Annotated in this window: 43 protein-coding genes and 6 pseudogenes; 36 read left to right on the forward strand and 13 right to left on the reverse strand. The window is 55.1% G+C overall.

All coding sequences use genetic code 11. The annotated features are described in order from the left end of the window. The 4 genes from BG60_RS39360 to BG60_RS29910 all read left to right on the forward strand — a co-directional run. On the forward strand, window positions 1–399 hold a 399-nt coding region (locus BG60_RS39360), incomplete at its 5' end, for a hypothetical protein (protein WP_206540329.1). Window positions 400–858: 459 nt separating this feature from the next. Next, a complete protein-coding gene (locus BG60_RS40005; RefSeq protein ID WP_033536627.1) occupies window positions 859–2,583 on the forward strand; it encodes a methyl-accepting chemotaxis protein in 1,725 nt (574 codons plus the stop codon). A gap of 13 nt (window positions 2,584–2,596) precedes the next feature. Further along, window positions 2,597–2,893 carry a hypothetical protein gene (locus BG60_RS29905; RefSeq protein WP_033536626.1) on the forward strand — a complete coding sequence of 99 codons (297 nt, stop codon included), beginning with the start codon at window positions 2,597–2,599 and terminating at the stop codon, window positions 2,891–2,893. Between the two features lie 159 nt (window positions 2,894–3,052). Then, window positions 3,053–5,905, forward strand: a complete 2,853-nt coding sequence (locus tag BG60_RS29910; RefSeq protein WP_051996703.1) for a putative bifunctional diguanylate cyclase/phosphodiesterase — start codon at window positions 3,053–3,055, stop codon at window positions 5,903–5,905. 216 nt (window positions 5,906–6,121) lie between these two features. Here BG60_RS29910 and BG60_RS39740 read toward each other — a convergent pair. After that, window positions 6,122–6,235 (reverse strand): annotated as a pseudogene (locus BG60_RS39740) (LysR family transcriptional regulator); the annotation flags it as partial. A 233-nt stretch (window positions 6,236–6,468) separates the two neighbouring features. On the opposite strand from BG60_RS39740, the pseudogene BG60_RS39745 reads away from it, so the two are divergent. Next, window positions 6,469–6,609: pseudogene (locus BG60_RS39745) on the forward strand (branched-chain amino acid ABC transporter substrate-binding protein); the annotation flags it as partial. Here BG60_RS39745 and BG60_RS37330 read toward each other — a convergent pair. Next, window positions 6,569–6,742, reverse strand: a pseudogene (locus BG60_RS37330) (HvfC/BufC N-terminal domain-containing protein); the annotation flags it as partial. The pseudogenes BG60_RS39745 and BG60_RS37330 sit on opposite strands and share 41 nt — an antisense overlap. 52 nt (window positions 6,743–6,794) lie before the next feature. After that, a protein-coding gene (locus BG60_RS29915; RefSeq protein ID WP_412135260.1) for an IS3 family transposase occupies window positions 6,795–7,930 on the reverse strand; the annotation gives its coding sequence in 2 pieces (ribosomal slippage) (window positions 6,795–7,666 and window positions 7,666–7,930; 1,137 coding nt in all). A 183-nt stretch (window positions 7,931–8,113) separates the two neighbouring features. On the opposite strand from BG60_RS29915, the gene istA reads away from it, so the two are divergent. Continuing rightward, window positions 8,114–9,691: an IS21 family transposase gene (gene istA, locus BG60_RS29925; RefSeq protein ID WP_033536623.1), complete on the forward strand. Its 1,578-nt coding sequence runs from the start codon at window positions 8,114–8,116 to the stop codon at window positions 9,689–9,691. A gap of 2 nt (window positions 9,692–9,693) precedes the next feature. Continuing rightward, window positions 9,694–10,461, forward strand: a complete 768-nt coding sequence (istB, locus tag BG60_RS29930) for an IS21-like element helper ATPase IstB (protein WP_033536622.1) — start codon at window positions 9,694–9,696, stop codon at window positions 10,459–10,461. A gap of 188 nt (window positions 10,462–10,649) precedes the next feature. Here the strand turns inward: istB and BG60_RS37335 are convergent, their stop codons facing one another. Next, entirely contained in the window at window positions 10,650–10,961 is a 312-nt protein-coding gene (locus BG60_RS37335; RefSeq protein ID WP_075583581.1) for a BufA1 family periplasmic bufferin-type metallophore, read from the reverse strand. Between the two features lie 195 nt (window positions 10,962–11,156). On the opposite strand from BG60_RS37335, the pseudogene BG60_RS40010 reads away from it, so the two are divergent. From BG60_RS40010 to BG60_RS29990, 13 genes and pseudogenes are all read left to right on the forward strand, one after another. Further along, a pseudogene (locus BG60_RS40010) lies at window positions 11,157–11,243 on the forward strand (helix-turn-helix domain-containing protein); the annotation flags it as partial. A 183-nt stretch (window positions 11,244–11,426) separates the two neighbouring features. Continuing rightward, window positions 11,427–11,771, forward strand: a pseudogene (locus BG60_RS39270) (ATP-binding protein); the annotation flags it as partial. Window positions 11,772–12,344: 573 nt separating this feature from the next. Beyond that, window positions 12,345–12,821 (forward strand): heme-binding protein, encoded by a 477-nt coding sequence (locus BG60_RS29940; RefSeq protein WP_033536621.1) that lies wholly within the window; start codon window positions 12,345–12,347, stop codon window positions 12,819–12,821. Window positions 12,822–13,438: 617 nt separating this feature from the next. Further along, window positions 13,439–14,653 carry an FAD-dependent monooxygenase gene (locus tag BG60_RS29945; RefSeq protein WP_033536620.1) on the forward strand — a complete coding sequence of 405 codons (1,215 nt, stop codon included), beginning with the start codon at window positions 13,439–13,441 and terminating at the stop codon, window positions 14,651–14,653. Between the two features lie 459 nt (window positions 14,654–15,112). Next, a complete protein-coding gene (gene wrbA, locus BG60_RS29950) occupies window positions 15,113–15,739 on the forward strand; it encodes an NAD(P)H:quinone oxidoreductase (RefSeq protein ID WP_008348785.1) in 627 nt (208 codons plus the stop codon). A gap of 427 nt (window positions 15,740–16,166) precedes the next feature. Then, entirely contained in the window at window positions 16,167–17,510 is a 1,344-nt protein-coding gene (locus BG60_RS29955) for an FAD-dependent oxidoreductase (protein ID WP_235366279.1), read from the forward strand. A 319-nt stretch (window positions 17,511–17,829) separates the two neighbouring features. Beyond that, window positions 17,830–18,321: a cupin domain-containing protein gene (locus BG60_RS29960; RefSeq protein ID WP_033536619.1), complete on the forward strand. Its 492-nt coding sequence runs from the start codon at window positions 17,830–17,832 to the stop codon at window positions 18,319–18,321. A 31-nt stretch (window positions 18,322–18,352) separates the two neighbouring features. After that, window positions 18,353–19,351 (forward strand): hypothetical protein, encoded by a 999-nt coding sequence (locus tag BG60_RS29965; protein ID WP_034473703.1) that lies wholly within the window; start codon window positions 18,353–18,355, stop codon window positions 19,349–19,351. 107 nt (window positions 19,352–19,458) lie between these two features. Next, window positions 19,459–20,922, forward strand: coding sequence for an aldehyde dehydrogenase family protein (locus tag BG60_RS29970; protein WP_033536617.1), 1,464 nt, complete (start codon window positions 19,459–19,461; stop codon window positions 20,920–20,922). Window positions 20,923–20,944: 22 nt separating this feature from the next. Further along, window positions 20,945–22,003 (forward strand): maleylacetate reductase, encoded by a 1,059-nt coding sequence (locus BG60_RS29975; protein ID WP_033536616.1) that lies wholly within the window; start codon window positions 20,945–20,947, stop codon window positions 22,001–22,003. A 265-nt stretch (window positions 22,004–22,268) separates the two neighbouring features. Beyond that, window positions 22,269–23,165: an intradiol ring-cleavage dioxygenase gene (locus BG60_RS29980; protein ID WP_051627192.1), complete on the forward strand. Its 897-nt coding sequence runs from the start codon at window positions 22,269–22,271 to the stop codon at window positions 23,163–23,165. 12 nt (window positions 23,166–23,177) lie between these two features. Next, window positions 23,178–23,564 carry a Rieske (2Fe-2S) protein gene (locus tag BG60_RS29985; RefSeq protein ID WP_033536615.1) on the forward strand — a complete coding sequence of 129 codons (387 nt, stop codon included), beginning with the start codon at window positions 23,178–23,180 and terminating at the stop codon, window positions 23,562–23,564. Window positions 23,565–23,753: 189 nt separating this feature from the next. Next, the gene (locus BG60_RS29990; protein WP_008348770.1) at window positions 23,754–23,963 is read left to right on the forward strand and encodes a dodecin; all 210 of its coding nucleotides are present in this window, start codon (window positions 23,754–23,756) and stop codon (window positions 23,961–23,963) included. Between the two features lie 155 nt (window positions 23,964–24,118). Here BG60_RS29990 and BG60_RS29995 read toward each other — a convergent pair whose 3' ends face one another. The 3 genes from BG60_RS29995 to BG60_RS30005 all read right to left on the reverse strand — a co-directional run bounded on the left by BG60_RS29995 (window position 24,119) and on the right by BG60_RS30005 (window position 28,489). After that, the gene (locus BG60_RS29995; protein WP_034473704.1) at window positions 24,119–25,198 is read right to left on the reverse strand and encodes a porin; all 1,080 of its coding nucleotides are present in this window, start codon (window positions 25,196–25,198) and stop codon (window positions 24,119–24,121) included. A gap of 691 nt (window positions 25,199–25,889) precedes the next feature. Then, window positions 25,890–27,146 (reverse strand): MFS transporter, encoded by a 1,257-nt coding sequence (locus BG60_RS30000; RefSeq protein ID WP_033536613.1) that lies wholly within the window; start codon window positions 27,144–27,146, stop codon window positions 25,890–25,892. Window positions 27,147–27,715: 569 nt separating this feature from the next. Next, a complete protein-coding gene (locus BG60_RS30005; RefSeq protein WP_008348765.1) occupies window positions 27,716–28,489 on the reverse strand; it encodes an IclR family transcriptional regulator in 774 nt (257 codons plus the stop codon). A gap of 225 nt (window positions 28,490–28,714) precedes the next feature. Between BG60_RS30005 and BG60_RS30010 the strand changes: the two genes are divergently transcribed. The 8 genes from BG60_RS30010 (at window position 28,715) to BG60_RS37340 (ending at window position 39,927) form a co-directional block, all read left to right on the forward strand. Beyond that, window positions 28,715–30,346, forward strand: a complete 1,632-nt coding sequence (locus BG60_RS30010) for an MFS transporter (RefSeq protein ID WP_051627193.1) — start codon at window positions 28,715–28,717, stop codon at window positions 30,344–30,346. A gap of 8 nt (window positions 30,347–30,354) precedes the next feature. After that, window positions 30,355–31,398: an HlyD family secretion protein gene (locus BG60_RS30015; protein ID WP_034473705.1), complete on the forward strand. Its 1,044-nt coding sequence runs from the start codon at window positions 30,355–30,357 to the stop codon at window positions 31,396–31,398. Beyond that, the gene (locus BG60_RS30020) at window positions 31,395–32,969 is read left to right on the forward strand and encodes an efflux transporter outer membrane subunit (protein WP_033536611.1); all 1,575 of its coding nucleotides are present in this window, start codon (window positions 31,395–31,397) and stop codon (window positions 32,967–32,969) included. The genes BG60_RS30015 and BG60_RS30020 overlap by 4 nt, the downstream gene beginning before the upstream one ends. A gap of 465 nt (window positions 32,970–33,434) precedes the next feature. After that, window positions 33,435–35,357 carry a potassium transporter Kup gene (locus BG60_RS30025; RefSeq protein ID WP_080443013.1) on the forward strand — a complete coding sequence of 641 codons (1,923 nt, stop codon included), beginning with the start codon at window positions 33,435–33,437 and terminating at the stop codon, window positions 35,355–35,357. A 68-nt stretch (window positions 35,358–35,425) separates the two neighbouring features. After that, window positions 35,426–36,091: a TetR/AcrR family transcriptional regulator gene (locus BG60_RS30030; protein ID WP_033536641.1), complete on the forward strand. Its 666-nt coding sequence runs from the start codon at window positions 35,426–35,428 to the stop codon at window positions 36,089–36,091. Between the two features lie 169 nt (window positions 36,092–36,260). Then, window positions 36,261–37,424 (forward strand): HPP family protein, encoded by a 1,164-nt coding sequence (locus tag BG60_RS30035; protein ID WP_033536609.1) that lies wholly within the window; start codon window positions 36,261–36,263, stop codon window positions 37,422–37,424. 442 nt (window positions 37,425–37,866) lie between these two features. Then, window positions 37,867–38,796 carry a LysR family transcriptional regulator gene (locus BG60_RS30040; RefSeq protein ID WP_033536608.1) on the forward strand — a complete coding sequence of 310 codons (930 nt, stop codon included), beginning with the start codon at window positions 37,867–37,869 and terminating at the stop codon, window positions 38,794–38,796. 423 nt (window positions 38,797–39,219) lie between these two features. Then, window positions 39,220–39,927, forward strand: coding sequence for a glutathione S-transferase family protein (locus BG60_RS37340; RefSeq protein WP_075583582.1), 708 nt, complete (start codon window positions 39,220–39,222; stop codon window positions 39,925–39,927). 191 nt (window positions 39,928–40,118) lie between these two features. On the opposite strand, the gene BG60_RS30045 is transcribed toward BG60_RS37340, so the two are convergent. Then, window positions 40,119–40,892, reverse strand: coding sequence for a TrmB family transcriptional regulator (locus BG60_RS30045; protein WP_033536607.1), 774 nt, complete (start codon window positions 40,890–40,892; stop codon window positions 40,119–40,121). 351 nt (window positions 40,893–41,243) lie between these two features. Between BG60_RS30045 and tnpA the strand changes: the two genes are divergently transcribed. The 4 genes from tnpA to BG60_RS36450 all read left to right on the forward strand — a co-directional run bounded on the left by tnpA (window position 41,244) and on the right by BG60_RS36450 (window position 43,313). After that, window positions 41,244–41,630 (forward strand): IS66-like element accessory protein TnpA, encoded by a 387-nt coding sequence (gene tnpA, locus BG60_RS37345; protein ID WP_075583583.1) that lies wholly within the window; start codon window positions 41,244–41,246, stop codon window positions 41,628–41,630. Then, window positions 41,597–41,965 (forward strand): IS66 family insertion sequence element accessory protein TnpB, encoded by a 369-nt coding sequence (gene tnpB, locus BG60_RS30050; RefSeq protein ID WP_096031063.1) that lies wholly within the window; start codon window positions 41,597–41,599, stop codon window positions 41,963–41,965. The genes tnpA and tnpB overlap by 34 nt, the downstream gene beginning before the upstream one ends. Before the next feature lie 65 nt (window positions 41,966–42,030). Next, window positions 42,031–42,570: a hypothetical protein gene (locus BG60_RS40225; RefSeq protein WP_051627191.1), complete on the forward strand. Its 540-nt coding sequence runs from the start codon at window positions 42,031–42,033 to the stop codon at window positions 42,568–42,570. Between the two features lie 275 nt (window positions 42,571–42,845). Beyond that, the gene (locus BG60_RS36450; RefSeq protein ID WP_051996704.1) at window positions 42,846–43,313 is read left to right on the forward strand and encodes a MarR family winged helix-turn-helix transcriptional regulator; all 468 of its coding nucleotides are present in this window, start codon (window positions 42,846–42,848) and stop codon (window positions 43,311–43,313) included. 146 nt (window positions 43,314–43,459) lie between these two features. Here BG60_RS36450 and BG60_RS30065 read toward each other — a convergent pair whose 3' ends face one another. Both BG60_RS30065 and BG60_RS30075 read right to left on the reverse strand, forming a co-directional pair. After that, window positions 43,460–45,265, reverse strand: coding sequence for a methyl-accepting chemotaxis protein (locus BG60_RS30065; protein ID WP_033536606.1), 1,806 nt, complete (start codon window positions 45,263–45,265; stop codon window positions 43,460–43,462). Window positions 45,266–45,920: 655 nt separating this feature from the next. After that, a complete protein-coding gene (locus BG60_RS30075; RefSeq protein ID WP_033536605.1) occupies window positions 45,921–46,619 on the reverse strand; it encodes a pirin family protein in 699 nt (232 codons plus the stop codon). A 672-nt stretch (window positions 46,620–47,291) separates the two neighbouring features. Between BG60_RS30075 and BG60_RS30080 the strand changes: the two genes are divergently transcribed. The 4 genes and pseudogenes from BG60_RS30080 to BG60_RS30095 all read left to right on the forward strand — a co-directional run bounded on the left by BG60_RS30080 (window position 47,292) and on the right by BG60_RS30095 (window position 51,547). Beyond that, window positions 47,292–48,167, forward strand: a complete 876-nt coding sequence (locus BG60_RS30080; RefSeq protein ID WP_174447756.1) for a hypothetical protein — start codon at window positions 47,292–47,294, stop codon at window positions 48,165–48,167. Between the two features lie 15 nt (window positions 48,168–48,182). Then, window positions 48,183–49,145 carry a carbon-nitrogen hydrolase family protein gene (locus BG60_RS30085; protein WP_051627189.1) on the forward strand — a complete coding sequence of 321 codons (963 nt, stop codon included), beginning with the start codon at window positions 48,183–48,185 and terminating at the stop codon, window positions 49,143–49,145. A gap of 176 nt (window positions 49,146–49,321) precedes the next feature. Further along, window positions 49,322–50,199, forward strand: a pseudogene (locus BG60_RS30090) (phenylacetaldoxime dehydratase family protein). A gap of 445 nt (window positions 50,200–50,644) precedes the next feature. Beyond that, window positions 50,645–51,547, forward strand: a complete 903-nt coding sequence (locus tag BG60_RS30095; protein WP_033536604.1) for an aspartyl/asparaginyl beta-hydroxylase domain-containing protein — start codon at window positions 50,645–50,647, stop codon at window positions 51,545–51,547. A gap of 104 nt (window positions 51,548–51,651) precedes the next feature. Here BG60_RS30095 and BG60_RS30100 read toward each other — a convergent pair whose 3' ends face one another. From BG60_RS30100 to BG60_RS30115, 3 genes are all read right to left on the reverse strand, one after another. Beyond that, the gene (locus BG60_RS30100) at window positions 51,652–53,106 is read right to left on the reverse strand and encodes an esterase/lipase family protein (RefSeq protein WP_140401988.1); all 1,455 of its coding nucleotides are present in this window, start codon (window positions 53,104–53,106) and stop codon (window positions 51,652–51,654) included. 5 nt (window positions 53,107–53,111) lie between these two features. After that, window positions 53,112–55,526: a hypothetical protein gene (locus tag BG60_RS36455; RefSeq protein WP_051627188.1), complete on the reverse strand. Its 2,415-nt coding sequence runs from the start codon at window positions 55,524–55,526 to the stop codon at window positions 53,112–53,114. A 304-nt stretch (window positions 55,527–55,830) separates the two neighbouring features. Beyond that, window positions 55,831–56,661: a polysaccharide deacetylase family protein gene (locus tag BG60_RS30115; RefSeq protein WP_140401989.1), complete on the reverse strand. Its 831-nt coding sequence runs from the start codon at window positions 56,659–56,661 to the stop codon at window positions 55,831–55,833. Between the last annotated feature and the right edge of the window lie 1,010 nt (window positions 56,662–57,671).

Consider the following 57,671-nt stretch of genomic DNA (forward strand, 5'->3'; position numbering starts at 1 on the left):
CATGGGAACAACGTTTATTCTTTCTGTCTGCCTGTGCCGGCGCACAGGGTTGATCGGACACAGATATGCATCGAACATCTGTACCACGATGATTTCCTTTTTCAGAAAGACACTCAAGGAAGAAGGTTGTTTGCGCGAGAAGAGTTTGAACAGGACGGAAATCATGTGCGCCATGAAGACGTTTTCTGTCGATACTCGAAAGCGACGCTCATAGTCGACTCGAACGTGTCAGGAATCGGCTCATTGCGCGGGAAACCCGTCGTCTTGAGTAAAAAGCAGTTCGCGGACTACGTTGAACAGGCAGTAGCTCCATTTCAGTCGCCTTCACTGGATGGATTCCAAGGAGTGTTCGAAGTCCTGCAGCAGTTCGTGCATAATCAAATCCAAGGTGATGCATAGTACTGGACGTTATCACTCGAGCGACTTGCTTGATTGCATCCAAAAAACGTCGATTAGAGCCCAGCAAATCTCTGGTGATCGTTCGAGCCGCCCTTTATTTCTTACAGCGTTTTCTGCGCTGCTATCGCATCGCGCGATGCCCATAAAGGCGTTCAGCGATAGTACGGTCTAATACGACATTACTGCTTTTCAATAATCTCTATCTTTAACTCACATTAATGTGACGGCGACTTGTCAAATCAGAAATCGTCGCGCAAGAGTTATTGTCCACCTCGCAACAGTGCGTTGTCGCATTAAGAGTACAGTAGCGCCGTGCTAAGCCGTTAAGAAGTATTAGCCGCGTGAGGCTTAGCCCTTGTGCAAACAGTCATGCTTCTCGACGCACCGAGCGGATCGACTCGAAGCGTTGCGCGTGATGTTCTAAGCCAAGGCATCAAGAAAACAATAAGAGTGTTGACCATGAAATTTCTGCAAAAGATGAGAGTTTGGACCCAACTGATGTTTGGGTTCTCAATAGTTATCGCCATGCTCGTCAGTCTTGGGGTCTTTAGTCTCATAGAGGTCCATGCTGAGAATGATCACGTTGCTCAGATGCGGGATAGATGGCTGCCTGCAGTGCGCAGTACTCTGCAGATTCAAGCCGGAATGCGCGACATCCGTCTTGGTGAGTTTCGGATTGTCACGGCTCAAACACCAGATGAGGTCGCAGAGGGCGACCGACGGATTGACATCGGTATTGCAAACTATGACAAGGCACGCGTCGAATATGAGAAGTTGATGTCGACTGTTGACGAGAAGGCCCAGTACGCCGACTTGCAGGCGCTCATGTCGAAATATTTGGCGACCGACCGAGACGTGCGCGCGATGGCCAGAGGCGGTAAGTCCGCTGAAGCGATGACCTTGGTACGGAGTCAAGTGACGCTTCGCGATGAATTAGATAAAAACATTGCATCTATCGTCGCTCTTAACACCTCGGGAGCGACGGCAGTTGGGATCGCGGCGGAGGCGTCCTACTCTAGATCCATTGTCATGTCCATTTTGTTGATTTTGGCGGCAACCGTGGTCGCAATGATTGTAGCCTCAGTCATCGCACGCGGGCTGGGAGCGCAGCTTGGAGGTGAACCCACCGATGCTGCGAGGATTGCGCATGCTATAGCGATTGGTGAGCTGGGTACCGCGGTAAGCCTTAAAGGTGGGGATCAGAGCAGTCTGATGTATTCCCTCAGCGCTATGAAAGAGCAACTGACGATAATTGTTCGCGGTATTCAGACGTCCAGTGAATCCATCTCGGTCGCAGCAGGTCAACTGGCGCAAGGGAATACAGATTTGTCGCAGCGGACCGAAGAGCAGGCAGCCTCGCTCGAAGAGACTGCGTCGAGTATGGAAGAGTTAACGAGCACCGTTCGCCACAATGCGGACAACGCGAAGCAAGCATCGACCCTTGCAGGGACTGCTACGGCAATCGCTGAGCGTGGAGGCGAGGTTGTGGGACGCGTGGTTGACACGATGCAAGGAATCTCAAGCAGTTCGGCCAAAATGGCTGAAATTATCAGTGTGATCGAGGGCATCGCATTTCAGACCAACATACTTGCACTGAACGCTGCAGTTGAGGCCGCTCGTGCTGGCGAGCAGGGCCGCGGTTTCGCAGTCGTCGCGGGAGAGGTTCGAACGCTCGCTCAACGAAGCGCCTCCGCCGCGCGTGAGATCAAAGATCTCATCAGTGAATCGGTCAGTCGCGTGCAAACCGGGTCCGAACTTGTTCAGGAAGCCGGAAGCACGATGCACGAAATCGTAGATTCGGTGAAGCGCGTGATGGATATCGTAGGCGAGATCTCCTCGGCATCCGAAGAACAGAGCACTGGAATCGAGCATGTCAACACTGCTGTCAGTCAGATGGATGAAGTGACTCAACAGAATGCTGCCTTGGTAGAAGAGGCCGCAGCTGCCACGCAAGCGATGGCTCAACAAGCCCGCGATCTGCAAGACGCGGTGGCGATCTTCAATGTGGCCGATTCCGCGCGTCCGGCATCTGTGCCGATGCCTGCGCGAAGCGCGGTCCGTCCAGTACAGGTGAAAAAAGTTTCTGCAGCAGCTATAGGTCAAAGTCCGTCCGCAACAAATTTCAACCGTCGGAGCGAGCGAGTTGCGACGGCAGCAGATGCGGATGCATGGCAATCATTTTGAGTCAAACTATTAAATGAACGAAGCTGAAAAGGTTTTGAGCGAGATGGCGATGGTTGTTTTCTCCAACACTCAATCGCTTAGCAGACTTGGCGCACGGAGCGTGGTGCTGGAGAAATTCGTCGAAGCAGTTCTTCCTCAACTAACGTGGTTGCAGCGCTCTGAAGTCACCCACAAGTTTCGTGAAGGGGTCGAAGACGTTCTCTCGTTTATGGACGACGTAACCCTACCTGGCGAGTACCATTCAGCGCTCTTGCAACTGGTAAATGAACTGCTCGGAAAGCTCGAGCGGGGCTGCGACGTGCAGGGATAGTCGGTAAACGAGCAGGGGCCAATGCTGGTGTGCAATCGCGGTGCCTTCAACGTCAACGCTTAAGCACAAACTTGCCCGTGATAGGCGCTGCGTCCAAGGCTTTTTGATCAGACGAAGAGTGTTGGACCGCAAGCGCCTTTCGATTTTTTGGAAGCCCTTATGTCCACTCAGAACGCCGAGTTCGTCGCTCGGTCTAGTCCTATCTACGTCTCAGCGCTCCGGCGCTTGCTGAACGACCCCACCGGAAACTTTTGGGAAGGCGTTCGCTCTGCACTATCCGTGCTAGCAATCCTAGCCGCAATTGGGACAAGCACCTTCCTTGCTCTGAAGCAGACCGCTGAGCAAGATGTCGCCATGACTGCGCTCCAATCGTCGAGTCGGCTGAAACGCGATCTCGATCGGTTCCAACAGTTGATGCTGGAAGAGCACGGAGACCTTTATACGCTGATTGCCACAAAGCCGTTCTATCACAGGCAAGATTATAGGTTCCATCTGGACGAGTTACTTGCGTTGTTGAAGGATGCACGCGCCGCATGTAGTGGTCGAATCGGGTGTCAGCCACAACTGGCTGACTTGGAGGGAATGCTGCACCTTATCGCTCAGCGAAGCAACGAGTTGGGCGAGGTGGTCCGAGACCATCCTGATGGTGTCAGGCTGGGCGACTCCTCGCTGAGCGAGATAGACGCATGCTTCTACAGCATGATGCAGCATGTCGTTGCGGCCCGTATTCAGGCAGATATATCACTGGACTCTGTCATAGCTGGCTCCTCTAACAGTGTCAAATGGGTGTCGGCGGTTCTTCTCGCTTGCGGTTTCATTGCGGCTGTACTGCTCCTCATCGTCATGCGTCGCAGTGCTCGGTTCGCACAGGACCTCAGAGTAGCGTTGGCGTCGGCGGATTTAGCAAAGAATGAGCTTTACCAATCGAAGCAAACGCTCGAATTCGTGCTCGACCATGTTCCGCAAGGCATCGCTTGGAAGGACGTGGGTCATCGTTACGTCGGTGGGAATCAGATTTTTGCAGCAGACGCCGGCTTACCAAACAAGCACAAGCTTGTTGGGCTCACTGATTTCGATTTGCGATGGGGCGATGATCCGAGCGCGGCGCAGGAAGAGGATAGGCGCGTGATGGCAGGTGAACTCTCCTGCGCGCACGTAGAGCGTCGAGCTTTCGGCGCCGACGGTCAGGAAGTGTGGATTTCAGAGACAAAAGTACCTCTGGAGGATCAAAGCGGCGAGATTATCGGAGTTCTTAGAGCCTACGAACACATCACTCAGCGACGCAAGGTAGAGGTCGCGCTGCGATTGCAAGGTCGAGCCATAGAAGCGAGCATTAACGGAATTATTATCTCGGAGGTCCGTGGTGACCGGCATATTGTCATTTTCGCGAATCAAGCCTTTGAGCAAATGACGGGATATAGCGAAAACGATGTGCTCGATGCTGATTGTGAGCAGTTGTTCGCGCTCGATGGTCAACCAGATAACTGGGAAGTAGTTCGGAACGCACTTGCCACCAAAAGTGAAGCGAACACGACCCTGCGAAGCAAACGAAAAGACGGCCAACTTTACTGGAACCACGTATTCGTAGCGCCCGTTCGTGACGAGAACAATTGTGTCACACACCACGTTGGCGTCATGACGGACGTGACTGCGCTCGTCGACTACCGGGAGCGCTTAGAGCACCAGGCAAAGTACGACTCGCTGACGGGTCTACCCGTTCGCACAAGTTTGGATGAGTCGCTGGAAAGCGCCATCTTGCGGGCAAAAACCACTGGTAAGCAGGTGTGGCTATTTTTCCTTGATCTTGACAGATTCAAGGAAGTCAACGATTCGCTGGGGCATCGCGTGGGCGATGCGCTGCTAAAACTCGTTGCAAACAGACTGCGTGGCCTTGTTCGACCTTCCGATCTTGTCGCTCGATACGGCGGTGACGAGTTCATCATGGTTATTGAGCGCTCCGGCGCACATGAAGTGGTCTCATTGCTCGAGCTAATCGTTGCCGCGATGGAAGAGCCTTTTAATCTAGAGGAGCGAGAACTTTATGTCGAAGCAAGCATTGGCATCAGCTCTTATCCGAAAGACGGACTTGACTCCGACACGCTTCTCCGAAATGCAGATGCTGCGATGTATTCTGCCAAAGCAAGCGGCCGTAACGGGTACCAGTTCTATCGACCTGAGTTCAATATCGCTGCCGCGGAGCGTTTGCGGATGTCTACCAATCTCCGCCGCGCGGTGAAGGCTCAAGGATTACGCGTGGTTTATCAGCCGCAGGTCGACATGCTCACCGGACTGGTAATTGGCGCGGAAGCGCTGGTGCGCTGGGATGACGAAGAGCTGGGAAGTGTGTCGCCGGCAGTGTTCATTCCTGTGGCTGAAGAAACGGGCTTGATTGAAAGCATCGGAGAATGGGTTCTCCGCACAGCGTGTTACCAGGCCAAAAGCTGGTTAGACGAAGGGCTGCGAGCAATAAGGATCTCAGTGAACGTGTCTCCCCGGCAGCTCGAGCGTTCGAACATCGTCGATGTTGTGCGAAATGCGTTGCATGATGCCTGTTTGCCTGCCAGCAGTCTTGAGCTTGAAGTTACAGAGGGAGCGCTCATGCGCAACGTTGAAGATGTGGCAAAAACGCTCTGCGAGCTCCGGTCATTGGGTGTGAGGATCGCCATCGACGATTTTGGCACTGGCTATTCGAGCTTGAGCTATCTAAAAAAATTTAGTGTTGACCGCATCAAGATTGACCGGGCCTTTGTGCGAGAAGTTGGCATGGACGAGGGGTCTGAGGCCCTAGCCCTTGCGGTCATTGGAATCGCCAACGCGCTTAAGTTCGAGGTTCTCGCAGAAGGGGTCGAGCAGGATGTTCACAGAAGCTTCCTGGTCAGCCATGGTTGTACTGCGGCACAAGGGTTTTTGTACAGCGCGCCAACCTCTCCTATGAAAGTGGCCGAAATGTTGGGAGGGCGGAAGGGAGAAAAGGTCTGCGAGCAGAAACTGATAGACGCGGCAGCACGATAGAAAAAAGAGGCGGTGACCTGTCTCACCGCTTCCGCTGGCTTTTGCGCTGAGCCGAGAGTATCCGCTTCCAAATTTTTGCGGCCGGAGTCGGCCATCAAGCGTCATTCGACGCTAGCCCAAAGGCGACATCCGAATGACTCATCGATCTTCGAAAGCGGTCACCAAGGTTCAATTCGCCACGCGTGATCCCCGATAGGTGCCCACAACGATGACGTGTCACGCCATTCCTCCCGGCCTACGTAGACGCTCGCCGAGAAAGTCGACGAATGTCCTGAGCTTGACCGAAAGCTGATTACGCTCCAGGTAGATCGCGTGGATATCCGTCGTAGGCGTTTCACTTGCCGATGGAGCGGTATTGGGAATTTGGCGAAGCATCGAAGGGATGCTTCAATAGGACGGTGGAACCAATTAACGATTTCTTATCGGAGGCGACAGAAATTAGTCGTTGGACATGGATTTTCGGCTGCCGGCACTCGAATCGTGCTGAAAACCTGTCAACTCACATCTCTCAGAGGTAAAACGTGAAACATTCCCATGTTCGAGCTTCCGTCGTCTACGCACCGATCGCATTGATACTTACGGCGTTGCTCGCCCCGATTTCTGCTAATGCAGATGCCGACGCAGTCGTTCTAATAGGGCATGTTGCGCCATTGACCGGTCAACTCGCCAACATCGGAAAAGATAGCGAAAATGCGGCGCGAATGCGCGGAGGTGGAAGCGTGCCATTGCACGCAAAAACTCATTTCCAGTAATTCGCTGCACAGCAGGGAATACGGCGGCAAGCGCCTGAATTAAACTAACCGTGACGTTATTGCGATAGATGTTATAAGAAGTGGCTTCGCTCATTCGGACAAGAATCTGAGATTTTTAAGTGGAACGTCCAGGGCAATCATGCTGCCGATTTGATCGCAGGCAGCGTCGCGAAGTACGCCTCGTCTGGCGTGCGGTCCGCCAGGCTTGAATGAGGCCGTTTTGTGTTGTACAGATCGATATAGTCGCCGATGGAGCGTCGGGCATCACTGACCGATTCGTAAGCTCGCAGGTACACTTCTTCGTACTTGATGCTGCGCCACACGCGCTCGACAAACACGTTGTCGCGCCACGCACCCTTGCCGTCCATCGATAGACGCACGCCCCGGCCCAACACGGCCTCGGTGAACGCCGCCGCCGTGAACTGGCTGCCCTGATCGGTGTTCACGATGTCGGGCAGTCCGTAGCGGGCAAACGCTTCTTCCAGCGCATCGACGGCATGTACCGCTTCCAGCGTAATGGCCACCCGGTGCGCGAGTACCTTGCGACTGGCCCAATCCACCACCGCCGTCAGGTACACGAAGCCGCGGGCCATCGGAATGTAGGTCGTGTCGAGTGCCCAAGCCTGGTTGGCTCGCTCGATTTTCATGCCGCGCAGCAGATACGGCCAGACCTTGTGCTGCGCGTGGCGTCGACTCGTGTTTGGCTTGCAGTACAGCGCCTCCACACCCATGCGCTTCATGAGCGTGCGCACGCGGCGGCGGCCAACCTCGCGGTCTTCCCGGCGCAGTAGGCGCGCCAGCATCCGTGCACCGGCAAACGGGAACTCCAGATGCAGCGCGTCGATCCTGCGCATCAGCCGTTGATCGACTTCGCTCACAGGCTGCGCCCGGTAATACGCGCTCGATCTCGCGATACCGACCAGCCGGACTTGTTGTGAAACCGGCAACGCGTGACTACGGTCGATCATCGCTTTGCGCTCAGCAATCCCGCCTTGTTGAGCGCGCCGCTTAAAAAATCATTCTCCAGCGTGAGCTGGCCGATCTTGGCGTGCAACGTCGTCACGTCTACTGGTGGCTCGTTCGACACCGGGCCGGCCGAGCCGAACACGTCGGCCGCGCGCTCCTGCAACTGCCGTTTCCACTCCGTGATCTGGTTCGGATGTACATCGAACTGCTGCGCCAGTTCTGCAAGCGTGCACTCGCCCTTGACTGCCGCAAGGGCTACCTTCGCTTTGAACGCCGCTGAGTGCGTGCGTCGGGTTCTCTTCGTCATTTCCTCGGTTCCTTTGCCTGCATTATCGCTGGCTCAGGCCCAGGCCCTGATGGGCGGGCAAATTCCCCCACCTGTGGGCACCTCGAAATCCCCCACCTAGAGACACGCGGAGCATGATGCTGACGCGGTCTGGCAGGACGTTACCTTGCACCTCTCGAAGAATGAACAAGAGAGGTGGCTGGAGTGAACGTCTTGAAGCCGCATCTGCAAACAACCATCGCCACACTCGTCGCCGCGGGCAAATGTCAGCGGGAAATCGCCCGGGTTACCGGGGTGGATCGGAAGACGATTCGCAAGTACCAAGAGCAATTCGCAGCGGCGCAAGCAAATTCCCCCACGGTGCCCACCGGCTCCGCGCTGCAAATTCCTCCACCATGCCCACCGACAAAGGGCAGCCAGATATCAGCTTGCGAGCCTCACCGGGGGTTCATAGAGGCTCAGTTGCGGCTTCGGCGCAATGCCATGGCCATCTACCAGGATCTGGTGGACCGATTCGGCTTTGCCGCCGGATACGACAGCGTCAAGCGATTCGTCCGGACAATGCGTCGGCACGAGCCGGCCCAGTTCGACCGGTTGAACTTCATGCCTGGCGAAGAGGCGCAGGTTGACTATGGCGAAGGCGCCCTGACCAGGGTGCCGGGCACCAACCGATACCGCAAGCCCCGGCTGTTCGTGATGACGCTGCGTTACTCGCGGCGCAGCTTCCGCCGCGTCGTGTGGAAGTCCAGCAAACAGGTCTGGGCTGAACTGCACGAGCAGGCCTGGCGTCACTTTGGTGGCGTCACGCAGTACGTCGTTCTGGACAATCTGAAGGAAGGCGTAGTCAAACCGGATTTGTACGAGCCGGAGCTCAATCCAGTGTATGCCGCCATGCTCGCTCACTACGGCGTAGTGGCGGACCCAGCCCGCGTACGGGATCCGAATCGCAAGGGCACCGTCGAGAGCGCAATCCAGCACACCCAGGGCACGGCCCTGAAGGGGCGACGATTCGAATCGATCGAGGAGCAAAACGCCTTCCTTGATCAATGGGAATCGAACTGGGCGGCCAGAAGGATCCACGGCAGCACCCGCCGCCAGGTTCAGGCGATGTTCGAGGAAGAGCGCCCCCATCTGCGCGCCTTGCCCGCACGCGGTTTCGAATACTTCATCGACAAGGTCTACACGGTCTGCGACGACACATGCGTACGGGTGGATCACAGCAGTTACGCCGCCCGACCAGCTCCCATCGGCAGCCGGGTGCTCGTGCGCAAGTTTGCCCGTCGCCTGGAAGTCCGTAACCTCCAGACACAGGCATTGCTGCGCACGCACGTTCTGGCCGACAAGCCGGGATCGGTGGTGTTGCCCCAGGATGAGCGACCGTTCAATCCCTCTCGGGAAACGCGCCGCATCCTGTTTCAGGCAAAGGCGATCGGGCCGTCCGCCGAGCGTTTGTGTCAGCAACTGTTCGACACCGAAGGGCGAATCGGTCAGCGCAAGCTCTGGGGCATCGTCGGTCTCGTGCGTCGGTACCCCCGCCGCCTGATCGATTCGGCGTGCGAGATCGCCATGAAAGAAGGTGTGACCAGCTACAAGCAGGTCAAAGCGCTGACCGAGCGGCTGCTGGAGCAGGCGCTGGCTGACATGGACACGCCCCTTCAGGGCGAACTGCCCTTGACTCAGGAACATCACCTCATCCGGGACGGCGACGACTATGCCGACCTGTTCACCCTCGGCGCCAGTCATAGCGCCGCCATGTCATCACCCAACGGAGATCTCCCTTGAGCATGAGCCTCGCTGAAATTGACCGCGCCCTGCGCGAACTGCGTCTGTCTGGCATCAGCGCGACGCTGGAAACCAGGGTGCTGCAAGCCCAGGCCAGCCAGCAGCCGTTCCTCGAAACCTTCTCCATGATTCTGCAGGACGAGCTCGATCGGCGGCAATCCAGGCTTCTCGAACGACGTTACCAGCAGTCCGGTCTGGACGAGCGAAAAACCTTGAGTGACTTCGACTGGTCCTTCAACCCCAAAGTACCTCGTCAGGCTTGCTTCGAGTTACACACCCTGAAGTTCGTCGCCGACAGCGACAACGCATTGCTGATAGGAAAAACGGGCACCGGCAAAAGCCACGTCGCCAAGGCCATCGCCTACAACGCCACCCTGCAGGGAATGAAGGTACGCTACGTCGAGTCCGACACCGTGTTCGCCGGCTATGCTGTGGAAACACGGGCCGATCAGGACCGTCTGCTCAAGGCACTCGTTGAGCCCGAACTCCTCGTGCTTGACGATCTGTTCCTCGCCAAACGCATCCCTGATGCCGCGGCCGAACTGCTGCAGACCCTTGTTCACCAACGATACAAGCATCGCCGCAGCATTCTCGTCACATCCAACCGCATCGTCCAAGACTGGGGGCGCTACCTTCGCGACAGCACCATGGCCTCGACGATTCTTGACCGTCTCCTGCATCGCTCCAAGCTCCTCGAGTTTGAAGGAAAGAGTTATCGCCTCCGGGAAGCAGCGACCAGGCTTGCCGTCACTGAGGAATCCGACGCATAATCCACTGGTCCTGCCTGGGGGAATTTAGCCGCCCACAGGTGGAGGAGTTTGAACTGCCCATCCGGGCCCAGGTCGCTCCACTTATCCGACTGTCTGAATTTGCGCGGCCATCTCTATATCGCACACGGTAACGGCAGAAGGTCGTTAAAGTAGGTGCCCGCATCATCCTCTCCTGCTGACGTTTTAGGTTAGGACTTCACGGGGGAAAGCGAGCCGTGACCGCCGCTTGGGGTCTGGATACTCGCGCATTCACCACCCTGCACGAACTTCCACGAATTGCCTTGGAAATCAACCGTTGAAGTTCCTTGGCACGTAGTTCCCGGGCCCGCGGCGCAGTCGTTCATTCTCTTGAGGGCCACGCCATAGCATTTCTCTTTGTGAGCAGCAGTGGCAGCGCTTACCTCCGCCTCTGTCAGAGGCGCAGCATGAGCGACCGATGTCATTACGCTCGCAACGGCGCCTGCCAAGAGAGCGGTCGTGACAGAAGTCTTCGAAGACATTGGGATTCTCCAGTGGCTTATCTAGACGGTACCTGTGGGAGGTACGCTAGTTAGTTCGCACTGGACGGTGGCACGGTTACACCTCATTGTCATCGGCACCTGTAAATTGATACACCGTCGGCACTGAGGAATTGATACACCTCGACGAAGGGATAATGGCTGCTTTGAGCGGCGATGATCTCGTACGAGGGATACATGCAGATCAGGATATTGCACAAGCAGGGCAAGAGCCTGCGTGCCATTGCTTGCGAGGTTGGCTGCTCGGTCAACACGGTGAGGAAGTATCTGGCGACGCAGGACGCGCCTACGTTTCGGCCCACGGCTACTCCGCGCGAGTCGATACTGAAACCGTTCGAAGCCTATCTTCGGGAGCGGATCGCGTCAGCGGCACCGGACTGGATTCCAGCGACAGTGCTGTGGCGCGAGATTCAGTCAAAGGGCTTCGATGGCGGCGACGCTCTCAAACGGTTCGTTAACCCGTACAGGCTGTTGATCATCGATGAAATCGGCTATCTCCCGATGAGCCGTGAGCAAGCCAATCTGTTCTTCCAGGTCATCGCCAAACGATACGAGCGCGGCAGTCTGATCGTGACCAGCAATCTTCCCTTTGGACAATGGGACCAGACGTTCGCCGATGACGCGACACTCACCGCCGCGATGCTCGACCGGCTGTTGCATCACGCCCACGTCGTAGCCATCCAGGGCGAGAGCTATCGACTACGCGACAAGCGGCGAGCCGGACTGGTTGCGAAGAGATTGACCACGACGAAGGAGAACACCGCTAACGCAGTGCGGTCGGCACCGCAATAACACTACAAACCGGTGTATCAAAACTGAAATGCCGATGCCGGTAGAAGCCGTATCAATTCCAGAGTGCCGTTGACATCATCGAAAATATATTGGTCAAGCTGTCTCGCGGTCCTAAATCCGCGGCTGCGCCCAGCGTATGATCGCTGACGGGATGTTATGTGCTGCATCAGGCTCAACTTCGATATGCAACTCCTTCACCGTGCTAGCTCGTAAAATTGCGTTTCGAGCGTGTAGAGTCCTGACGGTTTGGGAAGATCGACGGGATGATATCCATTGAGCGATTACAAATCGAATGTCGTACGGTCACGTAGTACAGCGCTGCGCCTCTGTACGCGGGATGTCTGCAGAATTTTTCGCTTTTTTGAAGTGTCACATTTGACGCAAGAGCGTGCATGCGCGAGGATCGGCGCTGTCCTTTGCTTCTTGAGTACCTTCGCTAGGGTTATTTCGATTGTTCAAGGAGGACCGAGGATACTCTTAAAGCGGACCTCGGATTCCTCTAGAGATTCGAGCCATTAGGCTTCAACATTACAGCAGAATACTCGTGGACGAAATCGGGAAAGAAGGGTACGCATGAGCGCATTAGACCTCGAGGTTGTCTCGTGGATGATTCAAGACTCCTTAAAGACAGCCTCAAGTCGATTTAAGTTGGCGGTGAGCGTCGCGGTTTGTGATCGTCGAGGGTTTCTAATCGGCTTCGCACGAGATCGTGAAGCAAAAATTAGCACGATCGATTCGGCGCAGAGGAAGGCTTTCACCGCGGTTCAACTGGGGAGCAGTACGTTAGACAGTATAGAAGCCTGGAAGCGTAATGACGCTCGAAACCTTGGTTACTACGATTTCTTGTTAAGTTCTATCCCGGGCGGCGCGCCTGTGCGGGACAGCGGCGGGGCCATCATCGGCGGCATAGGGGTAAGCAGCGACCTTTCTGCGTCGGATGATCAAAAAATTGCGGATCTATCCGCAGAGGTTCTCTCAAATATCGTCTCCGGTACTCAACGGCTCGATGTCCAAGTGCGGTTTGACAGCAAAGGTCGGGCGCAAGTTTAATTGCTGGGATCTATCAGTGTACGCAAAGACTCTACTCTCAGGTTCGTCAGCTAGCATTGGCGACCTTTAACGCTGACTCCCCGGTCAGCGTTTTTTTTGTCCGATCCACTGTTCATTGGCAGTCGAGTAGCGAAGCCAGCGTCTAACAGCGAAAGATGGCGCATGTTCCGGAGCGGCATATTCCGCAGGAAGCGACGCATCGGAGTGCTTTCAGCAAGTTCTTGTTGTGGTTTGACGCGGCAATACAGGCAGTCAGTGCCACGACTTTGGCAGTGGGCAGGTGATGAGTTGTTAGCGCTCGCGCTTCGGTTCTAGATGTCCAGTTGCCAAGACACTTAGGAACGTGACTACCCGTCGGTCTCGTCTATTGATAGGAAACGCGTAGCACTCGTCTTTTTTGAAAAAAACAGGCCGGGCTGTGATGTCAACAAGGGTAAACCGCCGCGTCGGCGTATTCGAGGGCATAAATCGCCGATCGAACTGTTCGTGATATGCAAACCTCATTGCATTGCCTTCGGAAATTCAGTTGGTTACGCTTACTTCCATTATTCGGCCCCACAGTGAAGTCTGAGCGAAGGCCGGTTTTTTGAAAACGCGTTGTGACAGGAGACTGAAAAATGGAAACGCTTGAAGGAGTGGTCGTTGTTGGTGGAGGTCCCGTTGGCCTGCTCACCGCGCTCAAACTGGGTCGCGCTGGCGTTAAGGTCATTGTGCTCGAATCGGAGGCTTGCGTTTCGCCGTCGCCCCGCGCTGTCGCGTATATGCCCCCAACCATCGCTGCGATGCAGCGGTTTGGCGTGCTTGAGGATATTCGCAAGCGTGCAGTGTATTGCCCGAGCATCAACTATCGTCACGGCGACGGCACGCTTTTCAGTACGCTGGAATGGAGTGCTGTTGCTGAGGACACCGAGTTCCCGTACATGTTGCTTCTGGGCCAGAACCATGTATCCAACGTCATTAAGCAGCACCTTCAAACGTTGCCCAACGTAGATATTCGCTGGAATCACCGCGTTGAGAGTATCGATCAAGACGCCAACTACGTGACGATTGAAACGCGTTGTCCGGGTGGCATTTCGCGATTGCGTGCTCGCTGGGTGGCGGCGACCGATGGGGCACGCAGCACGGTGCGCGAGAAGATTGGCCTGAGCTTTGACGGTATCACTTGGGCAGAGCGACTCGTCGCAACGAATGTCTTCTATGACTTCACCGTCCATGGCTATTCGCGTGCCAATTTCGTGCATGACCCGCTTGACTGGGCAGTGGTGGTGCAGCTTGACCAAAGCGGCTTGTGGCGCGTCTGTTACGGCGAAGATCCGTCGATCTCGATGGAGGAGGTGCGTCGTCGTATGCCTGAGCGTTTCAAGCGTCTCTTGCCGGGAGCCCCGACACCTGACCGTTATCGCGTCGACCACCTGAATCCGTACCGCGTACATCAGCGCTGTGCTGCCGAGTTTCGCCGAGGCCGTGTGATTCTCGCGGGTGACGCCGCGCACGCAACAAATCCGATGGGTGGTCTGGGTTTGTCCGGTGGTGTGCTTGATGCAGAACATCTGGCTCGTGCGCTGATCTCGGTCGTCAACGACTCCGCATCGGTCAAGGTGCTCGACGACTACTCGGTTGATCGTCGAAAGGTCTTCCTTGAGTTCACGTCGCCGACGGCAACGCAGAACTTCAACTGGATGAAGGAAAGCGACCCTGCGCAACGCGCCCGTGATACCGAACTGCTTACACACGCAGGCACAGACCGCGCTGTGATGCGCGAGGTTCTTCTGAGCTTCGAGAAGCTCAACGGCAGCAGCCGCCCGGCCCCGCCCCTTAAGCTTGCAGCGTAAATTTTGACCGCGATTCAGGACGGCATGAATGTCTGCCGTTCCGTGCGACTTTCGGTCCGACGCACCTCGCACTACGAAGGGGCGAGAAAATTGGCCTCCTCTGCCTTCGACAGTGTGGTTGAGCTAGCGACCAGCGCGATTGAGTCGCTTAAAGATTGTGGCGGCACATATTAGGTTGATAGGCCACGACTGTCATGCTGGGTGTGGCGCCGCGTGTGATGCTGTTCGTGTTTGGCGATCGACTCGTTCGCGAAACCGGAACGAACCAGGAATGCAATTTCTCTATGATTTTTAGGTTTCGCGATTTGCGAACAGGAAGAGGTCTACCTGCATTTGTCTTTCGCGCAACCGTCAAACGCGTGTTGAGTCACCACAGCGTACAAAGTCAGTCGCCGCTACACATGAAGTTCGTCTGAACTTGAGTTTTGTCTCTTAAGAGAACCAACCCGGAGAAACGATATGGCAACTAAGATTCAGATTGTTTTTTACAGCGGCTACGGCCACATCTACAAGATGGCCGAAGCGATCGCGGCAGGCGTCAGAGAAGTTGAAGACGTTGAAGTGAAGTTGCTCCAGGTTCCGGAACTCGTGCCCGAAGAAGTCTTGGTTAAGAGCGGGATGAAGGGCTATCGCGCTGCATTCGAAAGTGTTCAGGTTGCTACGCCAGAGATTCTCGCGGAAGCCGATGGCATCATCTTCGGTACGCCGACGCGATTCGGCAACATGTGCGCTCAAATGCGCAACTTCCTGGACCAAACGGGTGGTCTGTGGATGAACGGTGGCCTGATTGGCAAGGTTGGTAGCGTCTTCACGAGCACCGCTTCGCAACACGGTGGTCAAGAAACGACCATCAGCAGCTTCCATACGACCCTGCTTCACCACGGTATGGTCATCGTTGGTGTGCCGTATTCGGAGCAGCGACTGGTCAACATGAGCGAGATTTCCGGTGGCACGCCCTACGGTGCGTCGACGCTTGCGGGTGCAGATGGTTCGCGTCAACCGAGCGAAAACGAACTGGCAATCGCTCGCTTCCAAGGTCAGCATGTTGCCACGATCACCAAGAAGCTGGTCGCGCAGTCCAAGTAAGTAGGCTGGCCGGTAGCCAATGATTTGCGTGCCGGCCGAAAAAAGGGTGCTTCGCGCATAGGCCGTCGATATGCCCGAATGCACTCTTGAACGAATCACCAAAGGTAGGCGGAATGAGTAAAACGGCCTCACCTCGATAAGCATGCTGCAGTTGTCCTCCTAACGCAAAACAATATTGGGGCACATGGGCAGTGAAGGACGGTAGCGTCAAGCCGTTCATTAATCGCATGAGTACCTATATCGATCTGCTAAAGCCGATTTCGCGGTTTGACATCCGGCATCTAGACGCAAAGATCGATAGCCGTGTCGCGCTCAAACGCTCGGCACTTTGCAGAAGGAAACACTGTAGGTTATTTGGTTTGAACACGCGCGACATAGCCCATTCAGAGGCTATTTTCCTTGAGAAACGCGTGTTTAAAGGAGACACATGATGGAGACGCTAGAAGGCGTGGTCGTAGTTGGCGGAGGTCCCGTCGGCTTGCTCACCGCCCTGAAACTTGGCCGTGCCGGGGTAAAAGTGGTGGTGTTGGAATCGGAGCCTAGCGTCTCGCCATCTCCGCGAGCAGTAGCCTACATGCCGCCCACCGTCGCCGCTTTAGAGCGCTTTGGGCTGCTAGACGATGTGCGAAAACGTGCTGTTTGGTCCCCGGAGATTAACTACCGCCACGGCGACGGTACGTTGTTTTCCACTTTGGATTGGGGTGTGCTCGACGAGGATACGGAGCACCCGTATATGCTCTTGTTGGGACAGAATCACGTCTCCAACGTGATTGTCGAACACCTTCAGGCGCTACCTAACGTTGATATCCGTTGGAATCATCGCGTCGAAAGCATCAAGCAAGATACTGCCTATGTAACGATTGAAACCCGCATGCCTGGCGGGCTATCCCGCATTCGAACACGGTGGGTCGCGGCAACCGATGGTGCGCGCAGCACGGTGCGTGAGCAGCTGGGGTTAACTTTTGATGGCACCACCTGGGATGAAAGGCTGGTGGCAACGAACATATTCTACGATTTCTCTTTCCATGGGTACTCTCGTGCGAATTTTGTGCATGACCCTGTGGATTGGGCCGTAGTGGTGCAGCTTGATCAGAGCGGATTGTGGAGAGTCTGCTACGGTGAGGATCCAGATATCTCGATGGACGAAGTGCGCCGCCGCATGCCCGAGCGATTTAGGAAGATCTTGCCGGGTGCGCCGAATCCTGACCAATATCGCGTTGACCACATTAATCCATACCGGGTACATCAACGTTGCGCATCTGAGTTCCGTCGCGGTCGCGTGCTCTTAGCGGGTGATGCAGCGCACATCACGAATCCGATTGGAGGACTCGGGCTTTCTGGCGGAGTGCTCGATGCGGAACACTTGGCAACTGCTCTAATCGCAGTCATCAAAGAGTCGGCATCGAAGAGAGTACTGGACAAGTACGCGGCAGAACGCAGAAGAGTCTTCTTAGACTTCACATCGCCCACGGCGACAGCGAATTTCAACTGGATGAAGGAAAGTGACCCCGCTAAGCGGGCGCAGGACACAGCGATGCTGCAATCCGCCACTGCAGATCGAGCTGTCATGCGGGAGATGCTCCTTAACTTTGAAAAGCTCAACGGCGTGCCACGACCGTCGCGGCTGTGCGCGCCGGAAGTCGGATCGAATATTCGTAAGTTCGTTGAATCGATGTCAGTCAGAGTAATGACGTCGCTTCGTCGTCTTAAACCGAATTTTTGGAAAACATTCAGAGCAGAGTCTTTGAATACGCAAGTCGTCCTGAAGTGAGCGTTTGCCTTCGGAACGAATGCCCTTTCGTATTCAGTCCACTCGCAGGCAACTCAGAGTGCTGTCGATGTCAGGCCAGAACTGGTGATTGCCATACCCGTGTGGGCAACGCTTAGAAATCGCGTCCGTCAGCGGCGAGCGCAGCGCTGCAAGGCAATCTCGATGCCCTTAGGCAGGCAGCAGGTGTAAGTAGGGAGCAGGACTGGAGGCTTTTTACGGACATTCGGTTCGCGATTCCAGAACAGCTTGAACATTGATATGGCGGCCTTCACGACTTACCCTGTATTTACGCATCTCATAACTTAACTGGAGGCACATCATGCAAGAAACGGTGTTCGGAAGTCTGAACGGTTACTCGAAAGGCTCGATCGAAATCATCACAGGCAAGGCAGAGCACTACGCGAAGTCGAACGTGTTTGCCGTGGCCGCTGGCGCACTGCCTTATGAGAAGGTGGTTGTCGCGAAGAACCTGAAGTACGTCATCGAAACGCTTCGTGCGGAAGGTACGTCGCCGTGGTTCAGCGCAGCGCATGATGAGTTCGCTGTGGTCATGGACGGCGAGGTCGACGTTCAGTTCATCGATCCGACGGATGGCCCGCTTGTCGACAGTGCTAAAGAGGGAACCCTACGTCTTGATGGTGAGCCGAAGGGAAAGCCGATGGGGCGTGTTCACCTGCAACGCGGCCATCAAGTGTTGCTTCCCGCTGGCGCGGCCTATCGATTCACTGCCGTCAAGATGGGCGTACTTCTCCTGCAAACCATCCTTGGCGAGAATTCGGTGGAACGCTGGGCCGATATCTGCGATCGCTAAGCTCACCACTCACTAGCACATTACGGAGTTCATAACGGTACAGAAAAGCATTCAAGCAGATGTCGTTGCGAGCGAACCGCATGAAGTCACTGGCTATCGCGCTTTCAAACTCGGCGAGTTTGAATTCAGCCGTGATTCGTACTTTGCCACCATCAAGTGGCCGTCGAATGGACAAATTCGGACGCACCAGATTTACGTTGATGAGTTCCTTCGTGCGATGATGCGCGACGTCGCTTGGGGCTTCTTTTACGGTTGGGTCAACTTCGACCCGGTGATTGGTACCCGCAACCACTACGGTAAAGTCGATTTATACGCTGGCTCGTACAACGCCAGCTTCAAGGCGGCCGGCATCGACTACACCGAGCAATTCGAAACGCCGCTGATCATGGCGACGTTCAAGGCAATTCTGGCTGATTGGGTCAATGAAGGCTTCGATCCGTTCGCAGCACCTGGCGAAACCGGCTCGGCTTACGGTAGCAAGCATGGCGACAACTTCGAAGCAATCGAGCGCTTCCGGATTGCGACCAAGCGCATGCCTGGCCTCGAAGGCGATTCGCCGCTGCGCGAAGACCTGCCGGTAAATCGTCACTTCGCCGACGTGTCGCAGTCGGAGCCGGAGATTCACGCTGAGCCGGGTTACGAGAAGTCGCTCCACGCATTCAGCCTCTTCAAGTATCTGTCGCGCTCGGACGTTACGTGGAATCCGTCGGTGACGTCTGTTTGCCAGCAGAGCCTGTTCTGCCCGACCACCGAAGAGTTCGTGCTCCCGGTCTTCCATGGCAATGACCGTGTTGAATGGTTCCTGCAACTCTCCGACCAAATCATCTGGGACATCGCTGACAAGGATACGGGCGAGCCGCGTGCGCGCATTACGATGAATCCGGGTGACGTCGCTGCAATGCCGGCAGATATCCGCCACAAGGGTTTCTCCCAAAAGCGCTCGATGTTGCTGGTTTGGGAAAACGCAACGCCTGACCTGCCGAAGCGTTACGAAAGCGGTGAACTGCCTGCCAATCCGATCCAGTTCTAAGGATCCGGTTCTACTTCCTCCGCTGCCCCAGTCTTTAACCAACGGCGCCACAAGTTTGTGGCGCCGTGGGGCAATTGCGTCTCGGCAATATAACAAGTAGGACTGTCATGCAAACCCAACTCTTCATTGACGGCAATTTCGTTCCGTCGCTCTCAGGCGAAACGCTTGCAACGCTGAATCCGCACGACAACACGGTAATCGCGGATATCGCGATGGCGAATCACGCCGACATCGACCGTGCCGTAACTGCGGCAAAAGCCGCTTACCCCGCATGGAAGAATATGGCGGCGGCGGATCGCGGCCGCTTGCTGCTCAAACTCGCAGACGCAATCGAGGCAAATGCGGACCGTCTCGCGCAACTCGAGTCGATCGATACTGGTCATCCGATTCGTGACACGCGCTTTCTTGACGTCCCACGTACTGCCGCAACTTTCCGCTATTTTGGCGGTATGGCTGATAAGTTCGAAGGGTCAGTCATCCCGGTTGACGCGGGTTTTCTGAACTACTTGACACGTGAACCGGTTGGCATCGTCGGTCAAGTCGTGCCTTGGAATTTCCCGTTGATGTTCACAAGCTGGAAGATGGCACCGGCACTCGCCGCAGGCAACTGCGTGGTCATGAAGCCAGCAGAGCTCACGCCGCTTTCAAGCTTGGCAATTGCTGAACTAATGGCAGAGGTCGGCTTCCCGAAAGGCGTGGTCAATATTTTGCCGGGGCTCGGCCATATTGCTGGCCAGTACATTGCAGAGCATCCGGAAATTAGCAAGGTCGCATTTACGGGTTCGACGGCTGTGGGTCGTAAAGTGGTCCAAGCTTCGAGCGGCAATCTGAAAAAAGTGCAGCTCGAGCTTGGCGGGAAGGGTGCGAATATCGTGTTCGCTGATGCGAACATCGCTGCGGTCGTCCAAGGTTCGGCCTTTGGTATCTTCCATAACCAAGGTCAGGCGTGCATTGCTGCGTCCCGAATGATTGTCCACGAGTCGGTGGCTGACGAAGTGCTCGAGAAGTTCGTGGCGCTCACCCGGTCCATCAAGCTGGGCAATCCGCTCGATCCCAAGACCGAAATGGGTCCTCTTACGTCTCTCCAACATCGCGACCGCGTGTTGTCCTATGTTGACATCGCTCGCGAACAGGGCGGTGACGTGTTGACTGGAGGCAAGACACCCGATGGTGAGGGATTCGCGAAAGGCTGCTACGTCGAACCGACGATCGTCCACGCCAAACCGACCGATCGCGTCTCGCAAGAAGAGGTGTTCGGGCCGTTCATGACCGTGACGACCTTCCGCACCGATGAAGAAGCGCTTGCTATTGCGAACGGTACGGAATATGGACTTGGGGCAGGACTGTGGACGCGAGATCTTCAACGAGCCCATCAAATGGCACGTGAAATCCGAAGCGGCATGGTGTGGATCAACTGCTACAAGCGAGTCAGCCCTGGTTCGCCTTTTGGCGGAGTGGGTGCAAGCGGATACGGCCGGGAGATGGGTTTCGAAGTAATGCGCGAATACACCCAGGCGAAGTCGGTTTGGGTGAACGTCGACGCAAAGATCCCCCCGTACTTCCCCCGCTGATAGATCACGGAGCGCTAGTTCTATGGAACCTTTCGTATATCAAAGCCTAAGCTCACGCGTGGTGTTCGGTGTTGGCAGTCTGGACCACCTTAGCCGTGAGATTGATCTGCTTGGCGCGAGGCGAGCGATTGTGCTTTCGACGCCGGAGCAGCGTGCACAAGCAGAGCAGCTTGCCGAACGACTCGGCAAGGGAGCCGCCGGGGTGTTTGCCGAAGCCGTCATGCATGTTCCCATCGAGACTGCGCGCAAGGCGCGCGAATTCGCGGCGAGCGTCAAGGCAGACTGTGCCATTGCCATCGGTGGAGGATCGACAACAGGCCTTGGTAAAGCGATTGCCCTTGAGACGGCGCTCCCTATCATTGCGATCCCGACTACGTACGCCGGTTCGGAGATGACCCCCATCTACGGATTGACGGAAAACGGAATCAAGAAGACAGGGCGCGATGCTCGTGTTTTGCCGAAGACGGTGATTTATGACCCGGCGCTAACGGTATCGCTGCCGAAAGGTCTTTCAGTCACAAGCGGCATCAATGCAATCGCGCACGCTGCGGAAGGCCTGTACTCGCAAGACGCTAATCCCATCATGAACCTCATTGCTGAAGAGGGAATTCGTGCGTTGGGAGAGGGTCTGCCAGGGGTGGTGGATCAGCCGAACGATCTTGACGCACGTGGTGCTTGCTTGTACGGCGCGTGGTTGTGTGGTGCGGTCTTGGGTAGTGTTGGCATGTCATTGCATCACAAGCTATGTCATACGCTAGGAGGCAGCTTTAACTTGCCTCACGCTGAGACCCATACGATCGTGCTGCCTCACGCATTGGCATACAACCGCGAGGCCGCCCCGGAGGCGATGTCGCGGATTGCTCGCGCGCTTCATGCCGAAGATGGTCCGCAGGCTGTTTTCGAACTGGCGCGCAAGAACGGAGCGCCCACTGCATTGAAAGACATCGGGATGAAAGAGTCCGATATAGATGTCGCATTGAACATCGCACTGGACAAGCCTTATTGGAATCCTCGTGCGATTGAGCGTGAGCCGCTGCGTGCGCTGCTTGTTGACGCTTATGAAGGGCGGGCACCGAGTTAGTCGCGGCAAACGCATGAGCAAAGCGGGTAGGCGGGATTGTTGTGCCAGCATCGGATGCATTGAGGCGGTAGGGTTCGTCGCGCTCAGTGAGTGAATCATCAATCGGCGCCGCTTTCCGAGGTTCCGGTTGAAAGTAACAACATGTTGGGTAGGGTTAGACGATCGTGTCATCGAAGGACGTTTGGTTCTCATCGGTTGGCATGCGTCTAAAGCAGGACGGAGACGATTCACAATTACACAAACGCGTCGATCGCGTGAGGACATCATGAATACGACAACTGAGCGCCCCATGGCCGGGCAAGCAGTGCACCCCATTACCGACACTGTGCTGGCGACACTGTCAAGTTGTACCGATGCCCGCGTGCGGCAGTTGATGACAGCTCTCATTCGACATCTGCATGCTTTTGCCCAAGAGGTCCAGTTGACAGGCGAAGAATGGCGCAAAGGTATTGAATTCCTGACCGCAACTGGGAAGAAGTGCGACGGCATTCGGCAGGAATTCATTCTGCTGTCAGACACGCTCGGCTTGTCCATCATGCTCGATGAAATCAATCAACGGGATGGCGTTGCGGATTCAGCGACAACCGAAAGCAGTCTCTTGGGGCCGTTCTATCGAGAGGGCGCATTCGACGAAGAATATGGTGCGAACATCGCGCGTACCGAAGGCGAGCCGACGCTGTTTCATGGTCGTGTGGTGGACGACGGCGGTGAGCCGGTCGCCGACGCTCTCATCGAAGTGTGGGAAACCGCGAACAACGGAATGTACGAAGGGCAGGACCCGGACCAACCGGAGAGTAACCTCCGCGGCCGCTTCCGGTCCGGGCCGGAAGGCGAGTTCGCGTTTCGCGCAATCAAGCCTACGGCTTACCCAATTCCGACCGACGGGCCAGTTGGGCAAATGCTGTTGGCAGTAGGTCGTCATCCGATGCGACCGGGACACGTGCATTTTCTTATTCAAGCACCCGGATACGACACTCTGACTACTGCGCTGTACAGCGCAGACGACCCATATGTCCGTTCGGATGCAGTCTTCGGCGTGAAATCGTCGTTGGTGGTCGATTACGTACGGAATGTTAGCCGGGAAGAGGCGAAGAAATGGGATCTGTCGAGTCCCTTTTTCGACGTCAAGCGGGATTTCGTGCTCAGTCGAGCAAACGCTTAAAGAGACGAAGAGATGAGCTCTATTAGCGGCGAACCACAAGTGCTTCTTTGTGCTCTTGACGACGTACCGGACAACGGTGCCATTGAGATCAAGGCGACTGATCCCGCAACGACAGACGTCGTCATCATTCGCCGCGGCGATGAAGTCTGGGCATATCAGAACCTATGTCCACATTTCTCGGTTCCCTTGAACTACGAGCCAAATACTTTCTGGACCTACGACAGCGAAGTCATCATGTGCGCACATCACAGCGCCATGTTTCGATTCGAAGACGGATTGTGCGTCGATGGACCTTGCAAAGGGGCGACTCTCCGGCCAGTTCAAATCGTCATCGAGGATCGAAAGATCTATGGCGAGATGCCTCGTCGTGCTAGCTCCATGATTCCGCTCAAACGTTGAGACTATCGCGCATCGAGCGTTGAGCTAGATAGTCGACGCCCGGCTGCTTCGTCGAGGCGTGGCGTGCGGCTAATTGGAGAAAATACTCGCCATGGCTCGTGTCTTGCTGCTTAAAGTTGGAGTGCATCGCTTGATGCAGTCCTGTCGCTAAGGCGACCTCATCATGTCCATCCTATTAGGGAGAAGCCCATGTCGGAGCATGTCTACAAGCAGGTTGAACTCACCGGTTCGTCGCCGCAGTCGAGCGATGAGGCTGTCCGTATCGCGTTGGCGAAGGCGGCAAAGACCCTCCATAACATCCACTGGTTCGAAGTTGTGGAAACGCGAGGTCATGTAGAGGATGGAAAGATTCTGCACTGGCAAGTGACCATCAAGGCCGGCTTGCGTATCGACGACTGATTGCTAACGAAACTGAGTGTATGGTTCTCCGCCACACGTTGCGGTGTCCTGCCTCTAAGAGTTCTCAGCGCCACCGAACCACAGCGTCCTGCTGATGTTCCGGTGGCGATTTTCTCGCGGTAAGACAGTTTGATTGACTGACGCAACCAGAGAATTTAGAACATATGGCGGATGCCCAGGGTTACGCCGTTAGTGCTACCGGCTGGTGCGTACAGCGCGCCGTTGGTCGACAGCCCAATATGTTCTGCACCCTTGTTATTGACAAAGCCGTACTGCCCGTACAGTGCGGTCGCTTTCGACAAGGAGTAGACGACGCCGGCGGCAGCCATAATCGACCGGTTGTTGGAATCGTTCCCGTCTCGGATAAACCAACCACCAGCATTAACGTTCAGGGAAGGGGTGATGTTGTAGTTGAAGCCGGCACCGAAGACCCGATTGTCAAACGAGCCCTGCAGCTTATAGTTGACGAACACTGCTCTGACGCCCCAACTTCCCCAGTCGTAACCAGCGCCGATGGTACGTCCAATGAACGGAACCGTACTCGGGATGGGAGTCGTTGCGGCTGAGCCCCCTGCGTTTCCGTCATAGTACGAGGCGGTGAGCAAAACGCCACTATTGGCATAAGTAAGGCTTCCTGCGTACTGTCTACCAGCTTGAAAGTTTCCCGCCGTGCCGCCCAGAGCCAGCATCGCTCGCCCCTGCAAACCAAAGAATGAAGGGCTTGTATAACCGATTGCGTTGGGATTGTAGGCGCCGGTAGCGAAAAGCTGTCCGGTGTAAATCGGAACTTCACTGCCGAACAAGGAAATGTTGCGCGGATCGGAAGCAATCAGTGACAGCACGAACGGGGAATATTGAACGCCGACCTGTACCCGTCCGAAGCCGCCTTCCAAGCCAACCCAAGCCTGACGTCCGAATAGGTTTCCGGTGGAGTCTGCGAAGCCGCCATTCGAGATATCGATACCGCTTTCCAAGTTGAAGATTGCGTGAAGGCCTCCACCCAAGTCTTCAGTTCCCAATAAGCCGAACGTGGACGACTGCAGATTCCCGTTTGTGAAAGAAAACTGTTTTCCACCATTCTGCCCTGTCTTTTCATTGAGCGTTTTGCTGACGTACATAACGCCACCATCGACGACACCGTAGAGCGTGACTGAGCTTTGTGCCTTGGCAATCGTTGCAATACCTGAGCCAAGTAAAAGTGCGACAAGGAGGCGGAGTTTAGGTTTGAACGTCATTTAGAAAGTCTCCAATAAAACTTATTGTGCATATCCGCCTCAAGCAATATGACATGCTCCCGTGCATTCAACCGAGCAATGCCAGTGCTCAACTTTGGAAAGCAGCGTTTCTAGAAAATCCAGTGCGTTGCTGGCGCGCTGGTGTGAGTCAAAGATGACGACCGTCGATGGATACTGGTATCAATGGGCGCAATTAATCCTCCTACGCCTCACGAAAGGCATCAGGACAACAACTCGGTACGGCTTGACGGCTTTTCGGGTATGCGATTCGCCTACGCGCCAGATGGCTGAGATTCAAGACAAGAGCGCGCGGTTATACGAGTAGGTCGCCAAATATCCCTCTGACCCTGACGAACTACCCCTGCAGAGAGCGGGATTGGTTCATGGTCTAGATTGACATAGCGAACGTAGACGCGACTTTTAGTTTCGCTGACGATGGTTCTCGCGGTGCGTTCGAAAATTTGACGAATGACGCGACCGATATTTGGGCGTAATTCGATACTTTCGTTTTAAGCTGAACATGATCTTGTCTCCATTCAAAATCATTCGGCACCGGAAGTTTTGTATTCGTTTATTGCCCACCAACGCCGAACATAGGGCATCTAGTTCAATTTCGACTGCCCTAAGCCGAGTCTAGACGAGCGACGAACTAAGCTAAAAGTTGACCTAATTCGTCGACGCATCTGATTGCTCACTCTTGTTGGGGAAGCTCAACAGCAGGAAATGTTTGCTTGATTTGACGGGCGCGTTTGGGTGCCGTCTCAACTAGAAAGAGGCAGACCAGGAAGCCGAGCAGGACTCCGTAAATCGGAAGCCAAACGATGTTGTGAATTCCGAAATGAGTCGCTACAAATCCGGCTAACGCTGGCGCGACGCCCCCACCAAAAATTTCACCGGCACCTACAACCAGGCCGATTGACGTCGAAACCATTCCGGCAGGTGCCGCTTCCGTAGCAATCGGGCCAGACAGCAATGCGACGAGACCCAGAGTGAAGAAAGAAATCACGAAGAGAACGGCGAAGAGGAGCACAGGCTGCGCGCCGATGCCTCGGAAGAAGAAAAGCATGAACGCCGTGGCGACGAACCCTATGATACCTGCCGTGCGACGACCGATGATGTCCGAAATTCCCGGAAGACCGAATTGACCAAAGAATCCGCCAAAACCAATCGCAGACGCGACGAAGCCCATGCTCCGCATGTCCAACATCAGGTATTGCGTAAGATAGAGCGGCAACATTGCTCCAAGCACGAAGACAGCAGTCATCGCACAGAAAAGTGCGATCATCGCGAGCATGACGTTGCGGCTTTTGATGACATCTTTCCAGCTTCCAGCGCGAGTCGGAAACTCGCTTTCAGTCACCTGCTGCGTTTTCGGCTCGCGGATGACGACATACATTAATAAGCCAAGAATGAGTCCCGGAACGGCAACAAGCGCAAAGACCCATCGCCACGACATTACGCCTAGAAGTTGCGTGGCAATGATAGGTGCGAGTGCAAGTCCAAAGAGGGCAAAGCCACTCTGTTGCAAGCCCAGATTGAATCCGCGTCGCTTTGCATGCGACGCGTCAGCCGTCGCCGCGAAGCTTGTTGGGCAGAACGATCCCTCAGCGACGCCCATCAGCGCGCGAATTGCAAGCAACGAAGCCAGTCCACCGGAGACGCCCGAGAACCCGGACAACAGCGAAAAAGCGATGATCGAAGGGATCAGTACTTTGCGTCGGCCGATCTTGTCGGATAAGCCACCCATGATGATTGCGAACACACCCCAAGACAAACCGAGGATGCCAATACAGTTCCCGACATCCTGAGCGGTCAGCCCCAAATCCTTCATAATTGAGGGGAACAATGGTGCAATGAGCCACCGATCGAGACCGACGAGGCCAAATCCAAGCGCCAGCAGTGTCACTGCTTTCCATTCATAGGATGTGTCCCACTCTTTTCCTTGCATGTCTCCTCCCAAATCTACATCGTTGCGTAAATTGCATTAGTCCTTTGCTAACGAGCCTAGAATAGTGGGAAGCGCTTATCGGAAATAATCAGATTGCGCGAACGGGTCATTCGCAAAAACCAAACGATCAGGCTCGCGAACATTCGATTGTGTGAGGGAGACCTCCCGTGGGACATGATCTTTCGTCGGCGCTGTCAATCGTTCGTGTTATGTCGCAGGAGCAGAACGAAGCAACAACGGTTGGAAGAACCAACGAAACGGAGAGGTCTAGAGGGGCACGACTGCACGTCGAGCAAAATGTGGTCAGCAAGTGGTGGTGCGTACAGTGTCGGTGCGATCAACACGTTCGCTCATTGATCCGCGCGCTACGCGATGTCGTCTGAGTGCGTAGGACAGTTTGCGCGGAAGGCGATTTCGTAGACTTTTCTTCGAATACGTTCGCGACAGCGATTCAGACGCGTCGCTTGGGGGATTTACTTAGGGAAGGCAAACAACACTGCCAGAGACACTGATTGACTTCCAGGTACTCTGTTCGCTGTACGCCAACAATAACGTTCGAAGATGCTTGCTCAGGCGCCGATTGAACTGCGTCCAATCTCCGCCTGTAGGATTTCCTTTAAGCGAAGTGCCCGGTCTGCGTAAAGTTCTCGCTGCTCGACGGCGCGCGCTGTTGGCGCGACTATGCAGATAGCATAAGGTCCAAGGACCGTGTCGATCGCAATTGCCACCGAGGACACACCTTCGATGGACTCATTCGACTCCCAGGCGTAGCCCTGAGCGCGGATCCGAGCCAATGCGCGCAGAAGTCCGCTCGCGGAATGGACCGTGCTCTGGGTGACTTGCTTGTAGTCGTCGCCGAGCAGAGCTTTTACATCGAGGTCAGTATGCAGAGCCAACAAGGCTCGGCCCCCGCTTGTGCTGTGGAGCGGAAGATCGCCACCTACGCGAGGCATCACGCGCAGAACGTGTTCGGCGACCACAATATGAATGAAGGCCATATCGCGCCCACTCATGCGCGCCAAAACGGTTGTCTCGTTTATCTCCGCCGATAGCTGTTCCAAATGCGGCCGCACGATCGAGATGACGTCCGTATGCACGCGACCGACCAGCCGAAGTAGCGCTGGTCCGAGACGTACTCCGTCACTTCGATCTGCACGCACGAGGTTTTCTTGGCCAAGAGCCGCGACAATCCGCTGGACCGTCGATCGAGGCAACTCTACCTCCTTGGCAATCTCGGCGAGGCTCATGCCGCCGGGTCTCTCGCTAAGAGCATTGAGAATCTTTGCGGTTCGGGCAATCACCTGAATACCGCCCGTCTTGTCCTCGCCCGTTGCGTCGCTCACGGTTTCCCCATTGATGAATTAAGGACCCTCCCGGCGCATCTCGCTTAGAAGGCACCCAATGTTGTTTCTTACCACGATGTGGAATTTTATCGCACCGTGCGACATGTATTCCAAAACCCGCAATGCAGTACATTGAATCGCGTTGTAGAATCCAGTCTACTGCATCGCATGGTGGTTTGGGTGTCTGCCATGCGGGTGATGTGCCAATTTCTCTTAGGTGGGTGGATGAGTACGCTAGCGGAACCGACGACAGTGAGTGCCCCCGCGCCTGCGAGCAGTCCGAAGCCCGCTGCTGCGCCGACGCATGTGTTCAATGCCCGGTTGATGGTCGGACTGCTTGGCATCCTTATCGCGTCCCTGGCTTCAGGACTGAATGATCGGGTGACCGACATCGCCTCCGTTGATTGGCGCGGCCAGATTGGGATGGGTCACGACGAAGGGACGTGGATCGCTGCGGTCTATGAGGCAGGCGAGGTTGCGGGGATGATGATTTCGGCCTGGTTTGCCGTCACGCTGTCGTTCAGGCGCTTTGCAGTTGGGGTGTCGGTCGCCTTTGCGGCCTTGGCCGTCGTCTTTCCTTTTGTTAGCGACTACGGGACATTGCTGGCTTTGAGAGTGGTGCAGGGGGGGGTCGGTGGACTACTCCCTCCGTTGCTGATGACTGCGGCACTTCGGTTCTTGCCGCCGAAAATCAAGCTTTACGGCATGAGCGCCTACGCGCTGACGGCGACCTTCGGCCCAAATCTCGCAACTCCCTTGGCTGCCCTTTGGACCGACACGGTCGGTTGGCAGTTTGTGTACTGGCAGGTGATTCCCCCGTGTCTGCTTGCTGCCTTGCTGATGGGGTGGGGCCTGCCGCAGGACCCTGTTCGCCTCGAGCGATTCCGTCAATTTGATTGGCGCGGCGTGCTCAGCGGATGTGGTGGCGTGGCGATGCTCGTGCTTGCACTTGAGCAAGGCGAGCGCCTCGACTGGCTTGCTTCGCCTCTGATATGCACGTTACTCATTTGCGGTACGGCCTCGCTGGTTCTCTTCTTCATCAACGAATGGAACCATCCGCTGCCTTTGTTCAAGCTACAGATGCTTGGTCGACGCAATTTCGCTCATGGATTGCTCACGCTTGCGGGCATCTTGATCATTTTCTTGTCTGCATCGATGCTACCGGCCACTTATCTGGCCGAGGTGCGCGGTTATCGTCCGCTTGAGATCGGGCCTCTCGCCTTGACGATCGCGATTCCGCAGCTGGTGGCGTCCCCGTTCGCAGCGATGCTTTGCAATATCAGATGGCTGGATAGTCGCATTGTGCTGGCTACAGGCCTAGCGTTGCTCCTGGCCGCTTGCATCGGCGGCTCATTCCTAACCGATGATTGGGTACGCGACAACTTCTATCTGCTTCAGGCGATGCATGCGCTCGGGCAGCCGATGACCGTGCTGCCAGTGCTCATGGGCGCCACCGGCGCGGTGCAGCCTCCAGAGGGGCCATTTGCCTCGGCGATGTTCAACACGACCCGTGGGATGGCAACCGTGATTGGGGCAGCGTTTGTCGAATCGCTTCTTACGCATCGGGAGCATTTTCATTCGAACGTGCTCCTCGACCAGATTGGCCGCAGGGTTCATCTGCTTGCCCGCTCGGACATCTTGAGTCGACCTAATGTCCTGCATCTTGAACCTGGTCGGCCTATGTCCGGAGAAGGACTCGGTGCGCTGGCTGAGCAAATCAGAAGTCAGGCCCTCCTCATGGGCGTTGCCGACGTGTACCTCGTCCTTGGGGCAATGGCAGTTGTGCTCGCACTGGTGCTCGTCTTACTGCCTCAACGTACATATCCGCCGGGTACAGATCCTCGGCTCACCAAGTGAACGCAATTATGAAGAAATGGATAGTTATCGGCGTGGTTGCCGTCGTTGTCGTAATCGGAACGGTTGCCATGTTCCGCGTGGCCGGGTTGTTCGAGCGAGGCATGCAGTCGACCGACGACGCTTACATCACCGCAGACTTCACGCTCGTCGCCCCGAAAGTGTCAGGGTTAATTTCAAAGGTGGCGGTCGAAGACAACCAGCCTGTGCGAGCGGGTGACCTTCTTGCGTCGATTGATGACCGCGACTACCAGGTGGCGCTCGAAACGGCGCAGAGTCAGCTGAGTGCGGCGCAAGCACGACTCAAGAATGCTCAGGCCCGCGAGACAAGACAGCACGCGACCATCGATCAGGCACGAGCAGCCGTTCGCGCCGATGACGCTGCCGTCGTGTTCGCAGGTCAGAACGCCCAGCGCTATGCAGACCTTTCGCGACAAGGCGCCGGCACGCAGGAGCAACAGCAACAGACGAGCTTCGCTCAGCGTCAGCAAGCGGCTATCCGCGATCGCGACGCCGCAGCACTTACCGCTGCCGAAAAGGAACTTGGCGTGTTGGCTAGCGAAGACGCAGAGGCGCAAGCGGCGGTAACGCTGGCAGGCGCGGCGGTACATCAGGCCGAACTCAACCTCTCGTACACCAAGATTTTGGCGCCGTTTGACGGCGTGATTGGACAACGTTCGGTGCGTGTCGGTGCGTACGTTGGCCCGAATACCACCCTGCTCGCGGTCGTACCTCTGTCCGAAGCTTACGTCGTCGCCAACTTTCGCGAGGTTCAGCTCACGCATATGCGACCGGGTCAATTGGCTCGCGTGAAGATCGACGCGTTGCCGGGTGTGGAACTGACTGGACACGTCGACAGCGTGTCGCCAGCAACGGGTCTGACGTTCGCGCCCGTGGCCCCTGATAATGCGACGGGCAACTTCACAAAGGTAGTGCAGCGTCTGCCAGTGAAGATCGTGCTTGACGCAAATCAACCGGCAGCAGGTCTGCTGAAGGTCGGTATGTCCGTCGTGCCGAAGGTCGATGTCAGCGCGCGTAGTGGAGCTGCGAGATGATGAACTTCAAGCCGCTGTGCGCGACCATCATAGCAGTCCAGATTGCCACGCTGCTCGGAGGATGCATGGTGGGTCCGGACTTCGTCAAACCCGACCCGAAGCCGCCTGAAGCATGGCGCGATCACGTGGTGGACAGTAGCGAGAGCCACCCAACGAACGCCGCCGCTCTGGCAACCTGGTGGAAGATCTTCGATGACCCAATCCTCAACGGTTTGGTAGACCGAGCGGCAGCCCAAAACCTCGATATTCAAGTCGCAGCGAGCCGGCTGCAACAGAGTCGATGGCAGAGGCGAATCGTAAGCTCCGCGGGGCTGCCGTCGATTGGAGCAAACGCAAGTGCGCAACGGATGGGTGCCAGTGAAAACGGTCTGATGAGCTTGACCGGTGTGGGTTCGCAGCCCCCGGCGTCGAGCCTTGCCAATGGCGTTGGGAATGGCAATGCGGGCATCAGCGGAGCGGACATCAGTGCTCCCATGAATCTATATCAATACGGATTCGATGCTTCGTGGGAGTTAGATATTTGGGGGAAGACGCGTCGCTCGGTTGAGGCCGCCGATGCATTGACCTCGGCGTCAGACGAAACGCGCCACGGAGTGATACTCGCGGTGCTTAGCGAAACCGCGTCCAACTATGTTCAATTGCGGACTGTTCAGGCAACACTGAAAAATACGACCGAGACCCTTGGGTTGGTTAAGCATAGTCTCGAGCTCACGCAAGCGCGTCAGAAAGCCGGAGCAACCACGTCGCTTGAGGTCTCCGAGGCTGCCGCACAGGTGCAAGCAGTATCGGCGCGTATCCCTGACCTCGAGTCGCAGGAAGATAAGCTGATCAACGCCTTGAGCCTGCTCGTCGCTGCTGAACCGGGCGCCTTGGCGGATGAGCTCGAAACAGCCAAGCCCATACCCCCTGTGCCCTCAGAGGTGCCGATGGGCCTGCCGTCTGAGCTGGCCAAGCGTCGCCCAGATATACGGGAGGCTGAAGCGCGTCTTCACGCGGCAACTGCGGGGATTGGCGCCGCGAAGGCCGACTTTTATCCGTCCGTCACCTTGAGTGGAAGCTTTGGCATGCAGTCGCTGAACTTCGCAACCTTGGGTACATGGGCTGCCCGACAGTTTGCGATTGGCCCCACGCTAAATCTGCCGATCTTCCAAGGCGGTCGTCTCACAGGGATGTTGCACCTGCGTGAGGCGCAGCAACAAGAGGCTGCGCTCGAGTATCAAAAGACTGTCTTAGGCGCGTGGCATGAAATCGATGATGCGTTAATCGATTTCGATGCGCGTCAACGCAAGCGCAAGAATCTGGCCTCAGCTCTCGACCACAGTCGTGCTGCTTATGACGCGGCGATCTACCGATACAAGGCGGGTGCGAGTACCTTCCTCGATGTCCTTGTGTTACAGCAGGCTCTTCTCGACGCACAGACGCGCTGGGTCAGCGCGAATGGTGATGTGTCGTTGACAGCGATACGGCTTTTCAATGCGTTGGGCGGCGGCTGGGAAACCGACTCAGCCGTTAGTACGGTGAGCAGCACTAGTGAAGGTAATAGACAAACGGACGTCACAAGTCCGCAATAGGAGCGGGGAATGAGTGGTTGGTGCTGTAGTGAAGAGGCAGATTTTCCGTCGTGGATACGAGAGCTTGATCCTAATTTGCACTCGATGGCCCATCGACGCGCCTGCGTTTGGCAGGACGAGTTGACAGGTGAATGGTGCTGGGAGATCGAATCGTTTCACGGCAGCGGGAATGTCGCCAGTGGAAGAGCGCTATCGCGCGAAGAGGCGATGGCAGCAGCAGATGCAGTCGTTGCTACCGCGGTAAAGACCGGCGAACGCTCGTAGCAGCGGAATTGAATTTGGACTTGGTGAGAGTGTCAGCGCGTCAAGGACACACTCTGGTCTTAGTTGGGCGCTTTAACGCGAATGCGACGAAGCCCTACAACGTTCGGCAACTACCGCAAACACGTGAAGCTTACTGTTCTCAGCGGACGTGACGTAGCGACCTGTCGAACCTAGAGACACCTCAGATATCGGCGAGGATTTATGTCCGCATCCACTCTGAATATGTCGCATCCCAAACAGGGAACCTCTGCGTTGGCATTTGGTGCCATCGGAGTCGTTTTCGGAGATATCGGTACGAGCCCGCTTTACACGCTGCGGGAGTGTTTAAAGGCCGCAGGAGGGGTTTCTCAGACGAACGTGTTCGGAGTGGTATCGCTGATCCTTTGGTCGATACTCGTCGTCGTCACATTCAAATATGTTTGTTTCGTGATGCGCGCCGATAGTGGCGGGGAGGGAGGCATACTTACGTTGGCCACCCTGTCTTCACGAGCAGCCCCTCGGCATCTACGAAGCGTGCTCCTCGTCGTTGGAGTCTTCGGTGCGGCGATGTTCTACGGAGACTCGATGATCACGCCCGCCGTGTCAGTGGTCTCGGCCGTGGAGGGGCTTTCGCTTGTAAGCAGGTCGCTGACGCATTGGATTGTTCCGGTATCCCTTGCGATTCTCATCTGTCTGTTTGCTATTCAAAGGTTTGGAACGGGGTTGGTAGGCAAGTTGTTTGCCCCAGTGATGGTCACGTGGTTCCTGATCCTCGCTGCGCTTGGCGTGTTACACGTGGTTCAGCATCCCACGGTGCTTGAGGCCGCTTTGCCCAGTTACGCTTTCAATTTCGTAGCGGACAACCCGAAGACGGCGTTTGTCGTTTTGGGATCGGTGTTCCTTGCGCTGACTGGTGGCGAAGCGCTCTATGCTGACATGGGACATTTCGGGAAGAAGCCAATCCGCCTAGTGTGGCTTGCGCTGGTCCTTCCTAGTCTTGTCATCAATTACTTCGGCCAGGCGGCATTGGTGTTAAGCGAACCATCTGCCGCTCAGCAGCCCTTCTTCATGTCGGCGCCTGGTTGGGCTCTGATACCGCTCGTAGCTTTAGCGGCTGGTGCCACAGTCATCGCTTCGCAAGCGGTCATCTCCGGTGCGTTCTCCATGACCAATCAAGCGGTGCAACTCGGTCTGCTTCCTCGATTGTCGGTGGTACACACTTCTACGCAAGCCTTGGGGCAGGTTTTCGTTCCATTCGTGAATCGCTCGCTGTGTTTGGCTGTGATCTTATTGGTGTTGTTGTTCCGCTCGTCGGGCAGTCTTGCCTCGGCCTACGGCATCGCCGTGGCTTCGACAATGCTTCTCACCACTGTTCTCATGTTCGTCATCGCGCGAACCTCATGGTGCTGGAGTCGCCGCAAGGCTTTAGGAATCATCGGCCCCTTGGCAATGGTTGACGTGCTTTTTGTCTCGAGCAACGCGAGGAAAGTGGTCGAAGGGGGCTGGTTTCCGCTGCTCGCTGGGACCGTGTTGTTCACAGTCCTCATGACATGGCATCACGGGCGTGCGATCCTTATTGCGCACATCAAAAAAGAGAACCCGCCGCTGCGAGTAGTCCTGCGCTCGCTGCTTCATGGCAGTGATAGACCGACGCGGGTGGAGGGTACCGCTGTATTTCCGACCAGCGTCGTCGGCGTGACCCCAACCGCGTTCATGCACAACCTGAAACATAACCGTGTCCTTCATGATACGAACATCTTCATCGCAGGAACAACCGAGGCGATGCCATTCGTTGACGGACCAGACAAGGCCATCGTTGAAAGTCTCGGCCGAGGATGCTTTGGGGTCAGAGTTCGCCACGGTTGGATGGAAGTTCCGGATCTACCAGCCGCGCTGCGCCTCGTGGAAGGACGTATCCCGTGTTGGCATTACGACGTCGCCGATACATCGTTCTTCCTCGCACGAGATTCAATTCGGGCTCAAGGCGGAACCTCGGTGGTGACCTCGTGTCGAGAAAAGCTTTTCGCATTTCTCGCCCGTAACACTGCTCATGCCGCCGAGTACTACAGTTTGCCTGCAAGCCGGGTAGTGGAGCTCGGTGGCCAAATCAATCTCTCGCTGCGGAAAGCATCTGAGCCGCGGTGACCGCGCTGTACGACATATATACGAAAAATCGAGGGCTCCAGCAGAGTGAACTCGAACAGAAGGAAAAAATGAGACAGCAAAGAGTCAAGAGGGACCCTAAGGGGACACGAAAGCGCATCCTTGACGCGGCTATAACCCAATTTGCGATGTTTGGGTTAGCTGGTGCACGGATTGACGGCATTGCAGAAGCAGCAGAAGAAAACGAGCGGATGCTCTACGACTACTTCGGAAACAAAGAAGGACTCTACATCGCCGTCCTCGACGCGATGTACACCGAATTTTCTGCAAGAGAAGCAATGTTGGATCTTCAGGTTGTCTCACCTGCGATCGCTATTCGTAAGCTTGCGCTGTCAATGTGGGCGCATCTTCGAGACAATCCGCACTGGACAAGTCTGATAAACAACGAGAATCTGCACGAAGGGCAATATTTAAAGAAATCGACGCAGGTTCGCGAAGCAATATCGCCGCTGGTGCGAACCATTCGTGTGACCATCGCTCGTGGTGTGGCGATGCGTGAATTCCGGGCAGGAGTTGATGCGCTGGACTTCGCTGTGACGATGATTGGAATGGGGTATTTCACTGTATCGAACAGATCCAGTCTGCTTGCTTTGGTAGGTCGAGACTACTCGGACAAGGCCAGACATGAGAAAGTTTCGACAATGCATGTGGAGATGTTGTTGTCATATCTGCAACCACATGCAGATTGTTCAAGCGGTGCCGATTTGACCTCTTAGTAACGTGAGCTACGCACTTTCCCCTCTTCGGCAAGCATGTTGGAATGACTTGCTTGTAGCGGCAGCGGCAACCTCGAGGCGCGTACGAAAAGCGCGCCTGCAATCTCTCGACTAACCTCCGTGCACAGCCTACGGACTGCATGACGAGCATCTCTCGGAGCTGAAAATCGTGCCGTATTTCGATTTACGCCGCTGGTTGCGAGGGTTCATCCCCGCCCCGGTTACTCTTCGGTGGACCGAACGTTTGCGCGCCGGAGTTGGTGCGCTCGTCGGCATCGCTCTTACAGGTGGTATCGCTCACCTGCTGGTCCGCGATGCGTCGGTCATCCCATTTTTGATCGCGCCGATGGGCGCTTCTGCCGTGCTCTTATTTGCGGTACCTACAAGCCCACTTGCGCAGCCTTGGTCCATCATCGGAGGAAATCTTGTTTCAGCGACGGTGGGCGTCACCTGTGCGATGTTGATTCATGATCCTGTCGCTGCCGCAGCGCTTGCGATAGGAATGGCTATCTGCGCAATGTTCGCATTGCGCTGTGTACATCCGCCCTCCGGCGCTGTCGCGCTGACGGCAGTGCTGGGCGGACAGTCAATCCATACACTCGGCTACGGGTTCGTAGTTGCTCCAGTGGGCGTTCAATCAGTTGTTCTCTTGTTGAGTGCAATCGAGTTTCATGCGTTGACGGGGCATCGTTACCCGCATGGCCACGCAGTGCCCAAAACCGATGGGGGTTCTAACCTAGTGCAAGGCAACGTACCAGACGCAGCTGCATTTCTAAGAGCAGATCTGGAAGCCGTGCTCGCACGTCAAAAGGACTGGTTAGACGTCGACCCCGACGACCTGGAGACATTGCTACGAGAGACGCAACTTCAGGCTTACGCACGTCGCTTCAAAGAGTTCACGTGTGCGGACATTATGACCCGCCAGGTGGTCTCAGTAGGTCTCGACACAAGTGCCCGCAGCGCGCTGCGCTTATTGGCGCGCCATCGAGTGAAAGCACTCCCTGTGATAGATGCCTCGAATCGTTTGCGAGGGATCGTAACTCGGCCAGATCTTGTGGTTGTCCCGCGTAGCAGAGGAGCGAGCATTGTTGAGCGCCTTTTCGGTCGCTCCTCGAGAACCGACGCAGTCGTTAGTTCGCTCACGACCACGGAGGTTCGTTCTGTCGATACGAACACCGCGATCGCAGAGTTGGTACCTATGTTCGCTCATTTCGGACACCACCATGTGCCCGTGGTTGATCAGGAGGAGCACTTGGTCGGAATGATCACTGAGACGGACCTCATCTCAGGTCTGTATCGCCAAACTCTCACGGCTAAACAACAGTCCGCTTGATGAAGCGAAAACTTGTTCATCAGCTGTGTCGAACAATTTTGGTGGGTTAGCCTACGTCACCGCTTGCGCAATTGACGACAACGATCTCGGCGCAAAGATCCGTTGCGTCAGAAATTCTGGCTTGCTTGCCTTTCGAGGATGATACGCGTGAGCTATGCGCGAGTGATGAGTGCTGTCCCTGTGGATCGGCGTTCCCGTAGCTAGACCAGTCCTTCTCAACTTGCACTTAGAGACCGTGTAGACGCCAATTGCGGCGGCCGTTTCGAAGACGTTTTTACCTCAAAGGCGCCACTAACGCGGGACATCGAGCATAGCGAGCGATATTCCGACGTGGTAAGGTTTTCATTTAATCGTCACGAAGCTTACGACGGTCGACGCGCTGAAATCGGCGCGATCCTAGCGCAATGAGTACTGACGAACACAACAATAGCAGGAGACTACGGTGGACCTATATTTAAGCATTGAGGCGTTCGTGAGGGTTACCGAATCCGGTAGTTTCGGATCGGCAGCGCAGCAGCTCAATGTAGCAAAGTCCGTCATCAGCACGCGCGTGCAGCAGCTCGAAGAACATCTTGGCGTGTCGCTGTTTCACCGCTCGAGCAGAGCTGTTAAGTTATCAGAGATTGGCCTGTCATACTACGGAGATTGCCATGATTTGATGGAGCGCATGCAAGCGCTTTCTCAGCGATCAAAAAATATTACCGCAGCACTTACGGGCACGCTACGCGTCGCTGCGCTCAATGGATTCGCGCTACAGCACTTACCCGCTGTGATTGAAACATTCCGAAAAAGTCATCCGCATGTCGAATTTGACATCTTCGCAAACGATCAAGTTGTCGATCCAGTGCAGGAAGGTTTCGACCTTGTGCTACAGATTTTTCCGCCAGCGTCCGAGTCGTTGATAGAACGCCGACTTTTCAGAATGCGAGGTGTATTTGTCGCTTCACCGGAATATCTAAGGAACATCGCACCTATTTCGAGCCCAGATGATCTTTGTGTGCATGATTTCGCTTGTTATCGTTACTATCCGTGGCGAAATCGATGGATCCTGCACCATGGGTCTCAGCACGAGGAGGTGACGTTAACCCCCGCACTTCGTTCCAATAGCGTCCACTTAGTCAACCAATTTGCTCATCGCGCGATGGGAATTGCATATCTTCCAACCATGATAGTCTGGAAAGACTTACTGGACGGAACTCTCGTGAGAGTTTTGCCCGAGTATCGGACTGAGGTTCCCTACTTTTCGGCGGTGTACCCAACTTCGCATCGCGCGACAGCGAAGGTCAAGTTATTTTTGGATCTTTTGTCAGCTACTTTCGCCATGGAGCCTGAATGGGACCGCGCGCTGGGACTGTCCGAAGATGTAGCGTGACAGCACCAAAGGTAGGCGGATGCGACGCACGCATTCGCGGAGCGTTTGGCATACGTAATTAGGTGTTCCATGGACCCGTCCTGTCCCATCACCCAGCACAGACGCGTCTTTTTAGTCGTTCGCAACAGTAATACACAAAAAATATAATTAAAACAGAGATGTACACCCAAATATCCTCTGAAAAAGACGGGTGTGCGCGACACTCTATGGCGCGACGCTTACGATTAAGCGACTGAATAAACGAGGTCATTTTGGTCACGAGAACGCCGCACTTGCGCACCTTGGTTCAGAACCCTTCAAGACAAACGGTTGTGCCATCGTTAGCCAGACGTCTCTTAAATTTTTGATCTCTGTGGTTGTGCACGGGCTAGCAATGCCGCTGTGTAATGTGATATCTCGCGATTTCTTAGAGAGGAAGAAATTATGTATGACGATGGCGCCGAAGGTGACAACCTGCTTTCCTCAGCATCTCAGCATGGCGTATCAAGAGGAAATAAGTGGCCGGACAAGCCGATCCGTCTTTATTCGATGACTTACTCCGGGCACGGGCATCGCGTCGAGTTGTTCCTGTCGCTTTTAGGTCTTCCATATGAAAAGATAAATGTAGACCCGAAGAGTGGTTTTCTAAAACAGCTCGAATACCGTCGACTTAATCCACATTCTCTCGTGCCGGTAATAGTTGACGGAGACGTCACACTGCATGAGTCCACCGCCATTCTTGTTTATCTCGCGCGCACCTACGGCGACAACTGGTTGCCCGATGACCCGGTGCGCGAAGCGTTAGTTCAACAATGGTTTTCTTACTGCTCCGGACCAATAGCGTACGGACCCTGCGCTGCACGGCGCCTGGTGGTTTACGATGAAGAGTTGGTCCCGTTCGTCACTGCCATCGATATTGCGACCAAATTCTTCTCGGTTGCTGAGGAGCATTTTTCAAAGCACGTTTATGCCATTGGAGATATGTTGACAGTAGCCGACATCGCTGCCTACACATACATCGCTCACGCACCCGAAGGCGGCATTTCATTGGAACCATATCCGAATCTAACGGATTGGCTTAATCGCATTGAAGATTTGCCGGGATTTGTCCGGATGCCTCGGGCACCAGAGCCATCGCTTGAAGATGCATGAAGAGGCCGATTGTCTGTCTGCACTGGCCAGAAGTTCACCGCGTCGGACTTACGCGTTGTTGTCTAAGAACCGCTTACTGGTTAGTTAGGTAAATGTTCGTGACGCCCCTGCGGTATGCCACTCTGTCAGTGGATCGATAGAATTGCTAGTCGAGAAACATCGTCACGCGGGCGGACGATCGAAGACTAGCACTACGGCAGGCTCCTGAGACTCAATTCGCTGCGTTCTTCATCGGGCGTGCTAGAAGCCCAGAGAATCTCAAAAAAATTCGTTTGAAACGCACAGAGTTCCGCGCTCTGGATCGATAGAGCGTAATGTTCGGCTTTTGACGAGATAAAAGCAACCCTATCGTCATAGAGGTAGGTGGTGACGCCGGCGTCAAAGGATTCAGGGGCGAATCTCAACGTCCGGCGTTCTCGCTGCGAACTACGCCAGAGGTCACGATTGTCAGGCGGCCCGCAGCGAATAATCCGAAGCGGGATCCCGGACTTGACGCGCTTGGCAACAACGCTCGCGATGGTCTCGTAACCCGGCATTCTGAACAGTTCGCTATTCGACATGATTGCACGAAGCTCTTGAGTTCCGGACTCGACCATTTCGTCGAGGACAGTCTTGATACCTTCGACACCGACAAAGAAGCGAACTTGAGGTTTCCCTCCGGAGGAATTATGCAAAGCACGCAACTGTGGCAACACGTCTTGCACAACTTGGCGCTGGCATTCAACGCGTCGAAGAAGCGCTATCGGATCTTGTGGAATGACATAGCTGCGAGCACCTTTTTGAACAGTTGCAACAAGGCCTGTTGCGAGAAGACGGTCGAGCACTTCATAAGCATTTGTGCGACCGATCCCCGCCTTTTGCGCGATGGTGGCAACGGTCGCTTCTCCGAGCTCCAGCGATGCGAGATAAAAATCAGCCTTGTGACCATCTACGCCTGCCGCCTGTAGCATTTCCACTAGATTCATCGCAAGTTCCTACGTATATAAGGGCGATATCTTTCAATATTTGTCAATCAAAAAACGACGAACGGGTCGTTCTGAATTTCCGAACACGAGCGAATTTATTGGCTTGTCAATTCGTTGTCCGATGGCTTTATAACATGCTTATGAGCCCGGCAGCATGGGGCATTGTTCTCAGGCGAACTGTGGAGAAGCCGGTAACGCATCCGATGACTTACATGCCTTGTGGGATAAGCCGCGAGCGTGGAGGGATGAAGGGCCGACTCGGCGGTGTAACGTAAGCGGCCTGGAAACTCACCTTGATCGTGGTTGAAGCGCTTGGGAGTATCGTGTCCATCAAAGCGAATAAGCAGACACGTGAACACTATTGAAGAAGAGGCTTTACCGACGCGTCGCCGTCGCCGGCGCTACACCGAAGAATTCAAGGCGCGCGTTGTCGCCGCTTGCTTGGGCACCGGCGTGTCGGTGTCGGCCGTCGCGCTGGAACATCGGCTCAACGCGAATCTATTGCGCCGTTGGCTTGATCAGGCAGAAGGCAGACTTCCGAAGCGGTTGTCTGAAAGCCCCGTAGAAGCTCAATCGACACCACTGCCAGCGTTCGTTCCCGTTGCGATGGGGGCAAAGGAGGTAGCCTCGCCCGAAATCCGGGTCGAAGTTCGCCGGGGCAATCAGTCGATAACAGTGAGCCGGCCAGTCTCCGAAGCCGCGCAATGCGCGACATGGTTGCGCGAGTGGCTGCGGTGATTCGTGTCGACGAGATCTGGCTAGCAGTCGATCCGCTGGACATGCGGGCCGGCTTCGACACGGCGTTGGGGCGCGTGGTGAAGGTGTTCGGCGCCGCGCATCCGCACCACGCCTATCTGTTCACCAACCGCCGCGCCAATCGACTGAAAGTTCTCGTCCACGACGGCATCGGCATCTGGTTGGCAGCGCGCCGGCTGAACGAGGGGCAGTTCGCCTGGCCTCACGCTGGCAGCGAACCCAAGCAGCAGGTACTCACGCATGAGCAACTGGCGGGCTTGGTGCTCGGGCTGCCGTGGCAGCGGATCGGCCAAGATGGCGTGATACGCATAATCTGACGTCTCGGCGGCGACGTATACAGTTGTGCTTCTCGCGTTTGCGGGGTTCTGGCAGACTGGTCTGCATGAACCCGCCGGCCGACCTCGACGACCTCAGTCCAGAGCAGTTGCGCGCCCTCGCGCCGCAACTGCTCGCCGAGGTCCACTCCAAGGATCTGGAGGTGACGGAGAAACGGCGAGAGGTCCGTGAGCTAGAACGGGAGCTGCATTACCCGCAAACTCGCATCGACCAACTGACTCACGAGATCTACTCATCGCGCCAACGACATCTCGCAATTGCTTCCGCACCGTTGGGCGCCCACCATTGGTTAAGCATTCGTACCGAAACCAGGTGCGCAGACAAGCAGCTACCGGCGCGCGGCAACGACTCTAAGACCAAGGGAGGAAGCCAGCGCTGTCGCCTCCTCTTGCGTCTGGCAGCAATCAATCCAAAAAGCGGTACCCGCAACGGCAATTGCGTAGGGCAGGACATCGCTGCCGCATTCATCCTGCTTGTAGATCACCACTTCCGCACCTGCCTCGAGGAAATCGGTCATCTCAGCCGGGCACTATGGGAAAACCTTCGCAACGTGGTTGGTTTGGGCAACGGAAAGAGGCATGGATAACTCACAGGAATCGAACGATCCGAAAGAGAAATTCGGGTACACCGACACGCTATCACATCGAGTCAGTTTGGCAACCTGATGGGCGTTGCGACTACAGGCCGTCTAGATGCCTTCCCTGGGCGCTTACGATGTAACTGAAAAGCCTGCAATCAATTGGCGCGTCAGCGAGCGTTCGACATGCGCCTAGATGCACTTGCTGTGTTAAGCTGCGTTCGCCTTACAGACCGAAGTTCTATCGGCTCAAAAGGCTTAGTTTCTTGATACTGGATGCAGAGATGGACCTCGATTTCCTTCCTGAGCATATCGTTCATCATTACCATTTGCTCAATTTTGATCTGGCGCGTTTGCACGCCAGACTTTTCGAGGGAACACCAATCGAACGGCGCAACGCTAAGTTGACCACACTCGTTGTCGCTTCCCTCAATCCTGGTGTGACTCAGTCCGTTTTTGCAAAGCTAATTGGGCAAGACAGCTCTGCAATGACGCGGATCGTGGATGACCTTGTCAGCGACGGGTTACTGGTGCGGGCACCTTCTCCGCACGGTCGTCGCGCAATTGCCCTCGACATTACTGTGGAAGGTCGTGCGGCGTTGGCTGAGTACAGACAGATCGCGAAGCAGTGCGAGCAGGAATTCACTGCGCCGCTCACGGCGGAAGAAAAGAAACAGGCGTTGCATATTCTGCGCAAGCTTCGTCGATATCACTCTCCCTGTACTGACGCGATCGGACAAGACGGCACTTAGGCTCAAAGCACCGCATCTTGCAGTTAAAGGTTGAGTCGACACGCTCTCCACTGCCGCGCCGATTGTGCATTCGTTTGACGAGCGCGAGTAAAGCGAAAAACGCTTAAGGCGGTTTGTTCCTCTCCGAATCCGTTTTGTACGGCTTTTTACGCGATGCGAAAGCGGCCAACAGCATCCGTCAACTCGGTCGCTTGCGATTGCAGAGCGGAAGCGGCTGCCGCCGATTGCTCAACAAGCGCTGCGTTCTGCTGAACCATTTCGTCGAGCTGAGCGACAGCACGGTTCACCTCGTCTATACCTCGGGTTTGTTCGTCCGCAGCGTTAGTAATCTCGCTCATCATTCTAGTGACATTCGTTACGCGGCCGACGATCTCGTTCATGGTTTCGCCAGCCTGCTGCACCAGCGATGCGCCTGCCGTGACGCTAACGACGCTCGAATCAATCAACTCCTTGATCTCCTTGGCAGCTTGGGCGCTTCGCTGAGCAAGCGTACGTACCTCACCTGCGACAACGGCGAAGCCGCGGCCATCTTCGCCTGCACGTGCCGCCTCAACCGCGGCATTCAGCGCAAGGATATTGGTCTGAAAGGCAATACCCTCGATTACACCGATGATGTCGCTGATTTTCCCCGATGCGCCTTCAATGGTCCGCATGGTTGAAACGACGTCCGCGACTACCGAACCGCCCCGAGACGCTGCAGTTGCAGCAGTCGCTGCGGTCTGGTCCGCCTGGCGCGCTGCACTTGCGGACTGCTTCACAGTGGTCGTGATTTCTTCCATGGACGCAGCAGTTTCCTCAAGACTTGCAGCGGCCGACTCAGTGCGCCGAGACAAGTCGTGATTTCCGGATGCAATCTCATCCGCCGCATGGCGTACAGCGTCGCTGGTGTCTCGGATTTGCACCATGACTTCGTTAATCTTGCCTACAAAGGAGTTGAACGAGCGGGCAATTTGAGCGACTTCGTCGTCACCAGCGGCAGGCAAGCGCTGCGTCAAGTCGCCCGTGCCTGAGCCAATAGCCTGCATCGCGTCGCGAATCCGAGCGAGGCCTTTAAAGGCTGCGCCCGTGACGGCGCCGATGATTGCTGCCGTAAGGAGGGTCATCAGTGCCAACGAGCCGAACGATGCAAGCAAGGTGGAGTGCATGCCCGCATTGGCTTCCGCTTTATCAAGCGCTACTAGGGTTACCCAGTCGCTTCCTGGTACCGCACGTGCGCGCACCAGTTTGGGCGCACCCCCGACGGTAGCTTCAAGGGTCGGGGCATTTGCGTCCGCGGCGGCAGATGCAAGTGCATTCGCCGATAGTTCGGGCGCAACGTCAGTCGTAGGCTTAAGCGTAAGTTTGGCGTCGGCGGCCGCAATGATGGTACCGGTTCGGTCGACCAAGAGGCCAAAGCTCGCGGGTGTCGGTTGAATCGATTTGACGCTTGCAACCACGCTGTCCATAGCAACGTCGCCCGACACGACTCCTTTGACCGCACCGTTGCGCACAATCGGCGCAGCGAACGTCACAACCAGTTTGCCAGTTGCGACGTCTACATAGGGCGGCGTAATGACCGGCCTATTTGCTTCGACCGCCTGCCGATACCATGGTCGTCCGGTCGGATCATAGTCCCCAGGGATACCGGTTGCGTCTGCAAATTTCGCCGTTTTGTCCGCATACCCGGCGTACACGTTCGTAAAGCCGCCCGACGCCGCCAATTGCTTGAACGCAGGTACAGGATCTGCACTCAACGCAGCGTCTTCCACTGACACGATCATTTTCGTCTTTGATGCAACCCATTCCTCGATGCCAACTTCATGTCCGGTGAGTACGGCACCTAGCGCGTCATGAATGGTTTGGGTGTTGTACCGTTGAGCAACTAGGTAGTTGACCCCCGTATTGACCGACAGAGCGCCGACGACGATAGACACTGATGCGGCGAGGATTCGATTGCGGATGGAAGAGAACATGGCACCTTACGTATTAAGAGAGAATCTCTCCGTTAACGACAGGTCGCGACTGCTCTTTACGATAGCGTTTCGGCACGCATGCACGGGCTTTCTCAAACGGACGCACGAAAACAGTTCAAGTGCCTTTTCCCCGCGTTGCCACGCACCGTTGATCCTCTGGGTGAGCCTCGCACAAATACAAATGCTTCAAAGAGTTATCGACGAAGTAGCCTTTGTGTATGTCGTGACAGTAATACACCTCAAGGTCTTAAATTATTTTGGACAATTGGGCCAAATTTTTTTGCAGACGGACGCTGCTGGCAAGAAATGTAGCCCACTCGAACACCGAGAAAGTCCCTTTGAACTGAAGGAACTCTCATTTTTCAGAAAGTGAGTGGACAGCCGAGGAAACCTAAATGTGAATGCCGAACACTGTCGGATGAAAACTGCGCGCGTGACGGCACTTTTAGCGCGAGCGGGTCGCGTCGTTCGTCTTGGGTTCACCACTTAGACTGAAGCTCGTGAGAGCGAGCGCATGTCCGGCGGCGATCGGTGGTTCCCCAAATGAGCGGTGACGAAAAAAACTGCAAAGCGAGCAATCTGCTTTGCAGTTTGAGCGCATGGGTCGGCCGACAATCCTCTTGGGCCAGTCGTTCCTCGTCAACTCGTGTTTGCCTCAAGCGAGATCGAACAGTAGCACTTCCGAGCTCTCTCCTTTATCAAGAGTCACCTTAGTCGTGTCTTCGATCTTGGCAGCGTCGCCGGCCTTCAATGACTTGCCATTGACGTTCACGTTTCCTCGCGCCACATGGACATACACTCGGCGGCCGGCCGGCACATCGAATTCTGCTCGCTCGCTGCCATTGAAAAGTCCTGCGAAGATGCGCGCGTCAGCGCCAATCTTTACCGAACCGTCGTCGCCAGCTGGAGACGCAATCAGGCGGAGCAGGCCACGCTTTTCCTCTTCAGTAAATCGCTTCTCTTCATAGCCAGGTGCGTTCCCGGGAACATCCGGAAGGATCCAAATTTGCAGAAAGTGTGCAGTTTCCGTCTCGGACCCATTGAATTCGCTATGCTGCACGCCCGTACCCGCGCTCATACGCTGAACGTCACCAGGGCGAATCGTAGAGCCATTGCCCATGCTGTCACGATGTGCAAGCGCGCCGTCGAGCACGTAACTCACGATTTCCATGTCACGGTGCCCATGGGTGCCGAAACCTTGTCCACCAGCTACGCGGTCTTCGTTGATAACTCGCAACGCGCCGAACTGCATGTGCTCAGCATCAAAGTAGCCGGCAAACGAAAAGCTGTGATACGAATCGAGCCATCCGTGATTGGCGTGACCTCGTTCGTTACTACGGCGAATTTCAAACATGTTTGTCCCTCTTGCTCAAGGCGTTGATATCCACTACCAAGAATTTAAACGTCCCTGATAAGGGGAACAACGCGCACAGATGCACTACACCATCCCGCCAATCGGTGTAATCGAGGGGGCAACTATCCTTGCCAAAAAGCCGGTTCGTTATGCGAACCTAAACTCGAACGGCGACCTACTTATTATGTCGGGAGCGAACGACACACGACAACTCCATGGGCATATCCACATTGCGGACTGACGAGGCCAATACCGAAGCCCTGCACTGAATTAGATTTTTGTCTGCGGATGGGGAGAATAGGTAAGCTCCACGTCCGAATTTTCGTCACGACCCGAACGATCAAATCCAGCAAGACTTTTGAAGGCCAGAAGCGGGAAGCCTCTTCCTCAAGTTAACCAAACATTCAAGCGTCTTAAGGAGGCCAACCGTTAACCCTGAAAATGTTGCGATGCGAAAGACTTCTAGCCGATTTCGTTCGCTCAAATGGTACATAAAAAAATCAGTGTTTTCAGCAATTTATCTCAATTTATCCAAAGAATGTCCGGTTTTTGTGACTGCAGGTTTCCTGTCGCCTAGCATCTCTACTTCGAACAAGAGCTTGAGCTCGAGGAGGAGGCGATGAAGATGCGAAGTGTCGTGTCAGATCGCTTGTCGCGCTCTTCGGTTTGGTAATGGGCGTGACGACCGTGTCGTACACAGGTCAGACATATTCGCTCTTCTTTCTCACGCAGACGCTGCACCTCGACATTGGAACGGCGAGTTTCTTAAGTGGGACTGCGTTGTTGATGTGTCTCCCCATCATGTGGACGGCCGCGGCGATCTTAGACCGGATCGGTCGCAAGAAAGTGATCTTAACTGGCTGTCTCCTGTTCGCACTGACATCGTTTCCAATATTTCATAGCATCACGCACTTTGCCAATCCAGCGCTCGAGTCGGCGACGGTCCCTAATCGGGTGACAGTCCGTGCCGCCGCTGGTGAGTGCAGGTTTCAGATTAATCTTTTAGGTAACACACCTCCTGTTGGCGAATGCGACAAGATCAAAGAGGCGCTTGCTCGTGCCGGCGTACCCTACTTAAATATCACGGATGAGTCGACTTCGGTGCCGAGCGTCCAAATAGGTCAAAAGTTCTTACAAGGCTACGATGCGCAGGCGCTCCAAAGTGCGATCCGTGCCGCTGGTTACGCTCAGAAGGCGGACCCCGCACAAGTCAATAAGCCGATGGTTGTAGTAATGCTGTTGATACTCTGCACCTATTTCGCAATGGTCTATTCGCCGCTGGCTGCAGCATTGGTTTCGATGTTTCCTGTCAGAGTCCGCTATACCGCTCTCTCGTTTCCGTATCACCTAGGAAACGGGATTTTTGGTGGATTTTTCGCTGCTGTGGCATTTGCGATGGTCACTGCAACCGGCGACATCTATTTCGGAATTTGGTACCCAGTGGTTTTCGCAGCATTGACACGCATAGTCGGTGCTCTTTTTCTCCGGGAACATGCGCAGCAGGAAGAGAGCCCGACAACTTCGACACGTGCAGCAGTAAAAAATTGAAGCAAGGAGAAACTCATGCCGAAAAATCGTCGCGTTGCAGTCGTTCAAGCCGCACCTGTTTCCTTCAACCTTCCGGAAAGTCTTGCTAAAGTACGAGATCTAACTGAAAACGCAGCGCGCCAGGGCGCCCAATTGGTCGTCTTTCCGGAAGCGTTTTTGTCGGCCTATCCGCGAGGCATAACGTTCAACACGGTCGTCGGCCACCGTGACCCTGAAGGCCGCGAATGGTACCGCCGATATTGGGACAGTTCCGTCGACATCCCTGGACCGGCAGTAAAAACGCTGTGCGATATCGCGAAGGAGAATCGCGTGCACCTCGTGATCGGGGTGATTGAGCGCGACGGAGGAACGCTATATTGCACCGCGCTTTTCCTTGGCCCGGATGGCGCTTATCTTGGAAAGCATCGAAAACTCGGACCTACGGGGGCAGAGCGTCTGGTATGGGGGCGTGGCGATGGCTCCACCATGCCCGTGTTTTCCACTGAGGTGGGAAAAATCGGCGCATCGATTTGCTGGGAAAACTATATGCCGCTTTTTCGTGCCGCGATGTACCAAAAGGGAGTCGAAGTTTTGTGTGTTCCCACGGCCGACGGTCGCGAGACATGGCTTCCTACAATGCGACATATCGCGCTCGAAGGGCGTTGTTTCGTTCTGTCCAGTAACCAATTCGCTCGACGTTCGGATTATCCGGAGGACTACCTGGCGTTCCAGAATCAAGCGAGTGATAGCATCGTGACTGTGGGCGGTAGCTGCATCATCGATCCCTTGGGAAACGTGCTAGCCGGTCCAAACTTCGATGGAGAAGCTGTCTTGATCGCAGACATCGATCTTGACGACATTACACGAGCAAAATTTGATCTCGATGCAGTCGGTCACTATTCTCGACCGGATGTATTCCGGCTGCTAGTCAACGAATCGAGCCAAAAGCTCGGCACGCCTGGTTGGCCTCAATCTCCGACGACGGAGAGTGAAGAATGAGCTTTCACTTTGAGTATCCACGAGTCATTGACCCGAGGCGTCCGGGAGACTTCAAACCAGCTACGCCAAAATATCAAGTTCGCTGGCGCACTCCGGTGACCACCATCGTTTGCGACTACTTAGCGATTCAGAGGAAGTCAGACGATGTCGCTGCCGAGCAAGCCTTCTTTGAGCGGATGCGTGCCGCCTATGGGAGCGTATACGGACCCGATTGTTTTGAAGAGATGCGCGAAGTCGACGCAGAAGGAGTGGTCAACTCAATCGCTGTCGCATACTGGACTGAACTGACGCGTTTCGCACTTTGGAAGAACTCAAACCCGGTCAATGCATGGTTCAAGTCGGCCGATCGTGAGACGGAAGGGTGCGGCTATTGGCGAGAAACACTTGCTATTCCCTATGACAGAATGGAAACTATCTTCTCTGAGCCGTACTATTCCGGTGGTGTTGCTCGTACGAACGATTGCGAACTGGAGGCGATGTATGTCGCGGGGTACTTCGGTCAATGCGCGACCGACTTCCGATTTCAGCGATCGACGAGTTGAATTCGCCTTACGGCGACAACGTACCTGTGGGCAACTTTAGGGACAGCGCGCGCAAACGAGTTCGCGTGGATGTACCACCTAACGTCGTGAGCATTCGGTCGGGACAGTTTTGGGCACAAGCTAAGGGAGAGCAGTTTGACGACTACTATGAAAACATGCGCCCAAAACTCGAGACTGGAATGTCGTATCTCTCCGAACACCCGGAGGAGACTGGATGTTTGTCGATGCGTCATATCACTCATCTGAACGAGAAGGGCGACGAACTCAGGGAGACATGCAAGCACGTCTACATCCTCTCGCTCAAGCATCTCGAGGACTGGACTGAGAGTCACAAAAGCCATCTTGATATTTGGAAACATGCGTTGGCCATGCGTCGTAAATATGGCGCGGAAAGAGATTTTGTGTCGTGGCATGAGGTCTTCGTCATTGGGACGACCCCATCTTTCGAATACGTGAACTGTCACGCCGGAACCGGCCTTCTCCGCTTCGCAGACATCTGGGGCACCTTCTAGAGAGCGCTTAATTCATTTGACTTGGGCGCGGGGCGAGGGTGCCACGTCCACAAGCCGCCGTGCCTGTAGGATCTTCAGCTTTTTGATGCCCGCTGCCGTTGCGTCTTCCCCTCGTCCTAAAGACGACCATCCTGCTGCTCATTAATGTACAAAAACCCTGTCCAGTTGGACCGGACAGGATAAGTACTTTCAGAGCCAGAGGGCCTCCCACTTGAACAGGCTAATTGTATAGTTTTTCTAAACAATAATTAGCGCGGACCCGTCGTCGGGGGGCAGCGTCGCCCTAAAACATATGCGGATTCGGCAACGGGTTAGCACCTGCTGGTGGGAGCTTTCGCAGGCTCCACGAAGGCGCTGACCGCTTCTCTGCACCAATGCGTTGTTCCCTGCAGGTCCCTACAAGAGGCCATATACTCGGGACAATCAATTCGCAACGAGCAGAGCCATGCGTTGGGCTTTTCTAATTTTTTTTCTAACGTGTGCTGCCTACACGCACTTTCGAGGCAGGGCACGGCACGGCAGTTTCTTCAGGCAAATTTTTGACCATTCCACATTTACTGCGCCAATAAACTGTTTCGCTTATTTGTTCTCGAAGGTACCGAACACACCTTATGTTTCACCGGCGGCGTTCACCGAGTTGGCCATCCTGAGAGCTAACTGGCGTGTGTTTCGTGAAGAAGCACTGGCTCTCGAAGACGCGAAACGCATTCAAGCTGCGGAAAAATACAACGATATCGGCTTCAACTCCTTCTTTCGGACGGGATGGAAGCGCTTCTATCTGAAGTGGTATGACGAACCTCATCCGTCTGCCTCGGCATTGTGCCCACGTTCGGTGGAGATACTGCAGAACATTCCCTCGGTCAAGGCGGCTATGTTCGCTATGCTTCCCGCCGGGGGGAAGCTTAATCCGCACCGAGATCCCTTTGCAGGTTCGCTGCGATACCATCTTGGTCTGGTTACACCGAACGATGAGGGCTGCGCGATTGTGGTCGACGGGATTCCCTACTCGTGGCGTGACGGCGAGGATGTGGTATTCGACGAAACCTACATGCACCACGCGGCAAACACCACTAACGACGATCGCATTATCCTTTTCTGCGATATTGCACGCCCAATGAGGTACTGCTGGACGCAGAGTGTCATCAATGTTGTCGGCAGCTTTCTAATGCGCTCCGCGGCGTCACCAAATGAAATTGGTGACCGCACGGGTGGCTTGAATCGTGCGTTCCGTTACATCTATGCCGTTCGACGTGCCGGGAAGTCATTGAAAGCGTGGAACCGCACAGTCTATTATGTAGTGAAATGGTGCTTGTTCGGCGGCGTCGCTTTAGCCATTTTCTGGCATTGAGACGACAAGCATGAACGGGCATAAAAGGAGGCTCGGCGTAGGGCACGGTTCGGGATGACTTTGCGTTCCGGTGGAGATACCGACCGCTTTCTCCGTATCGACGTCTATGCGCCGTTGCTCTCTCCTTCGGCAAGCTCAAACCAGGTGGTGAGTCTGTCAACCGTCCTCTCGTGAGCGAAGTAGTTGCAATGATGAACCGCGTGCTCGCGCTGAAATTCAAAACGGTCGTCCTTCAGAACTTGGAGCCCGGTTGGGGTGACGAGGCTGCTGCTAGGCACATACATCGAAATGGTATCAACCACCATGTCATTCGATCCGGGGAAAAGCTTCTCCGATACGTTGTGGGCGACTTGCCATGGCATTTTTCGAATGCGCTCCCAGAGCGTAAGAGCTTCCGTGCCGACTGCTGGAGCATAATCCGATGTGATTACGAAGGTTTTGACGGATGCTAAGGAACGGGAGGGCGTATTCCAGAGTCTGTTCAACTCTCCATTGTTGCTCACTCTTGACATGCTATTGAGACCCGGCACGAGTCCGATAGCAGCGTCGGCAAAAGGTGTGGCGGAGAATGCTCCGGTCACTCCACCCAACACGCCTGCGAGTCCGCTTGCTCCCATCATCAGGCTGCTAGCGAATGAAGGCACCGCCGCTGCCGATGCCAACCCCATGCTGATGACCTTCGAGAAATTCGCGAAATAGTCGAGCAAGTAGCGGATTCGATACGGTGAGGCGAGACTTGTGCCTTGTAGGGGCGACGCCACTGCTACCATGCGCTCCACCTTGAACTTGGTAGTGCGCAACCACCAACTTGCCACCAATCCTCCGCGGCTGTGACAAATAACGTCTATCGGCGTTGACGAATCAAGCTCTGCTTGGCTCAATGCAAACTCCAAGTCGATTGCGTTGAGAACCGGGCTAACATGCAGAGTTGGATGATCGAAAGAAACAACGTGACTGTACTTCTTCTCGATAGCTTTTAGAAAGTCGAGTCCGTGCGTCGTTGCCGAAAATTCTTCAAAATACATATCTCCCTTGCTAAACGTTCCATGAATGAACAGGAGTATCCGGGACGCCTGTTTCAGCCCCTGCTGCGCAACATAGTCTTCGCGAAGGATTCCGTCCGCGTACTGACGTAGCCCTTGACGGGGCGTCAGCAACCGATCAAGCCCTTCAAGCGCAGCGTTTACTTTGTTGACGCCGATCTCGGCTACGGTGGTGCTGGCTACTACGGACCCTGCCTTCTGACTCGCGCGATATTGACCCCTGGCAGAACTTCCTCGGATACCAGTGGTTGTCAGACCACGTTCCGCATGGGTGGACTCATAGTCCCAATGCAGGAGCCCCTGACTGTCTTCTACCAACCGAACTTGGGCAGTGGGTGCCCCCAAGTTTGCGGAACCCCGACGCCGTAGCTTTTGAGGCGACTGGATCGTTTGATTGCTAGCAGAGGTCGCAGCGATGGCGTAAGTGACGGTCGCGCTTTGCGCGAGCGACACGTTCGCCATGTTTTGAAAGAGAGCGGCACTCGCAGCTGAATTCTCTTCTGCTGATGTAGTCATCGTTTTCAGACCGCATGTAGCGGTAAGGGAGTGATCTGGGCCGCTCTTGCACTCAGAAGATCTATCATGTAGTCAAAATCTACTGCGTCGGTGACATTTCGCGCACCCGTTAGCATAGCTCGTTCGAAGCCTTCCGAGGCCGTAAGAAGAGTTGTCTCCAATGCAATTAGCTCGCCGCTTTCGAGATAGCTAAGTATTTCCTCGGACGACGATGAAAGAAACATCCCGTTCGTATCTGCGTGAGAATTTACTTCCCAGTCAGTTGGATCGGTATCGCCTCGACGATCCATTCGAATAAAACTGTCGTGTGCTTCGGGACTGCGCCAGTAACCCACCAATGCATGAGCTTCGAAGACGAAGATGACGGGGTAAATGTCGACTAATTCCAACGCTGCCGCGAACAACAGCGCTAGATCTACACACGTGCCCCATCCGCCTGTAAGGACCATAGTAGGAGTGCGCAACCGTTGGCTATCGGACTGCTGGCTGTATGCGGGAGGTGGGTTGATATAGCCGAGACGATATTCGTGCAACAGCGCAGACCAAATGGCTCGCACTTGTAGATCGACTCCAGCGACGTCAGAGGCCTGGTACCCGTCAAACCCGGCCATCGGATCGTCACGCAGAACACGAACATACTTCTGCGCGTTTAGGATCAATCGCTCTGTCTCCGCGTCACGAGGAAATACAAAAGATGCAAGGGTGTACGCGCTTCCCTCAGCGAAGCGCCATTGGTCGGCGGGGAGCAGTCGCGTAGGATACGTATCGCTGTGCAGAACGCGGTCGCCTTTTGCAACCGTTACGGAAAGAGTGGTCGCCACGCTCTCGCGGCATGAGCGTGAGAGCGGTGCCGTCAAAGGAAATTCAATCTTCTCTCGAAGATCTTCGAACGGCGCGGTGATACTGAGGGTAGTTCGATAACACAACTCGCGGTCTTCGCCGTTCAGCTTCACCTCGAGGTCGACATCAGAGAGTTTCTGCCCTTTACCTAAATAAATTCGAAATCGGCTAAAAGGGTACTGTTTTTGGTGGAGCTGTGCATAGTTCAAACCACCTTCTGGCACCTTAACATCAATGGAGAAGCCATCAGGCTTGTTCGGCGATGCCGGCAGGCATTCAATCTCGGTCGTCTCTGTCGGCTCTGCCAGAGCGCGCGCGTTGGCCCGCTCCAGATCCTCAACGTTTGACTGTGACGTCCAAAACACGATGCCGGAACCATTGAGGCTGAACTTCATTCGCAACACGGCTTGCCAGCCTCGTACGTGTGCGAGCGCCACGGCTCCCTTCGTTGCCACCAAGCCGCGATAGAATTCGTCGAAGTATTCTTCTGCAAGTCCGTCATCGATGCTGTCTTGAAATCCAACTGATGTACACACTTTGCCTAGGCCAACCGCTGACGCCGCAATCTGTCCGGAATGGTACAAATTCCAGCAAACCAGAAAGGGCTTATGCTGATCGAAGAGCTTCCATAGTCGATCCTGAGAGACTAGGTCGATTTGGGCCTGACCTCCCTGCAGAACAGGCGAGTCTTTATGTAGAAGGGCATACCCGTCAAGTTCGACGACTGCGCGTGGCCTAAGAACGTCGGGGTTATCAGCGAATCGCATCTGGTTGATTCGCATCTCGTGTTCCCGGGTGTACGGAGTTGCCGTCAGCTCGATCGCTTGGCGAATGTCGCAGCCTGCAAAGTGGACAATGTCGGGTTCAAATGCCACGAGTTCTTCGACAATTTCGTCGAATGTCGGTGTCCACAGCGTCTTAAAGCAATCGGTGTCTGGAGACGAGGTGTCTGACTTTGTCTCGGATGAAGTCTCGGAACAAAAGATCTCGTAAAGAAAGTCGCGCTCAGATTTGAGGTGGTATTCTGAACTAATGAAGCCTGGGGCTGAGAGTACGACAAGTATCTTCCAGTCGCGCGGATTTTCTGGAAGTGATGTCCGTCGCTGTGCACCGGGTTTGCTCCAATGACGGAGCACGGGTACTCGATGCTCTCTTTCGGATTCAGCCGGCCGATAGGCTTGGATAACCGAGTCGACGACAAATTCCCATGGCATCACACGCAGATGCGTGTTGTCGTGCTCAGAAGTCGAATGCAGGTCGACCTCGATTGCAATCGGCAGCGGTCGATTAAGGCTGAAAGCATTAGACGTTTCGAAATACTCGCTCCAAAGCTTCATGGCACGAGACTGCTGTGCTTCCTTTAGATACTTTGTTCCAGACCAACGTCCTCGATTCAAGAGAGCGTATTTCCACCACGCCGCTTGCTGTTCAACATCCGGTTTCTTCGAGAACAGTTCTGAATTCGATTTGATCGAGCACGGCCCCGTGTGGCAATCGTAGGGAAGCTGAATGACGACAGGCGTCAGGGCACTGCTCCGCTCACGGACAATTGAGCAGGCGTCGTCATCGGACTTTTCCATATGTTCATACCATTTGCGTTAACTTGGATGAATCGAGCGATCGTCGAAGCAACTCGGCGAGTATTCCACACTAAGCGACACATGGACAACCGGCGGCGGTATGGCAAAGAGTTGGTGAGCGGGAGTCTTTCACTCGGGCAATTGGCGACGGACTGCAGCAGCTAAGCGGCTAGCGGACGGCGCGACACTCGCTTGAACGTTTGTTTTGTGGCAAAAGTCCGAATGTCGCTTTGTTACGAGAATTCGAATTGGCGCAATATCTGCGTATTCGACACGAAAGCAGCTGTGTCACTTTTGCACTCGGTCAGCTTTTTGCGACTTGTTCCAGCGTCTTAAACTGAGCACTGTTACCAGTTCGCACGCGTTCAACAAAGCGCTCAAGCATGAGCAACGGCTCGAGATGGCGAAGTACCGATAGCTTGACCCAGAACGTTATGTTTGCTTCGCTCCCACTATCGCCGAGGTATGCAATCTGAGATTGCCAGACCTTGATGATGTCTGCTATGTCACGCGTGCCATGGTGGTCGCCACTGTGCTTGAACTCGTGCGCGCTGGAAAGCTCGTCGAGACACCAATTGGCGGGAATTGTCATGACTGCTGTCTCTAGGTTTCGGTGAACATCGCGTCGCCACGGATGCCCAGCTTTTGCGTCAACGAGGTGCCAGCGCTCACTCGACCGGATTTCAGCGCAGGAGTAGTAGCCATACCGCCTCGAAAAAGAGTACATGAAGGCATATGTACGCCAAGCGCCGCGCGCCGTCGGTGTTGCCGCGATCGTGGGCTCGGTGAACCCCACGGGCGCACGCCCACTTAGGCGGATAACGCTCGCGATATTTTCGCTCATCCAATCGGCTTCGAGAGAGGCTTCAGAGGCGTCTGGGATTCGGACGGCGATTTCATGTCCGCGGATGACAACCTCATGAATTGGCAGCAATTCGATGGAACGCGTATTGACGAACCACGTAGACCTGATGGCATACCTATGAAAAAGGTCAAGTATGGCCAGCACGTTCGTCTGTGATTCGGACGATTGCAGCAGGTCTGCGCCTGAAAGCGCTCCTGATGCCGTCGATTTGTCGTGCGCACGGACTATTTCCGTGTCAATGCCAAAGGAAATCGAAACACGTGCTTTCATGATGTTGGTTCTAGGGTCCTTACCTAACACGTGACGGTGCTGGCGATGCGTAAGCTGTCTCAAATCAACTATTTCTCGATTGATAGAAGCTCCGACACCAACGCTAGCTACTCTCGATGTGGCTAGCGGCGTAGCAAGGCCGCGAGTATTTCAGGCCCTCGCCTTAGTACCCGGTCGGTTCGAGAAGCGGCACTGCGAGGACGAGTCGCTGATTCGGCGCCTACTTCTGGCGTAAGGATGCTTACGCGGCCGTGAAGACAAATCCAGTCCATTGACATACCGTTACCGTCATCGACTTCTTGTATCCAATGTGCCTTGCAGTGTTTACATTCAAAGTGTCGTACTGTGATGACGGGCCTGCCGAGCGAGCGCAGCCGCGAGCCTTTTCCAAACGGAACCAGTTCTTTGTGTTGTGAAGGGTGTATCTGATGATACATATCACTGCATTGATCGCAGAGATCCACGTTATGCATCACCTTCATTGAGAACATTCAACCTGGCATTTGACAACCTGGCTGGTAGGCAAATCGCACGTTGTGCAAGATACCACTGCACAATATTCAATTCAGCTTAGCGCATCATATGACAGTTACGAGCGGTGCGACAACGCTCGGTACAGGTCATCGACTATATTCGTCGATAGGCGGAGAGTAAGAACTCCGAGTGACTTCACGCCTTGAGATTGGCGGCGCAGATGTATCGATCCCTGCTTGCTGAACCGGCGAAATTTGGATTGACGAGCTTCCGGCCGAGATCGCAGAAGCAGCGGGCGGGTTCGTTGCCTCTAGATGCTGGCCTGCGTTGATAGTGGGTTCGGTTGCGTGTGCAGGGACGGATGAGTTTGGCGCGAACGCTGCAATAACAAGCATGAGCATTGAGCAACTGATAAGGCGGTTCATTTCCTTGTACCTCGACGTGGAAAGTCGACATCGCGTGTTTCACATCGTCAACACGACATCGTCTTGCTTGGTTGTTTCGAATCGCTAACGCACTAGCGTCGGCGGCTTAGC

The sequence above is a fragment of the Caballeronia zhejiangensis genome (assembly GCF_000698575.1).
GTDB lineage: Bacteria > Pseudomonadota > Gammaproteobacteria > Burkholderiales > Burkholderiaceae > Caballeronia > Caballeronia zhejiangensis.

What these genes read in the sequence shown, in the direction of transcription:
- BG60_RS40005 (WP_033536627.1), top strand. Translation starts at nt 859, where the DNA reads ATGAAATTTCTGCAAAAGATGAGAGTTTGGACCCAACTGATGTTTGGG.
- BG60_RS29905 (WP_033536626.1), top strand. Translation starts at nt 2,597, where the DNA reads ATGAACGAAGCTGAAAAGGTTTTGAGCGAGATGGCGATGGTTGTTTTC.
- BG60_RS29910 (WP_051996703.1), top strand. Translation starts at nt 3,053, where the DNA reads ATGTCCACTCAGAACGCCGAGTTCGTCGCTCGGTCTAGTCCTATCTAC.
- istB (WP_033536622.1), top strand. Translation starts at nt 9,694, where the DNA reads ATGAGCCTCGCTGAAATTGACCGCGCCCTGCGCGAACTGCGTCTGTCT.
- BG60_RS37335 (WP_075583581.1), bottom strand. Translation starts at nt 10,961, where the DNA reads ATGTCTTCGAAGACTTCTGTCACGACCGCTCTCTTGGCAGGCGCCGTT.
- BG60_RS29940 (WP_033536621.1), top strand. Translation starts at nt 12,345, where the DNA reads ATGAGCGCATTAGACCTCGAGGTTGTCTCGTGGATGATTCAAGACTCC.
- BG60_RS29945 (WP_033536620.1), top strand. Translation starts at nt 13,439, where the DNA reads ATGGAAACGCTTGAAGGAGTGGTCGTTGTTGGTGGAGGTCCCGTTGGC.
- wrbA (WP_008348785.1), top strand. Translation starts at nt 15,113, where the DNA reads ATGGCAACTAAGATTCAGATTGTTTTTTACAGCGGCTACGGCCACATC.
- BG60_RS29955 (WP_235366279.1), top strand. Translation starts at nt 16,167, where the DNA reads ATGATGGAGACGCTAGAAGGCGTGGTCGTAGTTGGCGGAGGTCCCGTC.
- BG60_RS29960 (WP_033536619.1), top strand. Translation starts at nt 17,830, where the DNA reads ATGCAAGAAACGGTGTTCGGAAGTCTGAACGGTTACTCGAAAGGCTCG.
- BG60_RS29970 (WP_033536617.1), top strand. Translation starts at nt 19,459, where the DNA reads ATGCAAACCCAACTCTTCATTGACGGCAATTTCGTTCCGTCGCTCTCA.
- BG60_RS29975 (WP_033536616.1), top strand. Translation starts at nt 20,945, where the DNA reads ATGGAACCTTTCGTATATCAAAGCCTAAGCTCACGCGTGGTGTTCGGT.
- BG60_RS29980 (WP_051627192.1), top strand. Translation starts at nt 22,269, where the DNA reads ATGAATACGACAACTGAGCGCCCCATGGCCGGGCAAGCAGTGCACCCC.
- BG60_RS29985 (WP_033536615.1), top strand. Translation starts at nt 23,178, where the DNA reads ATGAGCTCTATTAGCGGCGAACCACAAGTGCTTCTTTGTGCTCTTGAC.
- BG60_RS29990 (WP_008348770.1), top strand. Translation starts at nt 23,754, where the DNA reads ATGTCGGAGCATGTCTACAAGCAGGTTGAACTCACCGGTTCGTCGCCG.
- BG60_RS29995 (WP_034473704.1), bottom strand. Translation starts at nt 25,198, where the DNA reads ATGACGTTCAAACCTAAACTCCGCCTCCTTGTCGCACTTTTACTTGGC.
- BG60_RS30000 (WP_033536613.1), bottom strand. Translation starts at nt 27,146, where the DNA reads ATGCAAGGAAAAGAGTGGGACACATCCTATGAATGGAAAGCAGTGACA.
- BG60_RS30010 (WP_051627193.1), top strand. Translation starts at nt 28,715, where the DNA reads ATGAGTACGCTAGCGGAACCGACGACAGTGAGTGCCCCCGCGCCTGCG.
- BG60_RS30015 (WP_034473705.1), top strand. Translation starts at nt 30,355, where the DNA reads ATGAAGAAATGGATAGTTATCGGCGTGGTTGCCGTCGTTGTCGTAATC.
- BG60_RS30020 (WP_033536611.1), top strand. Translation starts at nt 31,395, where the DNA reads ATGATGAACTTCAAGCCGCTGTGCGCGACCATCATAGCAGTCCAGATT.
- BG60_RS30025 (WP_080443013.1), top strand. Translation starts at nt 33,435, where the DNA reads ATGTCCGCATCCACTCTGAATATGTCGCATCCCAAACAGGGAACCTCT.
- BG60_RS30030 (WP_033536641.1), top strand. Translation starts at nt 35,426, where the DNA reads ATGAGACAGCAAAGAGTCAAGAGGGACCCTAAGGGGACACGAAAGCGC.
- BG60_RS37340 (WP_075583582.1), top strand. Translation starts at nt 39,220, where the DNA reads ATGTATGACGATGGCGCCGAAGGTGACAACCTGCTTTCCTCAGCATCT.
- BG60_RS30045 (WP_033536607.1), bottom strand. Translation starts at nt 40,892, where the DNA reads ATGAATCTAGTGGAAATGCTACAGGCGGCAGGCGTAGATGGTCACAAG.
- tnpB (WP_096031063.1), top strand. Translation starts at nt 41,597, where the DNA reads ATGCGCGACATGGTTGCGCGAGTGGCTGCGGTGATTCGTGTCGACGAG.
- BG60_RS40225 (WP_051627191.1), top strand. Translation starts at nt 42,031, where the DNA reads ATGAACCCGCCGGCCGACCTCGACGACCTCAGTCCAGAGCAGTTGCGC.
- BG60_RS36450 (WP_051996704.1), top strand. Translation starts at nt 42,846, where the DNA reads ATGGACCTCGATTTCCTTCCTGAGCATATCGTTCATCATTACCATTTG.
- BG60_RS30065 (WP_033536606.1), bottom strand. Translation starts at nt 45,265, where the DNA reads ATGTTCTCTTCCATCCGCAATCGAATCCTCGCCGCATCAGTGTCTATC.
- BG60_RS30075 (WP_033536605.1), bottom strand. Translation starts at nt 46,619, where the DNA reads ATGTTTGAAATTCGCCGTAGTAACGAACGAGGTCACGCCAATCACGGA.
- BG60_RS30080 (WP_174447756.1), top strand. Translation starts at nt 47,292, where the DNA reads ATGGGCGTGACGACCGTGTCGTACACAGGTCAGACATATTCGCTCTTC.
- BG60_RS30085 (WP_051627189.1), top strand. Translation starts at nt 48,183, where the DNA reads ATGCCGAAAAATCGTCGCGTTGCAGTCGTTCAAGCCGCACCTGTTTCC.
- BG60_RS30095 (WP_033536604.1), top strand. Translation starts at nt 50,645, where the DNA reads ATGCGTTGGGCTTTTCTAATTTTTTTTCTAACGTGTGCTGCCTACACG.
- BG60_RS30100 (WP_140401988.1), bottom strand. Translation starts at nt 53,106, where the DNA reads ATGACTACATCAGCAGAAGAGAATTCAGCTGCGAGTGCCGCTCTCTTT.
- BG60_RS36455 (WP_051627188.1), bottom strand. Translation starts at nt 55,526, where the DNA reads ATGGAAAAGTCCGATGACGACGCCTGCTCAATTGTCCGTGAGCGGAGC.
- BG60_RS30115 (WP_140401989.1), bottom strand. Translation starts at nt 56,661, where the DNA reads ATGAAAGCACGTGTTTCGATTTCCTTTGGCATTGACACGGAAATAGTC.